This is a genomic window from Ligilactobacillus pobuzihii E100301 = KCTC 13174 (genome assembly GCF_000349725.1).
Taxonomy (GTDB): Bacteria; Bacillota; Bacilli; order Lactobacillales; family Lactobacillaceae; genus Ligilactobacillus; species Ligilactobacillus pobuzihii.
In genome coordinates this window covers 1-45,573 of sequence record NZ_APCP01000075.1, presented here as the reverse complement: position 1 = coordinate 45,573, position 45,573 = coordinate 1, and the positions used below count along the sequence as shown (strand labels likewise).

The window sequence follows — 45,573 nt, the reverse complement described above, 5'->3', positions numbered from 1 at the left end:
CCCCGCCACAAAGGCTAAGACAGACGAGTTTTTGATCAAGTTGATAAACTGGTTCCCCAATGGCGGGATCACCAGCTTAAAAGCTTGTGGCAACACGATATAGCGCATGGCTTGCCAGTAAGTCATCCCGTTAGAGCGCGCACCTTCCATCTGCCCGACATCGACTGACTGGATCCCCGCCCGTACGGTTTCAGCAATGAAAGAAGATGTATACAAAGTTAACCCGATCGTCCCGGCTGTAAAACCTGACATGGGGGCTACGTATTGCGGGATCACCACGTAAAAGAACATCGTGATCACCAGTAGCGGGATATTCCGAAAAATTTCAATATAGACATGAGCGATCCCCCGTGCAAGTTTACTGGGAACAGTTTCCATGATGGCAAAACCTGACCCAATAACAAGTGAGAAGAACAGCGCGATCACACTCGCTAAGATCATGTTGCCAAAACCAGTCAGCAAAGTCGACCAGTTATTAGTTAAGACGCTGATCATGGTTCTTCCACCTCCTTGATTTGAAAGCCTGGAATACCACTGAACCATTTTTTAACGAGGCTGGAATAAGTTCCGTTATCCTTCAATTTATCTAGTGCTTTATTTAAATGGTTGCGCATTTGGTCTTGTCCTTTATCAACTGCCATTCCATAAGGCTCATTGGTGAATGTTCCGCCAACTACCTGATATTTGGGGTTTTCCTTGGCGATCCCATACAAAATACCGTTATCGGTCGTCATGGCGAAGCCCTGTCCAGATTTTAAAGCGGTAAAAGCCTGAGCATAGTCGTCTAGTTCTAGAACACTGGCTTTCGGGGCATACTTAGCTACATTATCAACAGCGGTTGTTCCTTTGACTGCCATGACTTTAGTTCCTTTTTTATTCAGGTCTTTCATGGATTTGATCGAACTGCCTTTTTTGGCTAAAAGAGATTGACCAGCTCCAAAATAGGGCTTGGTAAAATCTAATAACTTTTCACGTTCAGGAGTGATCGTCATTGAAGCAGCAACTGCATCGATATTCCCATTTTTTAGTAAAGGTACACGAGTCTTAGTCGTTGTTTGGATAAATTCAGCTTTGGCGTTTTTGCCGTACATTTGCTTAGTCAAGGCTTTAGCCAAGTCAATATCAAAACCGTCGATATTTCCTGTTTTAACATTCATCAAACCAAATAAACGAGTATCGGCTTTAACGCCCCAAACGATTTTTTTAGATTCTTTGGTACTTTCATACACATTGTCAGATTCCTGTTTTGCACAGCCTGCTAGTACCGTAATCAAAAAAACTGGCACTAATATTGTTAGCACCCTTTTTAACCATTTCAACATGGTCGATCCCCTCCCTATTTGTGCACAATAATTTTACTTAAAAATTGTTGCGCACGTTTTTCGGTCGGATGATTATAAAATTGTTCGGCTGGATCATCTTCCACGATCATTCCATCATCCACAAAAACCACCCGGTCAGCTACTTCACGGGCAAAGCCCATTTCATGTGTGACAACGACCATGGTCATGTCAGTGGTTTGCACGATTTTTTTCATGACTCCAAGAACGTCATCGATCATTTCCGGGTCGAGCGCACTAGTTGGCTCGTCAAATAACATCACTTTGGGTTTCATTGCTAAAGAACGGGCGATAGCGACCCGTTGTTTTTGTCCACCGGATAATTCACGTGGCTTAGAGTTTATTTTAGAAGTTAAACCAACTAACTCTAAGTAATTCATTGCGATCTCTTTGTTTTCTTTTTCATCACGTTTTAAGACCAAACGTGGTGCTAACATAACGTTTTCCAAAACTGTTTTGTTGTCATACAGGTTAAAATGCTGAAAGACCATACCAACGTCACGGCGTAAAGAATTGAGGTCCGTTTTTTTATCAGAAAGATCTTTCCCGTTGACCACCAACTGTCCTGAAGAGAAACCTTCCAGTCCGTTGATTGTTCTAATCAAGGTACTTTTACCAGAACCAGATGGGCCGATCACAACAACGACCTCTCCTTGGTTGACATTCAAATCAATATCTTTTAGAGCATGAAAATTTCCATAATATTTATTTACTTTATTAAAATTAATAATTGACATAATATACATTTACCTCCAATTTTAGACCTGTACTGCTATGCGCTACTCCTTGGAAGTGCATAATACATTGATTGTCATTTTTACAACGAAGACTATGAGAAAATAATGTTTAAAATATTAGAATTAAAAATTAGTCATCTAGTATAATATATCACTTTTCTAGTCCTTCTACTATATTAAGATGAGGGACACTATTTTATAATTATAAAAAGATAAGAGTGTATTTGCCTATAGTTTTAATTTATGCAATGATTATAAATTGTATGAAAATAGAAGTTAAATTTAGTCAAAGTTGTCATATAATATAACTTTAGCTAAGAGACGATGTTTCAGTTAGCATTGCACAACTTTTTTATTTTGAAACAAGCTTAGCTGGATGTAAAGTATCTTTTAATTTGCACATATAATATTGCTAGCAACAAGATAGGGAGATTTTTATGAATCGAAATTTAAAATCGCGACAGGTCCAAATGATTGCGTTAGGTGGGACGATCGGTGTAGGCCTATTTATGGGGACTAATTCCTCTATTAAATGGACAGGTCCATCAGTTTTATTGGCCTATGCTTTGGCGGGTGCCTTTTTGTATTTGATCATGCGTGCCTTAGGAGAAATGTTATACATTGATCCATCGACCGGTTCGTTCGCCAAATACGCGTCAGAATATATCCATCCTTTTTTTGGATACTTAACGGCTTGGTCAAATGTTTTTCAGTGGGTCTTAGTTGGGATGAGTGAGATGATCGCGTTAGGCGGCTATTTTGCTTTTTGGTGGCCGAACTTACCCCAGTGGATCCCTGGCTTGGTAGCTTTGATAATCATTTGTTTGGCTAACTTGACCTCTGTTAAAGCTTTTGGAGAGATGGAATTTTGGTTTGCCTTAGTCAAGGTAGTAACGATCATCTTTATGATCATTGCCGGGTGTTTGCTGATATTTTTCGGGATCGGTAATGATCTTCATCCAGTTGGTTTGAGTAATTTGTGGACCCATGGATTCTTTACTGGCGGATGGAAGGGATTTTTGTTTTCACTAGCGATCGTGGTCGGTTCTTATCAAGGAATGGAATTGATCGGAGTTAGTGCAGGGGAAACAGAAGATCCACAAAAAACGTTGGTCGATGCGATCAAGTCCATGATATGGCGGATCTTGATCTTTTATGTTGGGGCAATTTTTGTGATCTTGTGTATCTATCCCTGGGATGAATTAGGTCAAGTCGGTTCTCCTTTCGTGCAAACTTTTGCCAAATTTGGGATCCCGATCGCCGCGGGCTTGATCAACTTTGTAGTGATCACTGCTGCTTTATCTGGTGCTAATTCAGGAATATATAGTTCCAGCCGGATGTTGTATACGCTTGGTTTTAAAAAACAGTTACCACGTAAATTTACTTTATTGAATAACAGTGGTGTCCCCGTTTATAGTGTCCTGGCTGTTTCGTGTGGGATCTTGCTTGGAGTAATATTGAATGTTGTTTTACCGCTGTTTTATGCGGATGCAAGTTCGATTTTTGTCAAAGTCTTTAGTGCCAGCATTTTACCCGGAATGGTCCCATGGTTCGTGATCTTGATCAGCCAACTGAAGTTTCGTAAAATTCATCAGTCCAAGTATGGAGGGCATCCGTTTAAAATGCCTTTATCACCGTATTCAAATTACTTTACGTTACTATTTTTGTTAGTAGTGTTAGTCTTTATGTTTTTAAATAAAGAAACACGGATCTCGATCATTATCGGAGTGTTCTTTATGATATTTATGGCAGTGACCTACTTTGTTAAATATCACGGCAAAACTAGTGAAGATAAGTAAAAATAAATTTATTTGCAGCTAATTTAGTTGTTATAGTGAGGCTTTAATCTTGTGGAAGGGCCGTCGATTCCCCCCGTTTAATGGGATAGATCGACGGCCCTTTTGAATCACACTGCTAGTTATAACTCGGTTTCTTTTTTGTTTACGGTGGTTCGACCAGTGTGGCTAGATAAATTATTGTTCACGTATGATATTAAAAAGTTTTGCTTATGTACAGCTAACAAACCTGTGTCAAGTTGTCCAAAATAAAGATGAAGCGTTTTCAAGTATACCTCTTGGATTCTCACTCTGAAAAAACAACCTAAATGTCAGTCAATTGGCGTTTTTTTAAGATTTGGAATATGTCCATACCAATGTTATAAAAATGTTGACATCTTTTGCGTGATGGTGTATTTTTAGGATTGCGTAATAAATTAATCTTAAAAATTAATCTATACCAATTTTAAAAAACTATAGAGGTATACTTAACATTTTTTTTAAAGGAGCTTGAATTATGTGTGGAATTGTTGGAGTAACAGGTAGGAAAAATGCCACAGAAATTTTATTGAACGGACTCAAAAAACTAGAGTACCGTGGTTACGATTCAGCAGGTATTTATGTCAATGATCAAAAGGGGAACGGCTACTTGGTTAAAGAAAAGGGCCGGATCGAAGACTTACGTGCTGCTGTGGGGCCTACTGTGAAGGGGACGGCAGGGATCGGACATACACGTTGGGCAACACATGGTGTGCCAAGTCAAGCAAATGCCCATCCACAAGTTTCAGCTGATGGACGTTTTTACTTAGTACATAATGGTGTGATCGGTAATTTTCGTGAATTAAAAGCTGAATACTTGGCGGATACAGAATTCGTGAGTGACACAGATACTGAAGTTATCGTGCAATTGATCTCACGTTTTGTAAATGAAGGTATGGAAACTAAAGAGGCCTTCACCCACGTATTGAGCTTGATCGACAATTCTTCGTCATACGCGTTTTTATTGATGGATAAAACACAGACGGATACTTTGTTTGTGGCTAAAAAGAAGAGCCCATTATTGATCGGTGTGGGTGACGGATTTAACGTGGTCTGCAGTGATTCGATGGTCATGTTGTCAGAAACACATGATTTTATCGAATTAACTGATGGTGATGTAGTGACAGTAACACCTAATGAGGTTGAGATCGAAGACGAAGATGGCAATCATGTTACACGTAATCAGTTCCACGTTGATGATGATGCAAGTGCGTCAGAAAAAGGTGCTTACGAATTCTTTATGCTCAAAGAAATCGATGAACAGCCTGCTGTGATCCGTACCCTACAACAAAAATATATTAATGAAGACGGCTCACTTCAAATTGAAGATGATTTAAAAAATGCGATCGATGGCGCTGACCGTTTATACATTGTTGCAGCCGGAACTAGTTATCATGCGGGTTTGGTTGGTAAAAGTTTATTTGAAAAACTAGCTGGGATCCCAACGGAAGTGCATATTGCCTCTGAATTTGGTTATAACCCACCCTTGTTATCAGAAAAACCATTCTTTATTTTCTTAACCCAAAGTGGCGAAACAGCTGATAGCCGTGAAGTGTTAGATAAAGTTAATCAGTGGGGCTATAAAAGCTTGACGATCACGAACGTGCCAAACTCAACTTTGTCACGTGAGGCAAACTACACCATGCTGCTGCATGCTGGGCCAGAAATTGCCGTTGCTTCAACGAAGGCTTATACTGCACAAATGACGGCTGAAGCTATTTTGGCTAAGAGTTTGGGCATGCATAAAAGAACGCAAGCCGCAGCTGATTTTGAATTGGGGTCAGAGTTAACTAAGGTAGCTAATGCCATTCAAAGTTTAGTTGACCAAAAAGATGTCGCTGAGAAAATGGCACAGAAGTATTTGTCAACTAGTCGTAATGCCTTTTATATCGGACGTGGACTTGATTATCAGACAGCGATCGAAGCAGCTTTGAAGTTAAAAGAGGTTTCTTATGTACAAACAGAAGGCTTTGCTGCTGGTGAATTGAAACATGGGACGATCTCGTTGATCGAAAAAGGTACACCAGTTATTGCGATCATCACAGATGAAAAGACAGCTGGTTTAACTAGAAGTAATGAACAAGAAGTTATTTCACGTGGTGCTAATGTGATCAATGTTGTTTCCGAAAATTTGGCAACCAAAGAAGATCAGATCATCTTACCGAAAGTGCACGAGCTATTAACGCCATTGGCTGCAATTATTCCAGCACAATTACTTGCTTATTATACAAGTAAAGAACGCGGCTATGATGTTGATAAACCAAGGAATTTAGCAAAGAGCGTGACCGTTGAATAAGCAGCAATTAAGATGGTTTTGTCTTAAGGATCTGGAGAATAACTACTAGCGAAAAACTAGTAGTTATTTTTGTATAATTAGATAGACTTTCCTTGCAATAAGCGACAATAACGACTATAATTGGACTATACCAATGAAACGGATACGGGGGAAAATGTTTATGAAAATTATTGTCGCTAAAGATCCAAAACAAGCAGGTATGAAGGGGCATGAGATCTTCGCAGATGCTTTAAACAACGGTGCTCAGGTTTTTGGCTTAGCTACCGGATCGACCCCATTAACAACTTATGAACAAATTGCTAATAGTCAACTTGATTTTTCTGACCGTCTTTCGATCAACCTAGATGAATACAAGGGTATCAGCCCTGATAATGACCAAAGCTATCAGTATTTTATGGATAAAAACTTATTTTCCAAAAAGGCATTTAAACATTCGTACTTGCCTAATGGTTTAGCCACAGATGACGCAGCGGAAATTAAACGTTATGACCAAGTTATTGCTGAGAATCCGATCGATTTGCAGTTATTAGGTTTAGGTTTGAACGGACATATTGGTTTTAACGAACCAGGTACTTCATTTGATGGCGGGACGCATGTGGTTGACCTAACAGAATCAACGATCAATGCTAATTCACGTTTCTTTGATAATATTGATGATGTACCAAAACAGGCATATTCAATGGGGATCGGCTCGATCATGAAATCAAAGAAGATCTTACTAGAAGCCTATGGTGAAAAGAAGGCCGACATTGTGGCTAAGATGATCGAAGGACCAGTGACCGAAGACGTACCAGCCAGTGTCTTGCAAAATCACCCTGATGTGGTTGTGATTTTAGATGAAGCTTCTGCATCAAAATTAAGCAAATAAGTGCTAGTGAGTCCCTTAGTGAAGTAGTGTCTTCATCAGGGGATTTTTTGGGTTTCAAGTAAAATAAGATAACAAGTATGCAAAAGCTTACCGGTGTGATATGCTAACTTTGGTATGCGTTTACAGTAATGTAATAAATATGTCCACAAATATTTTGTTTTGAGGTGTAAATTAATGAAAAAAGCGTTTATTTTTGACATGGATGGTGTGATTGTTGATAGTGAACAATATTATCACGTTCAACGGACTGATTTTTTGAAAAAGATGGGACTGACTCCTGGGGTAAGTGACCCTCAGGAATATGTGGGTGCTTCTTTTATCGATGGTTGGAAGATGATGATCCCCGACGAAAATTTATGGGATGACCTCTTACCCAAGTATAAAAGATTCTTTGCGACTCATCGGATCAACTATGGGGAATATGTTCATCCATATGTTGGGCAGTTTTTGTCAGATTTAAAGACAAAGCAAAAGATTGCCACAGTGGCATCAGCCGGTCCGTTGGATTCTATTGAACAAATGATGGATCAGTGTGATTTTCGTTCTTATTTTGACTCGATTTTAAGCGGTGAGTCTGTTAAAAATAATAAACCAGCACCAGATATTTATCTGAAAAGTGTGGAAAAGATCGGTTTACAACCTGAGGATTGTGTCGCACTTGAAGACAGTACGATCGGCATCAAAGCGGCTAAGAGTGCTGGCTTAGAGACGTGGGCTTTGAAATACCCAGGTTATGATAGTGACCAAAGTCAAGCTGACCATGTGTTTAATGGTTTCGGCGAGGTTTGTGATCATTTTGCGAAGATGGGCTAGGTTAGCGAGCTAATTTGTTGTTTCAAAAAGTTGTCACTGTCGTTTTGGTTGATTTAGAAAAAACAGGGATAATTTGTGTAGTCTTTGAGGGGAATGCACAGATTATTCTAGAAGTATAAGTAAAAAAATAGTCAAAAAATAAGTTCTAGGGTTATAAAATAATATTCTGAACTTATTTTTTGGCTATTGTTTTGTAGTACAGTATTTATTTTACTGTAGATTCAAATCTTACTTTAAAAGCAGGATACCTAGACTCTTCATATTCAAAAGGGACTTCTTTATCTGTAAATCCTACGCTGGTAAACTTTAAAATGGGATCTTTTTTAGAAAGATTAAGGTAAAGGTAGTCTGGGGATTCTAGCTGTATTACTTCAATAGATCTTTTAGCTTTATGGAGATGAAGACCATTTTCCTTTAGAACTGAAAATAATGATTTCTTTGAAAAGTCAATATTTACTAAACCTTGATTAAACTTTAGAGGAATACAAGATTTCGCAATGCATATTGGAATATCATCAATAAATCTTATTCTTGAAAGGACAAAAATTGAGTCATTTTTACTTATGTCTAATTGTTTGGCAATATAACTATTAGCTTTTTCGACGGATTGTTGTAAAACTTTAGAAGAAGTTGTTTTCTGTTGTAAATTAGCATCTTCAAAAAAACCAATAAAACTTCCTAATTCATGATCTATATACTTATCAGAATTGACTAACGTTTTGTTTATTGTATATCCACGACCTTGATTTTTTGTGATAAGTTTTTCGTTTTCCAATGATTCTAGAGCTTTTCTTATTGTTGGTCGACTCACAGACATTTCTTCTGATAAATTTCTTTCAGAAGGTAATAATTCGGATTTGTTTGAATTGGAAATATATTTATCGTATATTTTATCTTTGATTTGTTTATATATCATAATAATTCACCTGATTTAAATAATTATATTTTATAAAAGTTTACAATTAGTCACAAAAAAGTTTACCAGCTAAGTTTAGCTTATATTTAAAAATGTTGCAACATTTTCACTCTGAATAAATATTAATAAAAAATGCACAGTTTTAAAATTTTTAATTTTAAAACTGTGCATTAATTGTCCTGAATAGGTTTTCAATTTACTATGTTTTGGTTCAAATTTAAAAGTGGCTCAATATAATCATTTCTTCTTTTAGAGTAGTAATTTTAGAGTATAGGTGTATTGTTTTTTGTAAATCATTGTATTAAATATCTAATTGTTATATAAGCATATTTCAAATTAGCTACTTAAGAATCCCCAGGTAGACTCCTGCAATTGCCAGTACAAAAATGCCTAAAATTAAGTAGATAACTTTTACTTTCCTATTTAGAAGATAATATATCAAAAAGGTCAATCCGAGTGGAAGTAAGCCTGGGAAAATATCGTTTAAAATGTTTTGGACATTTATTGTTCCTCCAGCTGTTTTAAAAACTGCAGAAATTTTAAAAGTAACAAGTGATGATGTCATGGCGCCTATGGACATTAAACCAACAATTGAGGCCGCTTCAGTAAACTTCTCCAAATAGTTTCCTTCAAAAGCTTTTTCCATAGCTTTTGTTCCGGCACTATAACCGAGATGTACCCCTCCATAACGACCTAAGACATGTAGAGTAGTATAGAACAAAAAATAAAGAACCGGGCCTAAGATATTTCCTTGAACAGCCAGGGACAATCCAATTCCTGCTGCGATGACCCTGAAAGTGCCCCAATATAAAGTATCACCTATACCAGCAACAGGACCCATTAAAGCAGCCTTTAAAGATGAAATTGCTTCAGTGTCAAACGCAGGGTCTTCAGAGTTTTCTTCTTCTAACGCCAGAGACATTCCCATAATGAATGTTGCTATGTGGGGAGTAGTATTAAAAAGCGCAGTGTTTCTTAACGCAGATTCATACAGCTGATCCTCATCATCGGAGTATATTTTTTTTAAGGCAGGAAGAATCGAAAAAGTATATCCCATACCTTGCATGTCGGTGTATGATTCCGAACCTTGGAGAGCAAATGAGCGCCAAAAAACTTTATTTAAATCTTTTTTTGTTAATTTTCCTTTTGCCATAATTTTTCCTCCAATATTAATTTGTGTTTTGTGTATCAGGTTTTGGTCTTTGGATTATTAATAAGGCTACTAATAACGCCAGAACTGATACTCCGATAACGGGCATTTTGAGATATGCGGTTAAAATAAATCCTATAAAGAAATAGGGAGCTAGTTTTTTATTGATCATCATTTGGATTAGCATAGCAAAACCTACTGCGGGTAAAAGGCCAGCTGCTACGGAAAATGACGTCATAATTTTTTCTGGTAATAAATCGATTAATGATTGTGCAGCATTTGTACCAAGTTGTAAAACTAAAAATGTTAATATCCCTGAAGGTAATCTTAAAATTAATGGGAAAAAATGCCACCGTTCCATACTAGATAATCTATGATTTTTTATAGCATCTCTCCCTTTTTTAATAGTGTATGAATTAAGAGTGAAAGCAAGCATGTTTAATCCCTGAGCAGCAACAGCGAAGGGCATTGCTAAAGTGACAGCTACATCAGTACTTGCTCCGCTAGATATCGCTAAAGCTGTTGCAATTGTACTTGCAACACCAACATCAGGTGGAAGAGCCGCTCCAATTGTGACAATACCTATGAACATTCCTTCCAAAGCGGCCCCAATAATTATCCCTTTCTGAAGGTCTCCCAAAACTAACCCTACAATAGGACCAATAATGATTGGACGGTTCATCATTGAAGCACCTAAATAACGTTCGTCGAGTTGTGAAATATAGGCAATAAGAGCAATTAGAAGATTTTTGAATATAATCATTTTGTTCACCCTTTCAGTGAATAAACCTTGTTAATAATAAACTTTTTTAGAGGTTGGAGTGCCTTGTATAAAAATTTTAATTCCCATATCTTTTATTTGATTAAGTGAGTCTTTTTCCTCAGGAGTAACGTAAATAGATTCTGAAATTCTTTCTTTTTTTTCTCCACTTTTCAGATTTCCTAAATTTACAGCAAAATTAGTATCTTTGTCTAAACCGTCAATGATAGTTTTAGCTTCAATTGGATTACCAACGACTAGCATAACGTTTTTATGTTTGTATTTATAAAAAATATCGGGAAAGTTTTTTGTATCAACGATTTCAACACCAACCCCGGAAGGTTTAGCCATCATCAATGCCATTTTTTGTACCTTGTTGTTGGCTGCCGTATTGTCAACTGCAATGATAACGTCAGCCTTAGCAGCTCTTGACCAAGCCATGGCGACTTGTCCATGAATAAGACGATCATCAATTCTGAATAAAGTAATCATAGTTAATCTCTCCTTACAAGTTTATTTGCAAACGCTTTCTACATTTTTCACATTACCATTGGTAAATCAAAAAGTCAAATAGTTATTGACATACATTAATTAAGATGGTAATGTTTATTTGTAAAAACATACCAATGGTAATTTTATAGGAGGATGATTTTATGTTTAATTTCGATGAAAAAAGATTTTTGAGTACGCAGGCCGGTGCTGTAAATCAAAAAGACAATATTAATAAAGTTATTGATAAGGTATTGCCTGAAATTGAAAACATATTCTTTATTGGTTCTGGTGGGGTTGGTATTTTATTTGATTCAACCGTTGAATTTGCAAGAACAAGAAGTTCTTTTCCTTTTTATCGTGTTATAGCAGCAGAATTTATGGATTCACCGAATAAAACTTTTTCTGATAAATCCTTGGTTGTTATTCCTTCTTTATCTGGGACAACGCAAGAAAGTTTGGATCTTGTTGATTTTTGTAACCAGAGAAACATAAAAACATTGGCTTTAGTTGGAAGCCCCGATACACTACTTGAGAATAAAGCAACATTTACTGTTTACAACGATGTGCTTGACGATACAAGTTCCGAAAGCTACTATCTTCAAGGTTTGATGGTTGTTCTCCGTATTATGTTAAAGAAGGGCGAAATAACGCAAGAAAATTATGATTCATATTTTGATGATTTTGTAAAATTACCAAAAGAATTATTAAAAGTAAAAAAACAAGCTGAAAATATGGCAGGAGATTTTGCTGAGAAATTCCAAGATACTCCATATCATATTATTACTGGAGCCGGGGATTCTTATACAGAAGCATATTATTATGGTATGTGTATTTTAGAGGAGATGCAGTGGATTAAAACCCGACCAGTACATGCAGCAGATTTCTTCCATGGAACGCTTGAATTAGTGGAGAAAGGGGTAAGTGTTTTAGTATTTGAAGGTGAGGATTTTTCTCGTCCTATTGTAGATAGAGTACGCAAATTTTTGCCACAAGTGACAGATACTATTACAGTTATCGATACTAAAGAATATGAAATGGATATTTCCGACGCTACAAGAAAGATTATTTCTCCTATTATTTTAGCAACAATTTTAGAGCGTGTGAGTGCATATCTATCAGATGCTAGAAAGCATCCATTGACAGTGCGTAGATACTACAAAAGAATTCCGTATTAAAACAAAAATACAAACTGGTTTTTAAAGAATTGAAAGAATTATTGGTAATCTTCTTTGTGGATATTAATTTGATATAGATTAATAAAGGTTAACTTCATATTGGGGTTGGCCTTTTTAGTAATAACTTTATAGAATTTATACAGGATTGTCTTAGTGAGAAGAAAAATATTACTACTCAAATAGTTCCTACTTTATTCAAAACAAATAGTTTTTGTATTTTGGAGCTTATCTTGTTTTAATATTCCAAGTTTTGTGCTTTTCGTAAGGTAAGTTTTTGAAGATCTTCATTAGGTTAGAAGCAGAGCATTAGCGATAGATTTTAAAAAATTCGTTATCTAAATAGGTGACGATAAAACAATGGTTAAAGAGAACTTTATTAATTAGATGAGTTGGTTTAATACCAATTAATAAAGTGCATAAGAGTCTAGATGTTGATTTTAATTTATGTGAAATTTTTATCTAGTGTACTTATTCGAGTGTGATTAACTGCTTTATCAGTCATTAGGGAATAACATTTGCTTTGAGCCTGATTGTAAATACACTTGATATTATTCATAAGTTGTATAGTTTTTTGAACCGATAAAATTGAAATTAGCTCAGATCGAAGAGTCTCGACTAGCGAAACCTTTTTGTAGTCGTAACATGATTAATAAAATGCGATGTCGTATCTAGGAAACTTTCAGGTTATACTAGGTCTGCTTAAAAACAATATCTTAAAATGTGGCAATAATCTCACTAGAAAGTAATCATTTAAAATAGGGGTTGTTTTAACAACTAATTTTTATCTCCTTATTTTTATTAAACTTGGTCAAAGATAAGTTATCTCGTATGAATTAGGTAGAATTAATTTGATGCATAAATTTAGCTATAAGAACTAGTATGATGGAATTAGATAAATTACCATCGTTATTAGAAAATATCAGACCTTTTATTGAAATTAACCGTTTGTTGTAAGGCCATCATATGTAACACTTCTGTTCAGAGCTGTTTTTTATTTACTTAATTAAAACATTCAAAGGATGTCAGTTTAAGTCACATAAAAAATGTGTGATAACAAGCAAAGAAAGAGAAATTATTAAAGGTATGAATTATGCAGGTTGTTCTATATCTCATAAGGTTTCGTTTAAAAGTGAAATGATATAAGGGCCTCGTTTCCTTTTTTATTTTTATTCGAAAAATTGTATAAAGTAATCTAATTTTAGTGGGTGGACACTCTCGTTCATTAAGTTATCAGTGTCAAAAGTCGAGGTAAGATTAGTATGAAATCAATATTTTTGTTAATTGGCACACGAATTGCTTATATAAAAGTGTATACAAGCAACAAATATTCTTACACAATAAAGGTTGATGATTAATAATATGAAGATACTGTGTATGAGCCATGGAGAAATGGCTGAAGGAGTTGTCCAATCGGCTAAGATGATAGTTGGTGATGTAGACTACCTTGACTATGTCAATGCTTATGTTGATGAGGACATTGATGTAGACAGGCAAATTAAACGTTATCTAGCTGAAAACGCTGGCCAAACGATTATTGTCTGTACAGATATTTTTGGCGGTAGTGTTAATAATAATTGGCTAAGGTATATGCAACAAGAAAAAAATATATACTTAATCGCTGGTTTGTCTTTGCCATTACTTATTGAACTTGTATTGGGTTTGGATAAACAATCGAATGAGAATATTAACACTATTATTGAGCGTGCTACTGAAAATGCTAAAAATAGTGTGAAGTTCTGTAATGAAATAGATTTTGAAGTGGCTAAAGACGATTTTTGATGAGGGGGTAATATCATGATTGTAGCGACCAGAGTAGACCATCGCCTCGTGCACGGACAGGTTGCATTTTCTTGGACTTCTGCCATTAATGCAAATTGTATTTTAGTTGCAAATGATTCAGCGGCGGGGGACGAAATGCAGATGACAACTTTAAAATTGGCCGCTCCACAGGGCGTAAAAGTTGTAGTGAAAAGCGTTTCAGATTCGATAGATCAAATAAACTCAGGAGTAACTGATAAATATAAACTTTTTATAGTTGTTAAGAGTGTTCATGATGCATATCAGTTAATCAAGGGTTGTCCTCGAATAGAAGCTCTTAATGTCGGTGGAACTAAGAAAACTGATAGTACGGATCAAGTGACTTCTTCAGTTTTTCTAAATTCTCAAGATAAAGAAAAACTACAAGAATTGTCTTCTAAAGGTGTAGATATTTTTTCTCAGATGGTACCTAATGATAAGAAGAATGATTTTATGAAGAAGTTTTAAAAATACGAGGAGGTTTTGGATATGAGTATACTTGCTCAATCTGTGTTACTTGCGATAGTGACTGCGATCGTCCCGGCTGATTGGTTAACGGGTACGAGTAATATATCTCGGCCTCTTGTTACGGGTACTTTAACAGGACTTGTAATGGGTGATCTAAAAACTGGGATAATAATGGGTGCAACTATAGAGTTGGCATTTATGGGGGCAATAACTATAGGAGCATCTCGTCCACCTGATGTGATTGCTGGAGGGATACTGGGGACTGCTTTTGCCATTGCGACAGGCAAAGGCGCTGGTTTTGCAATAACTTTGGCTTTTCCAGTTGCTGCCTTATATCTGATCATCGACAACTTATTAACGATTTTGATTTTGCCTATTTTCTTAAGAAGGGGCGACAAATATGCAGATGAGGGCGACTCTAAACATTTGAATAGAATGAACTGGTATGGATTTATTACAGTCAAGAGTTTACCAAGGGCTCTTTTTGTTGGCTTAGCATTTTACTTAGGTGGGCCAGTGATGACTAGGTTGTTGAACATGATCCCAGATTTTGTACAGAACGGTATTAATGTTGCCGCAGGTATAATGCCTGCACTTGGTTTTGCATTATTATTGCAGATGATTTTGAAGAAGAACGTTGCAATATATTTTGTCCTTGGTTTTGCACTTTATAGTTATCTGAAAATTCCGATTTTAGGGATCTCGATTTTTGCAGCCTGCTTGATGTATATAATTTTGCATCTTGAATCAAGAATAGATGCAAATGGAAAGGGCGACTTACCCGGGGGTGACGATAATGAGTTCTGAGGTTATTAAGAAAAAAGTATCAAAGAAAGATCTACGAGGAATGTTTTGGCGTTCTCTTACAATAGAAGCTTCTTGGAACTTTGAACGGCAGCAGAATATGGCATATAGCTACTCTATGAATAAAGTTTTAGATAAGCTCTATCCGGAAAAGGAAAAGAGAAGAGAAGCATTGACAAGACATATGGCATTTTTCAATTGTTCACCGCCTCTTTCAACAATAGTAATGGGCATTACAACTGCGATGGAAGAGGAAAATGCCAATAATCCTGATAACTTTGATCCGGAATCGGTTAATAATGTGAAAGCTGCTTTGATGGGCCCTCTTTCTGGGATTGGTGATTCTTTTTTCTGGGGAACACTAAGAATTTTAGCAACTGGATTGGGAACATCGTTTGCGATGAAAGGCAACATTTTGGGTCCAATATTGTTTTTGTTAGTATATAATATCCCCGCTTTGCTAGTACGTTGGTTTGGTTTAATAAAGGGTTACGATTTAGGCGCTTCAATGCTACAGGGTGCTGAGGCATCGGGATTTTTAGAGAAGTTTTCTTATGGCGCCTCAATAATTGGACTGATGGTCATCGGCGGAATGTCGGCAAGTATGGTGTCAATAACTGTTGCGGGATCCTTTGGGCAAGGGAATGAAGCTCAGACTTGGAATTCGATGATCAACGGGATATTACCTAATATGTTACCGTTAGCATGTGTAATGATTATATATTGGCTTTTGAAGAAAAAAGTATCTACGATTACGATTTTAATCGGAATTTTTGTTATTGGTATTGTTATGGCATATTTTGGGATTTTGAAAGCCTAAAAAATAGAAAGGGAGTCCATGATGTTAAAATTTGATGCAGAAAAGTTTATAGATGAAGGAAAAAAAGGTTACCAACTGAGAGAGAAAATAGAAGAAACCGCCACTAAATTGTACGATGAAGGGGTCCGTAATATTTTCTTCACAGCTTCTGGTGGTTCTAATGCAGTCATGCAGCCTTTTAATTATTGGATGGAAATTAAGTCAGACATTCCAAGTTACTTGATCACTGCTGCAGATTTCTTGGCCACGGGGAGTAAAAAGTTAAAGAAAGACAGTCTTGTTATTTTACTTTCCAAATCAGGAGATACCAAAGAAACAGTTGCAATAGCTAAAAAAATGGAAGAGTTGGGGGTTAGAACAGTTTCCTTTGTGAATAAGGAAGATACTCCGCTTCAAGAGCATTCTACGTACACGATCGATACATTTGGGTATCATCCACAAGAAATGGCATTTTACTTTTTAATCGGGAAGATTTTGCAAAAGAATCAGGAATTTTCAGATTATGAAAGGTTCGCTGACGAATTAAAATATTTACCTGAAGATATGAATTTGGTAGCAGAAGAAATTGACGAACAAGCAAGGAACTTTGCTGAGAAGTATCAAAATGCTGATTACCAAATTTGGGTCGGCTCCGGAGATCTATGGGGAACGACATATTGTTATTCAATGTGTGTCCTAGAAGAGTCTCAGTGGCTTAGAACGAAGTCAGTTAGTTCACCAGAATTCTTCCACGGAACATTCGAGTTGGTTGAAAAAGGTGTTCCTGTTGTTCTATTGAAATCTGAAGGTCCAACTCGCGCAATGGATGACCGAGTAGCAAAATTTGCTTCAACATATACAGACGAATTTGAAGAATTTGATATGAGTAATTTCTCACTTCCACATATTTCGAAGGAATATAGAGCTGTAGTAGAAGCTCCTGTAATGTGGGCAGCCTTACGTCGAATAAGTCTCCATCTTGAAGACGTTAGGAACCATTCACTTGATAAGAGACGGTATTACAGGGTCGTTGAATATTAATATTGACTAAAGGTGATGTCTTTAATGGTAAAAGAGTATGTTGTTGGACTAGGAGATAACGTAGTAGATTATTATAAGAATCAAAATATAAAATTTCCTGGGGGAAATGCGGTTAATTTTTCGGTTTTTGCTCCGAAAAAGATTGTTAACTCATTTTATGTTGGTAGTCTTGCAAGAGATGATGATGGAGATCTTATACTAGATAGCTTAAAACAAGAAGATGTTAACACACAGTTCTGTAATAGGATCGATGGTCAAACTGAGAAGACATTTGTTAACATTGTTAATGGTGATAGACAATTTTTAGATAGTGTAAGGGGGCAGAGAACCTTGCCATCTCTGGAGAATCCTAAGTTATTAAAGTTGACCCGGGAAGCATTGGTGGTTTATAGTTCATGCCATTCAAATTCAGAAAAAGCAATTGGCAAGTTACACACAAATGGCTCAACGATTGCTTATGATTTTTCTGAAATGGGTAAGTACCATTCGGATGAATATCTAGAAAATGTTGCTAAAAATGTTGATATTGCTCAGTTTTCACTTTCAGATTCACCTGTGGGAGATAAAGAAAGGATATTGGAGACGTGTACGAAAGTAGGAACAAAGTTTGTTTTGTTCACTAATGGAGGTAAGTCTCCAGTACTTTTCGACTGTAGGAATGACCGAAAATTTGTTGGCCAAATAAATTATGATCCTCATCCTATCGATACAATGGGAGCAGGCGATACGTTCTTTTCCAATCTTGTTGTTTTTATGCTTAGCAAAGAGAAAGATTTGTTAGAAATTTCTGATAAAAAAATTAATGATGGTCTGTCCTTTGCTGCTAAAGCTGCATTACGGACTATTCAGCGCAGTGGGTCATATGGATATGGGAAAAAAATAAAATAACTTTAAAAATTTCCGACATGTGTATGCCGGGAATTTTTCGCGTATAAAATAATGGTTACAAATTATTTGTTACTGGTGGTTAAATATGCGATTGTAAATCTACTCTTTGAATTAGGAGGTATTTCTATTGGAAGTGCAGGAATCTATTGAGGAATTTGTACGTAGTGAAACAAAGAGAGAAAATTTAGATAATGTGAAAACTACTGCTGAGATCATAGCGAAGAAACTTGCAGTGAAAAGAAATACTGCTAGTCATTATCTCAATAACTTTGTTAAAGATGGTTTTATGATCAAAGTCAATGCACGGCCTGTTTTATTTCTAGATAAGCAGTTATTAGAAGATAGGTACCAAGTACCTTTGAAGGATGAATACTCTACTTTGAAAGAGCTGGAGGAGCAAAGAAGTGGAAGCGCTGTTTTTGACGAAATTATTGGAGCCCGGACCTCGCTTTCCTCTGCAGTAAGACAGTTAAAATCGGCTGCAAACTATCCTGGTGTAGGTCTACCTGTTATTTTGACAGGACATACTGGGACTGGAAAGAGCTTTTTAGCACAAAAATACTTTGATTATTGTGTTGATATTGGAGCGGTGGAAAAGAGCGGACAGTTTGTAAAATTGAATTGTGCAGAATATGCAGATAATCCAGAAATTCTGTCTAGCATACTTTTTGGCTATAAAAAGGGTTCTTTTACAGGGGCGGCTACTGATGAAAAAGGGTTATTCGATGAAGCTGATGGAGGGGTACTTTTTCTAGACGAAGTGCACAGACTGGATTCTAAGGGCCAAGAAAAACTTTTTAGTTATTTAGATGAACAAGAAATTAGCCCTTTGGGTGAAAATCACCGTAGCCATAAAGTAAATGTTCGTTTTATTTGCGCTACAACTGAGAATCTTGAAAATTCATTTTTGAAGACGTTTCTGCGTAGAATACCGATACAAATCAGAGTTCCTTCTTTATTTGAGCGTACAAGAGACGAAAGGAAGAAATTAGCTGTAACTTTTTATTTACAAGAAGCTAACAAGGTCAGCTCTAAAATTTCTGTAGGTTCTAATGTGTTTGATTTCCTATTAAGTAAAAGTTATTCAAGTAATGTTGGTCAATTAAAAAATGTAATTACGATCTCTGTTGCTAATTCTTTAGCTCGTGGAAAAGCGGCGGGATATGTGAAAATCAATTTGTCTGATTTGCCAAATAGGATTTTAGAAATTTCAAATAGAGAAGAAGTGCGTGTTGTTAAAACAGATTCTGATGCTCTGATAATTGATCCTGAATTAAAATTAGGTGATTTTTTTAAAGACGACGATTTAATTTATGATAGTAATGTTGTTAAGTTCTTTAGGGATCTGGTGGAACATCAAAATTCAGTGAGCTCCCAAGGAGAGTTTATCGAATACAGTATTTCGAGAGTCCAGGATCTAAGTAACCAATTAATGTATGACAAGCAACAAGAAAATGAAGGATTGCCATTCTCTTTTTTGAAAGAGATCTTTTCGTTAGAGATCAGTAATTTGCAAGATCTTTATGGAATAAAGATTGAGGGAAATGCTGCTGCTGTTTTGGCCCACTATTTCTTTGCAGTTCAGTCTGTAAAAATTGACGATCTTTTATCTGATTATAATGATAGTTTATACAAGATTTTGGACATGGTGCAAGATACCAACAAGAGTCTGGTAACTATATTTAATTCTGTTGTATCGATTGCTTCACAAAAATTGAATCTAAACGTAGGATTACAAGATAAAATTTTTATTTGGCTGTATTTAAGAAATATTAATTTTATAGGTAGTTTATATCCTATCAAATGTATTGTTATGGCACATGGATTTTCTACGGCAAGCAGTATCGCCGACGCTGTGAATCAAATGTTGGGAGAAAAAGTTATCGAGGCTTTTGATATGCCTGTCGATATAGAACTTTCTCAAATAGCCAAACAGCTTACAGATTATATTGATACACATCAGGTTGAGACAGGGTTACTACTTTTGGTTGATATGGGGTCGTTGGAAGATATTTTTAAATATGTTTACAATAACGTGGAATTCCCAATCGGTATAATAAATAATGTATCTACACCGATGGCATTAAATGTGGGTGATATGATACGCAAGCACAAAACTTTCCAAGAAATTGTCAAGAAAGGCAAAAAACAGTCCAACATTCAGAGTAAAGTCGTTTATCCTAAAGAAGCAAAAAAGAAATTGTTGATCACGTGTTGCTTAACGGGAATCGGTACAGCAAACAGGATTAAACATCTGTTAGAAGAAAGTATTCCCCAGAGTGATGATTTGATTATTAGTTCATATGAATATGGCCAAATAAAGGATGAACAGCAATTATGGTTTCTCAAGAGAACATATGAAATCGTTGGTATTGTGGGTACTAAAGATCCTTCTTTAAAAGAAGTGCCATTTGTTCCTTTGGAAGGTTTAATAGCAGGTAAAAATATAGGGAAATTGGGTAAAATGTTAAGGGCTGTTGTAAGTGATCCTGATGTTCAAAAAACTAATGAAAATATTTTGCGGAATTTTTCTATTGAAAGAGTTTTGAACTCATTGACTATTCTGGATGTCCAAACCGTGATGTATATGGTCGATAACTTCTTTCATGAGTATGAAAGAAGTACTGGAACGTTTTTGACTAATCAAGAAAAAATGGCCTTATATGTGCATATTGGGTGCTTAATTGAAAGATTAATAAGAAATGACCCTATTAAAGTTTCGAATTTGAATCAAAAAAAGAATGTGGAGAATTCTAAGAAATTTAAAGCCATACAAATATCCCTAGAAGAAATCGAGGATAAGTATAGTGTTAAGATACCTAGGACTGAAATCAGTTATATATATGACATTATCGAATCAAAGTTTAAGTAGAATATTCGATTTTTAAACCTTTGGATGACGATACTTTTTAAGAGAAAGGGGTAGAAAAGCTGAAAGCCCTTTACTAAGTAAAATGAATAAATGTTCAGTGATCTTATAGTGTGGTAGGTTTAATAAGATCATAGTCTAATAGTTTTGTATAAATGCATTAAAAAATGTGTTTGGATGTGTAACTTTGAATAAGACTTTTATTTTTAATATGGACGGTGTTAATAGTTGATAGCGAAAAAATTTTATCATAAATAGCGCATGTATTTTTTGAGCTGATGTCTCTTTTTTTATGGAGAATTGGAAAATGATGGTGCTAGATGAAAGGCTGTTGGGAGAATTTGCTTCCTAAGTACAAACAGTATTTTAAAACTCATAGAATTAATTACGTTGGTTATGTTCATCCATATATGGGACATTTTCTAAATGATTTAAAGAGTGAAGGAATGATTGCTATAGCGGCTTCAGCGGAACCAAGAGATTCGATTGTCCAGGTGATGGATCAATGCAATTTTCATAACTACTTTGATTTAATATTAAGTGGTGAGCCTGTCCAAAGTAACAAACCTGCTCTATATATTTATCTTAAAAGTGTGAATAGAATTGTATTGGATCCTATTGAGTATGTAGCTTTAAAAGATAATTCAATCGGTATTAACGCAGCTAAAAATGCCGGTTTGGAAACTTGGATTCTTAATTATCCTGGCTATTCAAGCAATCAAAGTAAAACAGGCTATGTCTTTAATGGTTTCGGCTAGGTTTGTAATTACCTTGAAAAAAATGAAGAAAAATTAAAATTTTAAGTATAGTTATTTAGTCCTGAATAATTTATACTTTGTTCCAGAAGGGTGATATTACCTTTTCAGCGTTTAATTGTCTAAAAGTTAACGTGCGTGATTTCTTTTGTGTTTTTACCGAGCCTTTTAGGTCAAATTCATGCTTTGTCGGCTCTAAAAAGGTCAACTACCTTCTTGGTCGGACTAAGATTTTTTAAATTGTCTTTTTTAATTACCAATGAGCTGAAGTGTTTGAATTTTAAACAAAGTTTACCAGTATAAACTATTAAGAACGCTTGGTACTGGCAAGATGCAGTCATAATTTATGTGTGTTGGGTGGCTCTGCCAACCAGATGAAAGAGTTTGAAGCGTAAAGTGGCGGTTGTTACGTTCTCTAACTTAGCGATTAAGTCTAGTTGTTTCATGCCCTAGACTAAGTTATAAGCCACACTGGATAGTAACATTCTAAACTGGTTGGCCGTAAAACTGGAACTATCCGTTTTTTCAAAAGAAAAGCCTTTTTTAATCAGATTATTCATGGCTTCACGTTGTGGTAGAGTTCAAAGATGTCACTGGTGAAAGGCAGCTCAAAATTAATCACAATAAACTCGTAGTTAAAAAGTAGCTCACCAAGCGGGTGAGATGATTTGATAATCGCGGAGCAAGCGCGTCTCTAAGTGTCTAGCTGAACGATGCCATTGGCTATCCTTTTCGCCGAAGTCTGCCCCAGGTTGCCCAGAGCGTGGATCAAGTAATTGGCGATCTATTGTAACTTAGGATGAGCTTTGAGATAGATTGTAAACTTTACCCTGACTTCTTCACAAGCTATGTAAATTTCTGGTTTGACAAAACCCGAGTAGGCCCGGACTAATAAGACTAGTGCAGCATATCGCTGTAAGATTAGTTTTAAAAAATCTTTGGCTTTTTTGGAAGTATACTCGTTACCTGGTCGTAATTTATCTCCTAAAAGACAGCCGGAAAAACTGTCAAAGGTTAGCAGGGGATGATGGTCGTTTGTTTGATAATCACTAACTTCTTGTTAACCGAAAGTATTTGTGTGAGTCAAATCAAGATAAATGATCAGCTAATGTTGCCTCTTTTGAGTGATCATTAACTGCGCTAGTTTGAGGTCCCCCCTGACAAATTCTCTGCGGAATTTTGCTTAATAAAGCGTGGAAGGGTTGGTTGTAGAGCAGCCAAATTATAAAAAACTAGCTTAAAACTTGAATATCTAGCCAGTGTATTAGCAACGGTATCGTTAGATGAATTGCCACTATTATTAGAAAGTACAGATTTTTGTTGAAGTTAATGGTTTGTTATTGTAAAGCCGATATACGGAGTACTCCAGTTCTTTGTGGTTTTAGTCGACTTAACAATAGCACAGTATGTGTTCTTTATTATATGCTTAATTTAAACATCCAAAATGTGACAGCGTAAGTCACATACGAACAGTGTGATAATCAGTAAAGAAAGAGAATTTGTTAAAAGTTTGAATTATCCAGGTTAGTGTATTTTTCAATGTTCTATAGAGATAAATAAAATTTTTCGAAGAGTGTTTCTATGCCCTTTTTATTTTCTGATTTTTTAGTTAGGCTTGGTGATGATCCTATATAGTGTGCACTTTATACAAAGTAGTGTGCTATAATGCAAGTGAATTGTTTACTTTGAAAGGATGAATGGTATGCTTCAAAAAGAAATGCAGGATTATATTTTGAAACAATCAGAATTATTTTTAAATTCTTTTAAAAGTACTGATGGCTTAACTACTGTAAAGTTAGCGAAACATGAACAAATCGATCGAACTGTAGCAAGTAGATATCTAAATCAACAAGTTAAACAAGGAAAAATGTGTAAGATAAATATTCGCCCAGTAATTTTCATAAAAACTAATTTTTCAGAGATTAGACAAGAGTATAAGTCAATTACTGAATTTCAGAAACATTATTTAAGACTCATGAAAAATTCCGCCTTTGATGAGGTTATTGGCTCGAATGGTGGTTTAAAAAAACAGGTGGATCAAATAAAAGCAGCATTATTGTATCCTGATAACGGGTTACCAGCAATTATTTTTGGTGAATCTGGAACAGGAAAGGGACATTTGGTTAAGAAAAGTTACCAATATGCAATTAATGCTGGAATACTGTTAAAAGCAGCGCCATTTATCATGATCAACTGTGCACAATATGCGGATAATCCGGAACTTTTATCTAGTATTTTATTTGGCTATGTAAAAGGAGCCTTTACAGGTGCTGACAAAAGAAAAAATGGCGTTTTACAGGGCGCTGATGGCGGTATTTTGTTTTTAGATGAAGTCCATCGGCTAAATGCTGAAGGTCAAGAAAAACTTTTTAATTACATGGACAATGGTTTTTTTTCTCCTCTGGGGGATAATAATGAAAAAATTTATAGCTCCGCACGGTTAATATTTGCTACTACTGAAAGAAGGGAAAACTTTTTAGAAACCTTTCTTCGTCGAGTGCCAATTGTTATTAATATGCCAACGTTGGAAAAAAGAGGCCCTACCGAAAAGCGACGTCTAATTGAAATGTTCTTTCTAAAAGAAAGTAAGAAAATTCAAAAGAATATTGTCGTTAGTGAACACGTACTGACCAAGTTAAGTCAACATCGTTATGCTGCTAACGTCGGTGAAGCTGAAAATATTATCAAAAATATGGTGGCCTTAAGCTATTCGAAAAAAGCAAACTCAAATAGCGAAGTTTTAATAACAATAAAAGATTTACCAACAGCATTTCTTTCAAATGAAAAAGCTACACATAATATACCTTCGAACAAAAAGGTAGTTTTTGATTTTAGAGATAAAATAAGTGTTAAGAATAATCAAAACAGAGCAGCAAGTAGGCAAATCATGGATGCATGGAAATATATGCATCAAATGGATATTCATCATGTTTTAGAGCGTGATAAATATGAATATATTGTTAATAATTTGATGAATTATCTATATTTTTCTGTTCTTGAGTCTGAAGATATTCTATTCAAATATATTATTTCTGAGGTAAGAGATATATTGCAGTTAATGCAATATGGAGAAAAATTCTATAATAATAATAATTTACTGTACAAAATTTCTGCTTATATTTACTATCTCCTTGAATTTTCTAAAGAAATACCAGAAACACTTAAATTAAGTAGTAAGGTTAGAAGTCTGTTTTCGAAAGAGTATAAGTTTATACAGAAAATAAAGCCCTTAATGGAGAAACAATTTGAAATTAAGATCACAGATTTAGATATAATTTGGCTTTCAATAATGATTGCTCGTGAAGACTTACCTGTTGATATAATACCAGCTGTTATAATGGCACATGGGTATGCGACAGCTTCAAGTATTGCAGATACTTGTAATGGTATACTTAAATATCCTGTCTATCAGTCAATTGATATGCTCCCATCAGCAAGTTCAGAAGAGATGGTTAATTCTTTGCGTAATATAATTGGCGAATTAAGCCCTACCAATGGTTTAGTTATTTTGATCGACATGGGATCACTAACGCAAACTATCGACAAAATAAAAAGATTTTTTTCCTATCCAGTGTTGGTAGTTAATAAGGTTAGCACCCCGGTTGCGTTGGAAGTTGGTAATTATTTACAACAACATATAGAGTTAAGGAGGATAAATCAATTAATAGGTAATACAAGAGTCGAGTCTACTTTTCATAAACCCTTGAAAAACACTAGAAATGTTATTGTGACTACGTGTATGACAGGTATGGGAACAGCAGAGCAGATAGGAAATTTATTAAGAGAAAGCTTTTCCGGTATTATTGATGTTGAGGTCTTACCTTTTGAGTTTTATAGGGTAAATGAAGACATCAATAAAATTGTAACAGACGGTGCTAATGTAATTTGCATTGTTGGTATTGATGATCCGCAAGTTGAAGGAATTCCGTATTTGGGTTTGGAGGATATTATATCAGGTGAAAAAATTGATGATTTGAAGAAAATATTGTTAAACGTTGCAACGGCTGAAAATGTAAATGTTGCTGAGCACAAAATGGTGAAAAATTTTTCCTTAAGCCGGGTGATGGGGTCGTTAACGATACTTTCCCCTGAAAAGGTTCTTTCCGTTATAGAAGGTTTTTTAAATAATACTGCACAGGAATTAGGAGAATCTATATCTAATAAAAATCAGATAGCTTTGTATGTTCACATTGCCAGTATGATTGAAAGACTAGTTAGGAATCAAGGAATCAAACAGTATCAAGGAGATAATAGTTTGATTGTTAAGGATGATGTATATAGTGTGCTGAAAAAGAAGCTTAGTGTGATAGAGGACGAATTCTTGATTTCAGTAACAGATGCAGAAATTGCGTATATTCGCGATTTGATAACAAAATAAGGTCAGAAAAAGCATGTCATTTTTTTAATGGCATGCTTTTTGCTTTAAGTATCAGTGAAAGAACTTTTGAGGAGGTTGTAAATTGAAAGATATTATTATAGCTACTCATGGACATTTAAGCTATGAGTTTAAGGACACTGTAGAACTGTTTGTTGGAAAGAAAGATAATATTAGATGTTTTGGAATGACCAAGGAGAAAGCAAATAACGCTGCTCAAAAAGAACTGACGGAAATGATAGGTGATTCTGATGAAGAGCAGCTAATTGTTTTAACTGATCTAATGGGAGGAAGCCCAGCTAATATTTGTGCTGAATTATTGATGGAAGGGCATCGCTTTGAATTACTTTCAGGCTTAAATTTGCCAATGTTATTGACTTTGCTGACACAGGATAGTAATGGAATATCCGCAAAAGAATTAGTAGGAAATATTTTGACTGAGGGGGCTGATGGAATAATTGATATAGGTGACGTAATTAGAAAGGAGTTAATAGACAATGATTAAACTTGTAAGAATTGATGAAAGACTTATCCATGGACAAGTAGCTATTGGTTGGACGTCCGCAGTTGGAGCAAATACTATTTTAGTTGCAAATGATGAAGCGAAGAACGATAAGATCAAAGCCATGGCGTTAGATCTTGCTAAGCCTAGTGGTTCAAAGTTATATATTCGTAGTGTTGAGGAATCAGGACCGATAGTTGAAAAGTTTGCAGGTGCGAAAAAAGCACAAGTGATGGTATTAGTGAGAACTATCGGAGATGCTCTTGTGTTAGTTGAAAATGCTAATGGAGCAATAAAAGAGTTAAATGTTGGTGGACTTAAGTTTGAAGAGGGAAAGCACAAATTAAATGATTTTATTTCTGTTTCTGACGAGGAAATCGAGCAATTAAAGAAAATTTCTTCAAAGGGAGTTGAGTTAGATTTTAGAATGTTACCACACGATAAGAAAGAAACTCTGGATGAATTGTTGAAGTAAGGGGGTAACAAAATATGGTTCAAGCTTTATTAGTTGGTATAATTGCCGGTTTAGGTATTTTAGACGAACGTTCATTTGGGGCAATTCTTTTTGGAAGACCAATTGTTTTGAGTGTTTTTGTTGGTTTGGTTTTAGGTGACGTTAAGCAAGGAATTATAATTGGTGCGCAGCTTGAACTTGTATGGATGGGCATTGCAGGGATTGGAGCTTCCACGCCACCTGATTATGTAACAGGTGGGGTTATTGGGACGGCTCTTGCAATTATATCGGGTAAAGGTATCGGTATTGCGCTTGCTATTGCTGTACCGGTTGCCGTATTAGCTCAGTCGTTGGGAATATTGGTTAGAGTTATTAATTTATATTTTTCTCATAAGGCTGATGAGTATGCTAAACAGGCAAACTTTAAAGGAATCGCACTCATGTTGTGGATACCAGCTGTATTATTTTTCCTCAGTACTTTCCTTCCTGCTTTTTTGGCTATGTTACTCGGTGCAGGACGAATCGAAGCTTTGGTTAATGCAATACCAAAAGTTTGGCTTGATGGCCTAACAGTAGCGGGTAATTTATTGCCAGCAGTTGGTTTTGCGCTGTTATTGGATATGTTGTACTCGAAAAAAATGGTTGTTTTCTTCTTTTTCGGTTTTTTGTTAACGGCATATATGCACTTAGATGTTACCGCGATTGCTTTACTGGCTGCTTGTATTGGTATTATCATTAATTTCTTTATTAAAGATGATAATGGCAATGGTGGCTCCGATAACCAATTAAAGCAAGATGATGGTAATACAGATAATCTAACGGAAGGAGAGATCGATTTTGAATAAACGTTTATCAGGTAAAGAAATAAGATCGGTTTTTTGGCGGTCCTTTGCTCTTCAAACTGCGTTTAACTTTGAAAAAATGCAAAATGTTGGTTATGCATATGCAATGATTCCTGTTGTTAAGAAACTTTATAATAAAGAAGAAGAGCAGTCTAAAGCTTTAAAACGGCATTTGGCTTTGTTTAATTCAACTCCGGCTGTGACACCAATTATTATGGGAATCAGCGCTGCGATGGAGGAGGAAAACGCTAATAATCCTGAAAGCTTCGACTCTTCTTCAATAAATGCTGTAAAAGCAGCGTTAATGGCTCCCCTCGCTGGTATTGGTGATTCTATATTTTTTGGAACGCTAAGAGTCATTGCCGCAGGTATTGGACTATCTCTTTCAAAGCAGGGAAATATTTTAGGACCGATTCTTTTCTTACTGATTTATAATATTCCGCACTTTCTATTGAGAATTTATGGTTTAAAATATGGTTACAAATTTGGAGTAAATTCATTAAGTGAAATTCAAAAAAATGGGGTGATGGACAAGATAATGTCAGTTGTGGGAATAATTGGAATGATGGTTGTTGGAGCAATGGTTTCAACAATGTTAAAAGTATCTACACCTCTCAAGTTTAATATGGAGGGTGCTAGTGTAAAATTACAAAGTATTTTTAACCAAATTATGCCTGATTTACTTCCACTACTGTTTACTTTATTGGTTTTTTATATGATCAGGAAAAAGGTCAGTGTTACTAAGTTAACCGTCTTTATTTTGATCTTCGGAGTATTAGCACATGTAATTGGTATATTATAATATTTACTAGGAGGAATATATTATGAATTTGATTCAAAATTATTTGAAGGAAACACCGATGCAACTGGGTAAAATTGTCGAAGGAAGTCAAAGGTTGTTTGATTCAGTTGTAAAAAAGGATATTAAAAAGATTATTATCACTGGGTCAGGTACAAGTTATCATTCAGGACTACAAATGCAACAAATTATGCGTGTGAAGAGTGGTATTTCCGTAAGTGCAACTTATCCATTTCAAGTAACTCCTGAGATTTTTGATGAAGATAGTTCTAGAACATTATTTATTGGAATTTCGCAAGGCGGAAGTAGCTTATCCACCTATGATGCAATGGAAATTGCTAAGAATAAAGGCTGTATTATCGCTACTATGGCTGGGGAAAAAGATGCTTATATCGATCAATTAGCTGATGACGTCTTAACTGTTAATATCGGTGAAGAAAAAGCAGGAGCTAAAACAAAGGGATACTACGCTACCAAGGTAAATTTGTTGTTATTAGCTGAATATATTGGTGTTGAAAATGGCCATCTTTCACAATCTGACTTTGATGCGGATCAAGAAAGCCTGAAAAAGACTTTTGAAGAATATCCTATAGCATTGAACAGGGCATTGAAATGGGTAGAACAAAATAAAGAGGATTTAGCTAAGGCGGATAATATTAGAGTTGTTGGCCCCGGACAACTGTATGGAGACGTTTTAGAAAGTGCCTTAAAACTTCTCGAAACATGCCGTATACCAGTAACTGGCTACGATTTTGATGAGTTTATTCATGGTATTTATAATGCTATTGACGAAAAATCGACAGTGCTATTCATGGATGATGGATCAGAACCAAGAGTAGGTAAAATAGTTGAAGTGTTAGGTCAATGGACGGATCGCCTGTATGTTATAGGTGTTTCAGATGCAGAAGATAGCCACAAGTTTGGTTATGATGTTCAGGTACCTAAAGATTTTCAAACCTTTGTTTTTCCTTTGGTATTTCAAGTAATGGCTTCTGTTTTACCTGAATTAAAAGGAGTGGATCCAAGTCAACCGAAGGATCCTAATTTCCATCAAGAGTTAGGAAGTAAAAAATATAATTACTAGAACAAGTATTTTTATGAACCTTTTTTGACGAGATACAACACAAAATAATATATAAGCAGAAAGCGCCTAGTCTTCACTTTTGAAAATTAAAAGTGGAGACTTTTTTGCGTGATTCCAAGTTTTTGAGCTAGAAGAATTATTTTATCGAAAAAATATTGTTGCAATGTTTTGAACTTTTTATAGTGTAATTAAAGAAGTTCTTATGGTTACATTAAATTAAATTTAAATTAAAAAAAGGTTGCAAAATGCTTTTACGTGTCTATAATATGTTTTAAAACGTATTATATTTTATTGAGGAGGTAGATTTTTATGATAGTTGCAATGCATATGGATGATCGTCTTGTCCATGGTCAAGTGGTAATGACATGGTTACCTGAAATACAAGGAGAAATTGTATTGGTAGCCAATGATGATGTTTTTGAAGACAAAGTACGAAGAAGTACTATGAAACTGGCTATTCCAAGCGGTATAAAAATAGCTTTTCGCACAATTGAAGGGGCAGTTGCCTTTTTAAATGATCCTAAGTATTCTTCTAATAGAATCATGGTCCTAACTAATAATCCTCAGGATGCAGAAAAAATATGTCAGTCAGTTTCAGGAGTTGAGAAAATTACGATTGGTGGGATTCGGAAAAATGCACCAATGATCCATGATAATTTGAATTTAACTGAAAAAGATGTGGATTGTTTTAAGCGTATTATCAATTCAGGTGTTGAAGTTGGCATGCAACCGACACCGAACCATCGATTTGAAAGCTTAACAAGGATTTTTAATAAAAATTCTGGCAATTCTAAATAAATATTAATTTGACTAATTAAACTGTTTGAGTATTAAAATTTTTGACGTTTTGATTTTCATTTGAACGGAAAAGAGGTTGAAACTTATGGTTCAGTCATTTTTAGTGGCATTAATTGGTGGGATTGGTCATATTGACGAACGTATTTTTGGTATGACAATGATCGAAAGACCGCTGGTCATCTGTACGTTAGTAGGATTGGTTTACGGCGATCTGAAGACGGGATTGATTTTAGGGGCACAAATCGAATTGCTATCTATGGGCATTGTTGGGATCGGTGCTAATGCAGCTCCACCTGACGTAATTTTAGGGGGCGCGTTAAGTACTGCGCTAGTTTTGCAAACTGGGACTGACTCCAAGTTGGCTTTAGCTTTGGTTATGCCTATCGCTGCTTTTTCTATGGCGACAAAATATATTACGTATGTCCCACTAAATCAGATTTTAAGCCAAAAATCATTGGAAGCAGCTAGCCGGGGAGACACTAAGACAATGGAAAGAAATCAATGGATTGGATTGTTTGACTATTTTATTTTTCCATTTTTGATTGGCCTTGTTGGGATGCTTTTAGGTGCCCCGCTGTTTAAATCCTTAGTAGCTTACATACCAGATTGGTTAACTGGTGGTTTCGAGTTAGCATCAGGCGTTTTGCCAGCACTTGGTTTTGCTTTACTGATGCAACTTACTTTTACTAAAAAATTTGCACCATATTTATTTTTGGGCTTTATCTTAGTAGCATTTTTTAAACTAACAAATATTGGAGTAGCTATGGTTGGTGGCGTAATTGCTGCCCTGATTTTACTGAATGGCAATGATTCGAGTGATAACAATGAAGGGGAGGTAGAAGATAATGAAATCTAAGGACGAAATGTTTAAAGGAAAGAAATTATCTCGAAAAGAGTTAATGGCTACTTTTTGGAGAGCATTCTTATTACCAGCTTGCTATAGTATGGATAGAATGCAAGCACCTGGATTTGCGTATTCAATGATTCCTGTATTAAAAAAACTGTATCCCAATAAAGAAGATTTAGGAAAAGCGCTAACCCGGCAATCTGAAGTTTATAATACTACTTACGCAATGTCACCATTTATTTTAGGAATAACTGCTTCAATGGAAGAAGAAGCGTCTTCAAACCCGAACTTCCTTGTTTCGACAATTAATAATATTAAAGTTGCTTTAATGGGCCCATTGGCTGGGATCGGAGACACTTTCTTTTGGGGAACATTCAGGGTTATCGCTGCTGGTGTGGGAACAACCTTGGCCTTAAAAGGAAATATTCTGGGCCCGATTTTGTTTCTCATTTTATATAACATTCCACATTTATTAACACGGTATTACGGTCTATTTTTAGGTTATGATCTTGGAAGCAAGGCAATTGATTCACTGTCCAGTGGGGGCGGTTTTCAGAGAGCAACAAAAGCTGCTTCAGTTATGGGTTTGACCGTGGTTGGAGGCATGATTGCCTCAATGGTAAATATTAAATTTGATTTTGTTTTTAAATCAGGAAGGACGACCTTAGATCTGCAAAAGATAGTTGATCAAATTTGTCCTGATATTTTACCTTTAGCTGTAACTTTTTTTATGTATTGGTTATTGCAGAAGAAAAAAGTGAAAACGTCTTGGATCATGATTGGTTGTTTTGTTTTCGGAATTTTATTTAAGTATTTGGGAATTTTTAAATAGTATTATTTTTTAATTGGAGGAAATTTATAATGACAAAACCCACAATGTTAGATTATATTAACGAAACTAAGGCTATTTTATTGGATATGTTGAATAAGCGTAATGAGACATATAATGAATTTGCGGATGTCTATACTGCTAATGTAGGAAAATATAAAAATATTTATTTGATTGGCTCTGGCACTTCTTTTAATTCGTGCATCACTGCTCAACCTTTCTTAGAAAAAATTTTGAATAAACACGTAGTTATTATTAATTCGTATAATTTCGCTCATTATGAAGAGTTGGTCACATCTAATGATTTAGTAATAGCTATTACTCAAGAAGGGGAAAGTACAAATACTATTGCAGCACTTAATAGAGCGAATAATTTGAATTGTGACAATTTTGTAATTACTGAAGATAGAGACAATTCATGCTCAAAAGTTGCGCAACATAAAATTGTTCTGGCTTGCGGTTTAGAACATATCGGTCCTAAAACAAAGGGATATAGCGCTTCTATTCTAACTTTTTATTTAATAGCGTTGGAAGCAGCTAAAACTGCAAAAGTTATCACTGCCGAAGCTTATTCTAATTATATTTCACGAATTGAAAGGGTTGTTGATAATCTGGACAACATCATTGAAGAAACTAAAAGTTGGTTTGATCTAAATAAAGAAGACCTTGAAAAATGTGACCACGGTTATATTTTAGGATATGGAATAAATAAAGGAACTATCATAGAAGGAGCTTTAAAGAGTTTAGAAACTGTTAGAGAATATTTCCAACCTTTTGAATTGGAAGAATTTTTACACGGTCCAATTGCCTCCATGCACGATAACACTTATACTATAATCATAGCTCCTAGAACCTATGGGTATGAAAGAGCAAGAAAACTATACGAATCTTTAGATTCTCAGAATGCTCATTCGTATTTGGTCAGTGGCCGACAAGAAACAAATGCTGACCATGTACTAAATGGTTCTTTTATAAGTGATGAGGACTTTAATCCGCTTGAATATTGTATTCCGTTGCAATTATTCGCATATTTGTTATATACATCTCAGGGCAAGGATTTGGAAGTTAGAAACTATCCAGATACAAAAGAGGCTTTAACTACTAAAGCTAAAGATGTACAGTAAATTAAGGTAAAGTAGGTTTCTTAGATGAAAGTAAAAAATACGTTGTATTATCAAGTGATGCTTGAGTTGAGAAAGAAGATCGATGATGGTGAGTATCCTGCCAACTCTAAACTTCCTACAGAAAAAGAGTTGCAAAAACTTTTTGGAGTTAGCAGAGTGACATTACGTCAAGCGATAAATTATTTGTCCGATGAGGGAGTTATTGAAAAAATACAAGGTAATGGAAGTTATGTTAGAAATCCTCCCAAGGTTAAAAAAATGTTGAAGTTTAATACATTAGAAGGCTTTTCTACTACTGCTAAGAAGAATGGCTTTTTTCCATCGTATAAAATAATAGAATTTCAAGATATAATTCCCTCTAGGAGACTTCAAAGGATTTTCGAAATCAAAAGCGCTGCTCACTTAAATATTAAACGGATTTTATTTTTAGATGGGCAACCTGCGATCGTCGATGATAGTTATATTCCAACCCCCTTTAGCCAGGGATTAACAGAAGAAAATGTTCGCGATTCCCTTTACGGAGCCTTAAAAGAAAAGTCTGAAGCTAAACAGTTATTTCCTAAAGAAACTTTCGTAGGTGCAATTGAAGCAGACAAGGAATTGTCTGATTTACTTGAAAAACCCTTTGGGTGCGCTCTTTTGGACGTTACTAATACTCTGGTAAATGAGAAGGGGGAAACGATTCAGTATAGTGAGGAGTATGTTGATCCAGAAATTTACCAAATCAAAATTAGATAATTAAAATGTCCTTATCTGTTTTATTGGGCCTTTGTCAAATATCCTAAATTAAGAGGTATCAAGATTGTTGTTACAATCTTGATACCTCTTTTACGTGTACCCGGCATAGAAAGTAACCAGGTTATGAAAGTCCGCTGTGAGCCGTAGTGGTTAGTATCACGAGGCGAAGGCAAGGGTGTCTATCGTGAGGCAGAGCCCTAGACAAAGCACCGAATTGATGTACAAAAAGTGGCTAAAGAGCTGAAAACGGAGGGATGAGATTGCGTAACAATTTGAAATTCTCAACCACTCGAAACCGTAACAGTAAAGCCAAGGGTTGGATGCGAAAGCTACTGTTTGTTGCTCACCAGTCATTTATTCAGCTTCCAACAGTTTATATTCTGGTATTTTTTGGTCAGACGGATGTATTTTGGGAAGAAGAATCTATGTAAGAGTTTTTTTGTACTCATTTTTGTACCTTAGTTACTTATTCCATCTTAATGAAAAAGTGTGAGTGAATTAAGGAGTTCATTTAAGAGGCCTTAAAGCAAACTTTGAAACTAGTAGAATTAAACTTAATTCTGAAATGAAAATTAAATTAGTGTGTAATGTAAAGAATGAAATAATGATTCTAATATATTGCCAATTATTATTAATGTAATAACGTACATCTGAAATTATAATTTAAATGAACTATTGCAAAAGTGTGGTGTCGATTTACATGAAATCGTCATTTCTGCTAATATATCTGGTGGGTATTATTGCAAGAAAAAGTGATAGATACACTACTTTGTAATAATAAGATTTATACCATTACTTTGAATGTTTTCTGTAATTTTTTTGCTTGGTAATTGATCGGTTATTATAGTATGTATATCCTTGTCATTATAATCACACAATAAAATATAATCGTTTTTTGTAAATTTAGAATGGTCCACTAAAAGTATTGTTTGGTTTGAAACTCTAATGGCAGTTCTTTTTAAAAGGGTCTGATTTTCATCAGACATATATATACCATTTTCATCGAGTGAACTACATGATAAAAATGAAACGTTTGGGCGATAATTAGTTTTTAAGTCTTCAAGTGCTCTAGGCCCAACAATTGAGTTTGAACGATAAGAAACTTCACCCCCGATTACAGATAAATCAATACCTTTTAACTGATTTACTTCAGAAGCTATATGAATATTATTTGTGATGACATGTATGTTGCTTTTTCCGGAAAAGTACCTAGGTAAGAAAGCTAAAGTGGAAGATCCATCTAGAAATATTGCAGCACCATCTGTAATTATTTGTGCAGCTTGTTTGCAGAGTTTCTTTTTTATTGCTTCATTTTTGTCTCTTCTAATTGCGTAAGTGAACTCGACATTTGAATTTTCAAGTAAACTAACATATCCATGCGTGTGTTGAATTGAATTCGTATTTTCTAATGTAATTAAATCTCTACGTAATGTTGAAATACTAATTTGCATGAGTTGTTGTAATTTTTTGGTACTCAGTCTCTTGTTTTTCGATAATAAATCAATTATCTTTTTGAGTCGTTCTTCTTTAGTCAAATTCATAACGTAGTTCCTCCATTAAAAGACCTTCTATATGTTATTTTATCTCAATTGTTGGATGTTAGCTATTCTTTTTTAAAAGGTAAAGGTATTATTACATTTCTTTATAAGATGAGCTGGTGTTATCACGTTTTTCAGCTGGTGAAACTCCGTAGAAGTTATGGAATTTTTCATAAAAAAAGTTTTTATTTTTTATACCTACATGTTCGATTATTTTATTTATAGGGAGAGTGCTAGATTGTAGTAAATTGTTTGCATTGATTAATCTTTGTTTTGTTTTCAAGTCTGAGAAATTGCTTTTCGTATATTTTCTTATCAAGTTACCGATATATTCTTTATTATATCCAAATTTGTTTGCTAATTCTTCTAATGTAATGTTTTTATAATTTTCATCTATTTCTTTTAGACATTTAAAGATGAGTTGTTCCTGTTCATTAGGAAGCTTAACAGTTGGTATTGGGTGATGTCGTAGTATTTTTGAAATTAATATTTCTAAATAAGCTTCAATAATGGAATTAGAGAAGGGTTCTTGTTGATAATATTCTTCTATGATAGAATTCATTGTTTTTTGGATATCAGAATTTTGCGGGAAAAAAATAAAATTACTTTTGGTTTTTTTCCCTAATGATATATTTGATAAGAAATCATATGTTAGGCTGTTTTTGCTATGGATCTTATTAAGAAGATCGAATGATATATTTTTATCTCTAAACAAAAGGTTTATGAGTATATCATCTTCTCCAAGTGATTCGATAGAATGACTGCATCCTATATTCATCAATAAGATGTCACCTTCACGTAAAGTAAGTTCTTTGTTGTCTACAGTTTGTTTACAAGTACCTGAAAGCATATAGTTTAATTCTAAAAACTTATGAGAATGTTTGGGATAAGGAGCGAATCTATTGTGTTTACTAATGTAAACACTATGGTATTTAAAAAAGTAATTATTCGTTAAAGAAGGTACTCCAGTTTGTTTTTCAGTTTTCTTATCTTGCGCGGCTAAAGGCATGTCATTAATAAATTTATTGTTTTTAAATTGTTTTTTCTCGATATCATTCAAACATTTCAGTTTTTTGAATACTGTAGGATTCATATGCAGTTTCCTTTCAATTTCTAGCGTTTTTTACTTTTTCAAGAATATTATTAAATTAACAACAAAAAAGCAACTCTTCTATGAGTATAATTTCACATAGAAGAGTTTGCTTTGTCATAGTTATTAATTGCCTGGAGTGTAATCGGAATCTATGATTAATACTGGCTTAATAGTTTTCCCGCAAACTGAATCATGGTTTGCTTTATTGATGTCTGAAAACTCATAAAATTTTTCTGTTTTGTCAAAATCGAATTGTCCTTGCTTATAAAATTCGATTAAGCGAGGGATATCAATTTGTGGAATGGAGTCCCCCATATTAACTCCCACAATTTTTTTATCATCTACACAAAGCTCATTCCAAGTTGATAATTCTATCAAATGTGGTGTTACAGCAATAGCGGCACATGTTCCACCTTGTGCTAAAGATGAAATGCTGCTTTTTATGACAGTAGGAATACCTGTAGTATCAATGGTCCAATTTACTCCATAACCATTAGTTAAATCTTTGATTTTGGCTACGGGATCCACTTCATTGCTATTAACTACATGAGTAGCTCCAAGTTCTTTCGCTAAATCTAAACGTTCGGGAACTATATCTACTGCAATAACTTTGGTACAACCTGATATTTTTCCTGCCATCATTGACGCTAAACCAACAGCACCGGTTCCGAAGACAGCAAGGGTATCTCCTGGTTTCGGTTGTAAAGTGTTAAATACAGTCCCGGACCCAGTAACATATCCACATCCTAAAGGGCCCAACTTCCGTAAGTCTAAATTTTTATCAACCTTTACAGCATTACGTTGGTCAACAACAGTTGTGGTAGTAAAAGACGATTGATTGAACATATTTGAAATATTAGATTTTCCCTCTTGAAATTGATATTCACCATCAGCTCTTACTCCAGATAAATTGTAGTCTGCATAATTACGGCATTGTGTTGGAATTCCCTTCAGACAATTGTCACATATGCCATCAGCATAAAAAGATAAAACCACGTGATCTCCTATGTTAAATCCTCTAACTTCATCACCAATATTTTCCACAATTCCAGCTCCTTCATGACCTAAGATAGCTGGATATCCTACGGAAGCATCACCTTTTCTTATTGCTTCATCTGAATGGCAAATACCACTTGCAACCATATGGATTTGTAAGTCAGTGGGACCAATATCATGGAGTTCTATATCGTTTTTTATTGTAAATGGATCTCCTTTTTTGTTTACAACAGCAGCACTAATTTTCAATTTAAACTCACTCCTTTTAAATATTAGAAAAACTCTTTCAGCAAAGATTATGTCACTAATAATAAAAAAAATCAACAAAAACAATGTGAAATAAATAACTTTAATTGTGGTTTCACCTGTCAGAAGTTGACCATTGTTCATGAATTTATGGATATTTTTAAAGCCCTATACTCTATAAAGCTTTTGTTAAGCGGGAAATAAACGTAGGATTTATTTTGAACATTTATTCGTATATTGTGAAATAAAAACAAAAAAAATTAAATAATAAATGTAAACGCTGTTATGAATGTTGTTAAATGATACCGATGTTGTTGGAATATGTTATTGACCCTTTCTGGCTAACTTGGATAGAATAAATGTGAATTAAAGTAATCGATTACAAAAATAAATTAAGAGGTGTTTATAAATATGGCAAAAAATTCGCATGCATCCACTTGGGCAGTTTCCCTTACAAACTTTTTGGATTCTGGATCAATCGTTGCAGGTGCTGCTGGGTTAACTTTGTGGCAAAGAGAATTTACATTGAGTAGCTTTGCAGTTGGCTTATTAGGGGCTTTAAGTGCTAATGCTTTTGGGTCAGCTCTAGGAGCGATTATCGGTGGTACTTTATCCGACAGGTATGGAAGAAAAATGATCTATACCTATGACATGCTAGTATATATGGTTGGGTGTCTTACTATTGTTTTTTCTATTAATTTCCCTATGCTTTTAGTTGGATTTTTAGTTACAGGAATGGCAGTTGGTGCTGGGGTCCCAGCCTCTTGGACATACATTGGTGAGACTTCGGATGATAAAAATCGTGCTCATGATATTGGAATATCGCAATTTTCTTGGTCGATGGGTCCAGTTTTTATCTTTATTTTAGCTAGTTTATTGGCCCCTCTAGGATTAATGGGTAATAGGATTCTGTTTGCCGTTTTAGCAATTATTGCTTTCATTGCATGGACGCTTCAAAGAAAATTACCTGAATCAGAGAGTTGGGTTAAACAAAAGAAAATTGAAAAAGCATCTGGTATTAAACCTCACCCATATAAAGAGCTCTTTTCAAGTAGCATTTCGGTAAAAAGTATCTTATTTCTTTGTGGTGTTTATGTATTTTGGAATTTAGTCTCTGGAGCAATGGGTTTCTTTATGCCATATGTTTATGAAACAGTTGGTGGTTTGAATAATTTACAAGCCAATTTGTTGCAAGCCTTACTCTGGGGATGTACAGCTCTTTCTGGGTATTTTGGCTTTGCTCTATACGGCGATAAAATCAATCATCGTGGATTCTTTTTTACTGGCGCACTTATGGCAGTGATTTCATGGGTTATTTTAACGTTTATGGGGTTTGGTTGGACCGCATTGCTTTCCTTCGTGATTATTTGGGGATTATCTGCTGGTATTGGTGCTCAAGCCTGGTACTCATTATGGGCGGTAGAGCTATTCCCAACTAAATATCGTGCTGGCTCTCAAGGCTTTATGTTTTTCATTGTACGAGGAACTGCCGGAGTTTGGTCAATTATTTTCCCAATGATCCTTACCAGTTTAGGCTTTAAGGTAGCAGGTTTGTGTATGATTGCATTGCTCGTTGTATCATTGTTAATAGGTACAATTTGGACACCTAAAACTCGTGGGAAATCGTTGGATCAAATTACTGAGGAACGTTATGGTACAAAAAAAGTTAACAAAGTTGATTCTTTAGGACAAAGAATTAATTCTAATAAGAATGTTTAGGAAGTGAAGATATGGCAAAAACTTATGTTGCAGTTGATATTGGTGCTTCTAGTGGGAGATTGATGTTAAGCCATTTAGAAAATGGAAAGTTGAAATTGGAAGAAATGCATCGCTTTAAGAATGGCTTTTCAAAAAAGCAGGGTTTTGATTGTTGGGATATTGATCACATTCTAAAAGAAATATTTATTGGTTTAGAAAAAATAAAGAGCGCTGGCTATGACAAAGTTAATTTGGGTATCGATACATGGGCAGTTGATTATGTTCTAGTCGGTAAAGACGGAGAACGTATAAAGGATCCTATCTCATATCGTGATGAGCGGACTAAGGATTCGATAAAAAAACTAACTACTGATGTATCAAAAGAATATATATATCAAAAAACTGGTATTCAGTTTTTGGACTTTAACACACTTTATCAACTTTTTGAAGAAGATGAAAACCTATTAGCCAAAACTGATATGATTTTAATGATTCCTGACTATATTGCTTATGTTCTTACTGGCGTGGCAGTTACTGAAGTTACAAATGCATCGACCACACAAATGCTGAGTTTAAGAGAAGGGTTATTTGATGATAACTTACTTGAAAAAATTAACGTAAAGCGAGAACAGTTTCCTAAACTTGTTGATCCTGGAACAGATTTAGGTTCGTTAGATAATAAGTGGTATTTAAAATATGATCTGCCAGAAGTAAATGTCACCACAGTTGCGACTCATGATACTGCTTCTGCAGTAGTCGGCACGCCAGGCTTAGGGCAGAGATGGGCATATTTAAGTTCTGGTACATGGTCTTTAATTGGGGCAGAATTAAATGTCCCTGAAAACGGGAAACTTGCCTTTAAGTATAATTATACTAATGAATGGGGTGCTTACGGAACTTACCGTTTCTTAAAAAATATTATGGGCTTATGGATTATTCAAAATGTTAAGGAAGAGCTAGGTAATAAGTATAGTTTTTCTCAGTTAGCAGAATTAGCAGAAAAGGAGAGTCCATTTCAACAATTTATTGATGTTAATGATGAACGTTTCCAAAATCCGCCTAACATGATAACAGAGATTCAAGATTATTGTCGAGATACTTCCCAAAAGATACCAGAAACTCCTGGAGAATTAGCCATGGCAATTTATTCGAATTTGTCACTATACTATGCTAACGAGTTAGAGATTTTAGGGAATATTTTAGGTTATAAGATTGAAACTTTGAATATTGTTGGTGGCGGTTCTAATGTTCGGATTATGAACCAATTAACAGCAGATATAGCTGGAGTTGATATTTATGCAGGCCCATCTGAAGCTACGGCCATTGGTAATATTATAGTTCAGATGATTTCGCAAGGTGAAATTTTAAATGTTTATTTGGCTAGAAGAATCGTTGCAGATTCATTTTCTGTGAATAAATGTTCACCTCAGGGTATTTCTCTGAACGATAAACTAAATGAGTATCAAAAGTTTTTAAAGAAAAATACTATGTCAACAATATAAAGGGGGGATAAAGATGACAGTTAGATTAGGACAATTAATGCACGTTTATCCAGATCAATATGAAGAATATGAGCGACGTCATAATAATTTGTTTCCAGAAATGCGCCAAGCATTAAAGGAGGCGGGTGCTCACAACTACTCAATTTTCTTAGATAAAAATACTGGAAATTTGTTTGCTTACCTAGAAGTAGATAATATTGAAAAATATAATCAAATTTCAAATTCAGAAGCTTGTAAAAAGTGGTGGGCTCATATGGATTCAATTATGGATACTAATCAGGATCAAAGTCCAGTCACTTTCGATTTAAAAGAAGTATTTCATTTGGATTAAATTAAAAAAGGAGAGTTTTCGTTATGGTTAAATCTGAAAATGTTGAAAAGGCGTATCAAACAGCAAAAGAGCGTTATGCTGAATTAGGTGTGGACACTGAAAAAGCTATAAAACAATTAGAGAAGGTGAAACTGTCTGTTCATTGTTGGCAAGGGGACGACCTTAATGGTTTTGTCAACCCTGAGCAAGAATTAACAGGTGGTATTGGTGTTAGTGGTAATTATCCCGGTATTGCTAGAACTCCTGATGAGTTGACTGATGATCTTCACGAAGCTTTGTCTCTTGTTCCAGGTAGTCATAAAGTGGCTGTGCATACACTTTATGCTGTAACTGACAAGAAAAAAGACTTTGATGAAATAGGACCTGAAGATTTCAAGTATTGGGTTGATTGGGCAAAAAAAGAAGGGATTGGATTAGATATGAATCCTAGTTTCTTCTCGCACCCAAATTTAAAACAGAATTTTACCTTGGCAAGTCCTGAAAAGGATATCAGAGATTTCTGGGTACGTGTCGGAAAACAATCTAGAGCCATTTCAAATTATTTTGGTAAGGAATTAGGCCAACAATCTGTTAATAATTTTTGGATGCCAGATGGGTTTAAAGATAATCCAATTGATAAGTTAAGTCCCCGACTACGTATGATTGATGCACTTGACGAAATTATTAAAGATGGAAGTTATGATGAAAAGAATACAATTGAAGCGTTCGAAGGTAAGCTCTTCGGTACAGGTGTTGAATCATATACGGTTGGGTCACACGAATTCTATGACAATTATGCTTTAACGCGTGACAAATTATGGACAATTGATGCTGGCCACTTCCATCCGACAGAAGATGTTTCTGATAAATTTACGGCATTTTTACCATTTGGTGGTAAAGGGTTAATGTTACATGTTTCTCGTCCGGTACGTTGGGATAGTGATCATGTTGTTATTTTCGATGAAGCACTGCAAAGAATTACACGTTCATTAGTTCGTGATAATCTACTTGACAAGACCAATATTGGTTTAGATTTCTTTGATGCAACTATTAATCGTATATCAGCCTGGGTAGTGGGTGCTCGTGCTACGCAAAAAGCATTATTACAAGCAATGCTTGCTCCAATTGAAGATTTAAAAGAAGCAGAATTGCATTTTGATTTCACAAAACGATTGGCAGTTACGGAGGAACTCAAGTCTTATCCATTTGGTGCAGTTTGGGATGAATTTTGTCTTCGAAACAATGTTCCTGTTGGTACTGACTGGTTAAATGAAGTTCGCCAATATGAAAAAAATGTTCAATTCAAACGTAATTAGTGAGGATTTATAATATTTATTTGTAATCCTAGGAGGAGTTAAAATGGTTAGTTTTGGTGATTCAAAGTTTGTCAAAAAGGTTTGTGGAATAACTCAAGCTTCGTATCAACATGGTTGGGACGAACGTAATGGTGGAAATGTTTCTTTGCGCTTAACAGCAGAGGATTTAGTTGGCTTTGATGACGTTTCTGAAGTAAAACGTACGTTAGATTTGGGGTTTGATGCAAAAGTTTTGTCCGGAAGTTATTTTCTAGTGACTGCAACCGGAAGATATTTTAGAAATGTAATTTCACAACCTGGTTTAGACTTGGGATTAGTGAAAATTACGGATGATGGGCAACATGCAGATTTATTATGGGGCTATGAAGATGGCGCCAAACCAACATCGGAATTTCCTAGTCATTTAATGTCTCACATTAAACGTTTAAAAGTCGATCCTGAACAAAGAGTTGTGATGCATTGTCATCCAACAAATGTTATTGCATTGTCGTTTACGCATGAGCTTGATGAACGAAGTATTACACGTTTATTATGGAAAATGCAAGCTGAATCTTTGGTAGTCTTTCCGGAAGGGGTAGGTATTATTCCTTATATGACTCCTGGAACAAATGAAATTGGTAAAGCTACTTCTGATAAAATGTCTGAGTTTAGGACTGTTATTTGGCCACATCACGGTATTTTTGGTACTGGGGACGATTTAGATGAAGCTTTTGGGCTAATTGAAACTGTTGAAAAAGCAGCTGCGATTTATTCTCAAATTTGTGCTCAAGGTGGAGAAATAAGACAGGAAATTACCGATGAACAATTAGGAGATTTAGCTCATGCTTTTGGTGTTGTAGCAAGTCCGAAATTCTTAAGTTAGAATAGGTTTTGTAAATTTAGGATATTGGGGCGGTTTATGGTTTTTAAACGTAAACCGTCTTTTTATAACAATAAATTTTTAGGAGAGGGAATAAATGACAACAGAAAAGGAAAAATTCTTAAACGGTAATCCTTATTATATTATGGATCCAGAATTAGCAAAGGATGAAACCCATGCTAGAAGGCTATGTAAACAGTTAAATGAACTTGACGATGAAAAAAGTCTTGAGAAGGATACTATTATACGAAAACTTTTTGGTTCTGTTGGTAAGATGCCGTATGTACAACCTAATTTTAGATGTGATTTTGGTTATAACATTCATGTTGGTGATAATTTTTTATGTAACTACGATTGCGTTATTTTAGATATTGCTCCAGTTAATATTGGGAATCATTGTTTCATGGCACCAAAAGCTCAAATTTATTCGGCTGATCATCCTCTTGATGCAAAGTTAAGAGGTCAGTATATTGGGACTAGCAATCCTGTAAGCATCGGTGACAATGTTTGGCTTGGTGCAAATTCAGTGATTTTACCAGGAGTTACAATTGGAAATAATGTTGTTGTTGGAGCCAATTCTACCGTTACAAGTTCAATTGGAAATGATGTTATTGTAGCAGGATCACCAGCGAAGGTTATTGGTAAGAATAGACCTGTTGAATGTGAGAAAAATCAGATTTTGTCAAAACACACAGGGGATAATGGGAGACCCTTAAATTGATTAAGTCTAGAAAGTGGTAAATTTTTTATTGCAATAATTTTAAATAATTGGTTGGATACGTAAAGTAATCAGACAGTAATTTTTTGAATCCAATCTAAAGGAAGACTTATTATGACGGTGTTTATACAAGTTATGTTGCCAGTTCTTTTAATATTTTTTACAGGCTTTATTTTTCAGAAATTTTTTTATTTAGATATTAAACCATTATCGACAATTGCTATATATTTATTATTACCATTCCTTGTTTTTCAAACTTTCTATAGTGCAAACTTAAATAATAGTTTTTCGATAGTTGTTCTAGTTTCTACTGGAATAATGATAATTTTAATTTTGTTAGGAGTACTGGTCGGTAAAATAATAGGATTTAATAAAAAGAAGATGAATGCTTTTCTTCTTTCGACTGTTTTTCCAAATAGTGGAAACTATGGTGTTCCCATTGTTCTTTTTGCTTTTGGAAATAAGAGTGTTGAATATGCTATGACAATAATGGTGATTCATAATATCCTGATGGGTGTTGTTGGTGTGTATATTGCTTCATATGGAGATGTTAAAGGACTTGAGGGAGTGAAGAAAGCTTTATTGGCGATTTTTAAACAGCCAATGAACTATGTTATACTTCCGGCGATTTTATTAAATTATCTTAATTGTAAAATCCCTAACAATATTATGGGAAGCATAAAAATTATTGGAAATATAACTATTCCCTTGATTATGATTATTTTGGGGATGCAATTAGCAGATACGAAAATCAAAAAAATTTCTTGGTTAGATGTTTCTTTAGCGTCTTTTTTTAGACTAATTATTTCCCCTATTGTTGCTTACATGATCTGTATATTGTTTTCATTAGGGCATATGCTTACAACGGTTATTGTTTTAATGGCGGCTATGCCTAGTGCGGCTAATACGACGATGTATGCTATACAGTTTGATACTGAGCCTGATTTAGTGTCAACTTGTACTTTAGTAAGCACCGTGTTTAGTGTCTTTACTTTAACTTTTTTGTTAATAGTATTATAGCTTTTAAAGGGGAGATTTTAAAATGAAGTTAGCCAATTAAAAAAATTAACACAAAAAACGCCATAGTGGCGAAATATCGTTTATCATATTAGTTACCACACAA

At 35.0% G+C, this 45,573-nt stretch carries 42 protein-coding genes; 31 read left to right on the top strand and 11 right to left on the bottom strand.

From position 1 onward, the window contains the following. The 3 genes from LACPOB_RS0101205 to LACPOB_RS0101195 all read right to left on the bottom strand — a co-directional run. On the bottom strand, window positions 1-495 hold a 495-nt coding region (locus LACPOB_RS0101205; protein WP_017867018.1), incomplete at its 3' end, for an amino acid ABC transporter permease. Then, window positions 492-1,322, bottom strand: a complete 831-nt coding sequence (locus LACPOB_RS0101200; protein ID WP_017867017.1) for a transporter substrate-binding domain-containing protein — start codon at window positions 1,320-1,322, stop codon at window positions 492-494. The genes LACPOB_RS0101205 and LACPOB_RS0101200, both read right to left, overlap by 4 nt. 14 nt (window positions 1,323-1,336) lie before the next feature. Further along, window positions 1,337-2,077 (bottom strand): amino acid ABC transporter ATP-binding protein, encoded by a 741-nt coding sequence (locus LACPOB_RS0101195; protein ID WP_017867016.1) that lies wholly within the window; start codon window positions 2,075-2,077, stop codon window positions 1,337-1,339. Between the two features lie 437 nt (window positions 2,078-2,514). Here LACPOB_RS0101195 and LACPOB_RS0101190 point away from each other — a divergent pair, with 437 nt between their 5' ends. The 4 genes from LACPOB_RS0101190 (at window position 2,515) to LACPOB_RS0101175 (ending at window position 7,868) form a co-directional block, all read left to right on the top strand. Further along, window positions 2,515-3,876, top strand: a complete 1,362-nt coding sequence (locus LACPOB_RS0101190; RefSeq protein ID WP_017867015.1) for an amino acid permease — start codon at window positions 2,515-2,517, stop codon at window positions 3,874-3,876. Window positions 3,877-4,369: 493 nt separating this feature from the next. Continuing rightward, window positions 4,370-6,187 (top strand): glutamine--fructose-6-phosphate transaminase (isomerizing), encoded by a 1,818-nt coding sequence (gene glmS, locus LACPOB_RS0101185; RefSeq protein WP_017867014.1) that lies wholly within the window; start codon window positions 4,370-4,372, stop codon window positions 6,185-6,187. Between the two features lie 160 nt (window positions 6,188-6,347). Next, window positions 6,348-7,055, top strand: a complete 708-nt coding sequence (locus tag LACPOB_RS0101180) for a glucosamine-6-phosphate deaminase (protein WP_017867013.1) — start codon at window positions 6,348-6,350, stop codon at window positions 7,053-7,055. A gap of 174 nt (window positions 7,056-7,229) precedes the next feature. Further along, a complete protein-coding gene (locus LACPOB_RS0101175) occupies window positions 7,230-7,868 on the top strand; it encodes an HAD family hydrolase (protein ID WP_017867012.1) in 639 nt (212 codons plus the stop codon). A 205-nt stretch (window positions 7,869-8,073) separates the two neighbouring features. Here the strand turns inward: LACPOB_RS0101175 and LACPOB_RS0101170 are convergent, their stop codons facing one another. The 4 genes from LACPOB_RS0101170 to LACPOB_RS0101155 form a co-directional block, all read right to left on the bottom strand. Then, window positions 8,074-8,784, bottom strand: coding sequence for a GntR family transcriptional regulator (locus LACPOB_RS0101170; protein WP_017867011.1), 711 nt, complete (start codon window positions 8,782-8,784; stop codon window positions 8,074-8,076). Window positions 8,785-9,124: 340 nt separating this feature from the next. After that, window positions 9,125-9,937 (bottom strand): PTS system mannose/fructose/sorbose family transporter subunit IID, encoded by an 813-nt coding sequence (locus tag LACPOB_RS0101165; protein ID WP_017867010.1) that lies wholly within the window; start codon window positions 9,935-9,937, stop codon window positions 9,125-9,127. Between the two features lie 16 nt (window positions 9,938-9,953). Beyond that, complete coding sequence (locus LACPOB_RS0101160) at window positions 9,954-10,697, bottom strand: PTS mannose/fructose/sorbose/N-acetylgalactosamine transporter subunit IIC (RefSeq protein WP_017867009.1); 744 nt, start codon at window positions 10,695-10,697, stop codon at window positions 9,954-9,956. Window positions 10,698-10,727: 30 nt separating this feature from the next. Next, complete coding sequence (locus LACPOB_RS0101155) at window positions 10,728-11,186, bottom strand: PTS sugar transporter subunit IIB (RefSeq protein WP_017867008.1); 459 nt, start codon at window positions 11,184-11,186, stop codon at window positions 10,728-10,730. Between the two features lie 161 nt (window positions 11,187-11,347). Here LACPOB_RS0101155 and LACPOB_RS0101150 point away from each other — a divergent pair, with 161 nt between their 5' ends. The 9 genes from LACPOB_RS0101150 (at window position 11,348) to LACPOB_RS0101110 (ending at window position 21,785) form a co-directional block, all read left to right on the top strand. Further along, window positions 11,348-12,361, top strand: coding sequence for an SIS domain-containing protein (locus LACPOB_RS0101150; protein ID WP_017867007.1), 1,014 nt, complete (start codon window positions 11,348-11,350; stop codon window positions 12,359-12,361). Between the two features lie 1,347 nt (window positions 12,362-13,708). Next, window positions 13,709-14,140: a PTS sugar transporter subunit IIA gene (locus tag LACPOB_RS0101145; protein ID WP_081607025.1), complete on the top strand. Its 432-nt coding sequence runs from the start codon at window positions 13,709-13,711 to the stop codon at window positions 14,138-14,140. Between the two features lie 15 nt (window positions 14,141-14,155). Further along, window positions 14,156-14,626, top strand: coding sequence for a PTS sugar transporter subunit IIB (locus LACPOB_RS0101140; protein ID WP_017867005.1), 471 nt, complete (start codon window positions 14,156-14,158; stop codon window positions 14,624-14,626). Between the two features lie 21 nt (window positions 14,627-14,647). Further along, entirely contained in the window at window positions 14,648-15,433 is a 786-nt protein-coding gene (locus LACPOB_RS0101135; RefSeq protein ID WP_017867004.1) for a PTS mannose/fructose/sorbose/N-acetylgalactosamine transporter subunit IIC, read from the top strand. Further along, window positions 15,420-16,250 (top strand): PTS system mannose/fructose/sorbose family transporter subunit IID, encoded by an 831-nt coding sequence (locus LACPOB_RS0101130; RefSeq protein WP_220095345.1) that lies wholly within the window; start codon window positions 15,420-15,422, stop codon window positions 16,248-16,250. The genes LACPOB_RS0101135 and LACPOB_RS0101130 overlap by 14 nt, the downstream gene beginning before the upstream one ends. A gap of 21 nt (window positions 16,251-16,271) precedes the next feature. Continuing rightward, on the top strand, window positions 16,272-17,270 hold the full coding sequence (locus LACPOB_RS0101125) for an SIS domain-containing protein (protein ID WP_017867002.1): 999 nt from the start codon (window positions 16,272-16,274) through the stop codon (window positions 17,268-17,270). 24 nt (window positions 17,271-17,294) lie between these two features. Further along, window positions 17,295-18,158, top strand: coding sequence for a PfkB family carbohydrate kinase (locus tag LACPOB_RS0101120; RefSeq protein ID WP_017867001.1), 864 nt, complete (start codon window positions 17,295-17,297; stop codon window positions 18,156-18,158). A 133-nt stretch (window positions 18,159-18,291) separates the two neighbouring features. Further along, entirely contained in the window at window positions 18,292-21,030 is a 2,739-nt protein-coding gene (locus LACPOB_RS0101115) for a sigma 54-interacting transcriptional regulator (protein ID WP_225429672.1), read from the top strand. 317 nt (window positions 21,031-21,347) lie between these two features. Further along, on the top strand, window positions 21,348-21,785 hold the full coding sequence (locus tag LACPOB_RS0101110) for an HAD hydrolase-like protein (protein WP_017866999.1): 438 nt from the start codon (window positions 21,348-21,350) through the stop codon (window positions 21,783-21,785). A gap of 781 nt (window positions 21,786-22,566) precedes the next feature. Here LACPOB_RS0101110 and LACPOB_RS13265 read toward each other — a convergent pair. After that, window positions 22,567-22,803, bottom strand: a complete 237-nt coding sequence (locus LACPOB_RS13265; RefSeq protein WP_081607026.1) for a transposase — start codon at window positions 22,801-22,803, stop codon at window positions 22,567-22,569. 681 nt (window positions 22,804-23,484) lie between these two features. Between LACPOB_RS13265 and LACPOB_RS0101105 the strand changes: the two genes are divergently transcribed. The 11 genes from LACPOB_RS0101105 (at window position 23,485) to LACPOB_RS0101055 (ending at window position 34,174) form a co-directional block, all read left to right on the top strand. Then, the gene (locus LACPOB_RS0101105) at window positions 23,485-26,160 is read left to right on the top strand and encodes a sigma 54-interacting transcriptional regulator (protein WP_017866998.1); all 2,676 of its coding nucleotides are present in this window, start codon (window positions 23,485-23,487) and stop codon (window positions 26,158-26,160) included. Between the two features lie 82 nt (window positions 26,161-26,242). Further along, window positions 26,243-26,662: a PTS sugar transporter subunit IIA gene (locus tag LACPOB_RS0101100; protein WP_017866997.1), complete on the top strand. Its 420-nt coding sequence runs from the start codon at window positions 26,243-26,245 to the stop codon at window positions 26,660-26,662. Beyond that, a complete protein-coding gene (locus tag LACPOB_RS0101095; protein WP_017866996.1) occupies window positions 26,655-27,134 on the top strand; it encodes a PTS sugar transporter subunit IIB in 480 nt (159 codons plus the stop codon). Before LACPOB_RS0101100 ends, LACPOB_RS0101095 begins: the two co-directional genes overlap by 8 nt. 14 nt (window positions 27,135-27,148) lie before the next feature. Continuing rightward, the gene (locus LACPOB_RS0101090) at window positions 27,149-27,958 is read left to right on the top strand and encodes a PTS mannose/fructose/sorbose/N-acetylgalactosamine transporter subunit IIC (protein WP_017866995.1); all 810 of its coding nucleotides are present in this window, start codon (window positions 27,149-27,151) and stop codon (window positions 27,956-27,958) included. After that, window positions 27,951-28,757 (top strand): PTS system mannose/fructose/sorbose family transporter subunit IID, encoded by an 807-nt coding sequence (locus LACPOB_RS0101085; RefSeq protein WP_017866994.1) that lies wholly within the window; start codon window positions 27,951-27,953, stop codon window positions 28,755-28,757. The genes LACPOB_RS0101090 and LACPOB_RS0101085 overlap by 8 nt, the downstream gene beginning before the upstream one ends. A gap of 22 nt (window positions 28,758-28,779) precedes the next feature. After that, entirely contained in the window at window positions 28,780-29,838 is a 1,059-nt protein-coding gene (locus LACPOB_RS0101080; RefSeq protein WP_017866993.1) for an SIS domain-containing protein, read from the top strand. 309 nt (window positions 29,839-30,147) lie between these two features. After that, on the top strand, window positions 30,148-30,636 hold the full coding sequence (locus tag LACPOB_RS0101075) for a PTS sugar transporter subunit IIB (RefSeq protein WP_017866992.1): 489 nt from the start codon (window positions 30,148-30,150) through the stop codon (window positions 30,634-30,636). Window positions 30,637-30,721: 85 nt separating this feature from the next. Next, a complete protein-coding gene (locus tag LACPOB_RS0101070; protein ID WP_017866991.1) occupies window positions 30,722-31,492 on the top strand; it encodes a PTS mannose/fructose/sorbose/N-acetylgalactosamine transporter subunit IIC in 771 nt (256 codons plus the stop codon). A gap of 7 nt (window positions 31,493-31,499) precedes the next feature. Then, window positions 31,500-32,315, top strand: a complete 816-nt coding sequence (locus tag LACPOB_RS0101065) for a PTS system mannose/fructose/sorbose family transporter subunit IID (protein ID WP_026142689.1) — start codon at window positions 31,500-31,502, stop codon at window positions 32,313-32,315. 29 nt (window positions 32,316-32,344) lie between these two features. After that, window positions 32,345-33,436 carry an SIS domain-containing protein gene (locus LACPOB_RS0101060; protein ID WP_017866989.1) on the top strand — a complete coding sequence of 364 codons (1,092 nt, stop codon included), beginning with the start codon at window positions 32,345-32,347 and terminating at the stop codon, window positions 33,434-33,436. A 24-nt stretch (window positions 33,437-33,460) separates the two neighbouring features. After that, window positions 33,461-34,174, top strand: a complete 714-nt coding sequence (locus tag LACPOB_RS0101055; RefSeq protein WP_017866988.1) for a GntR family transcriptional regulator — start codon at window positions 33,461-33,463, stop codon at window positions 34,172-34,174. Between the two features lie 764 nt (window positions 34,175-34,938). On the opposite strand, the gene LACPOB_RS11490 is transcribed toward LACPOB_RS0101055, so the two are convergent. The 3 genes from LACPOB_RS11490 to LACPOB_RS0101035 all read right to left on the bottom strand — a co-directional run bounded on the left by LACPOB_RS11490 (window position 34,939) and on the right by LACPOB_RS0101035 (window position 38,050). Further along, a complete protein-coding gene (locus tag LACPOB_RS11490) occupies window positions 34,939-35,715 on the bottom strand; it encodes a DeoR/GlpR family DNA-binding transcription regulator (protein WP_017866986.1) in 777 nt (258 codons plus the stop codon). Between the two features lie 91 nt (window positions 35,716-35,806). Further along, window positions 35,807-36,805, bottom strand: a complete 999-nt coding sequence (locus LACPOB_RS0101040; protein ID WP_017866985.1) for an AraC family ligand binding domain-containing protein — start codon at window positions 36,803-36,805, stop codon at window positions 35,807-35,809. Window positions 36,806-36,928: 123 nt separating this feature from the next. Then, complete coding sequence (locus tag LACPOB_RS0101035) at window positions 36,929-38,050, bottom strand: NAD(P)-dependent alcohol dehydrogenase (protein ID WP_017866984.1); 1,122 nt, start codon at window positions 38,048-38,050, stop codon at window positions 36,929-36,931. A gap of 408 nt (window positions 38,051-38,458) precedes the next feature. On the opposite strand from LACPOB_RS0101035, the gene LACPOB_RS0101030 reads away from it, so the two are divergent. The 7 genes from LACPOB_RS0101030 (at window position 38,459) to LACPOB_RS0101000 (ending at window position 45,470) form a co-directional block, all read left to right on the top strand. Next, window positions 38,459-39,766: an MFS transporter gene (locus tag LACPOB_RS0101030; protein WP_017866983.1), complete on the top strand. Its 1,308-nt coding sequence runs from the start codon at window positions 38,459-38,461 to the stop codon at window positions 39,764-39,766. An 11-nt stretch (window positions 39,767-39,777) separates the two neighbouring features. Beyond that, window positions 39,778-41,247 carry a rhamnulokinase gene (gene rhaB / locus LACPOB_RS0101025; RefSeq protein ID WP_017866982.1) on the top strand — a complete coding sequence of 490 codons (1,470 nt, stop codon included), beginning with the start codon at window positions 39,778-39,780 and terminating at the stop codon, window positions 41,245-41,247. Between the two features lie 13 nt (window positions 41,248-41,260). Further along, a complete protein-coding gene (gene rhaM, locus LACPOB_RS0101020) occupies window positions 41,261-41,578 on the top strand; it encodes an L-rhamnose mutarotase (RefSeq protein ID WP_017866981.1) in 318 nt (105 codons plus the stop codon). 23 nt (window positions 41,579-41,601) lie between these two features. Beyond that, on the top strand, window positions 41,602-42,873 hold the full coding sequence (locus LACPOB_RS0101015; RefSeq protein ID WP_017866980.1) for an L-rhamnose isomerase: 1,272 nt from the start codon (window positions 41,602-41,604) through the stop codon (window positions 42,871-42,873). Between the two features lie 43 nt (window positions 42,874-42,916). Continuing rightward, window positions 42,917-43,735 carry a rhamnulose-1-phosphate aldolase gene (gene rhaD / locus LACPOB_RS0101010; protein WP_017866979.1) on the top strand — a complete coding sequence of 273 codons (819 nt, stop codon included), beginning with the start codon at window positions 42,917-42,919 and terminating at the stop codon, window positions 43,733-43,735. A gap of 94 nt (window positions 43,736-43,829) precedes the next feature. Then, entirely contained in the window at window positions 43,830-44,453 is a 624-nt protein-coding gene (locus tag LACPOB_RS0101005; protein ID WP_017866978.1) for a sugar O-acetyltransferase, read from the top strand. A gap of 111 nt (window positions 44,454-44,564) precedes the next feature. Continuing rightward, window positions 44,565-45,470, top strand: a complete 906-nt coding sequence (locus LACPOB_RS0101000) for an AEC family transporter (RefSeq protein ID WP_017866977.1) — start codon at window positions 44,565-44,567, stop codon at window positions 45,468-45,470. Window positions 45,471-45,573 lie beyond the last annotated feature (103 nt).

Coding starts and splice junctions, on each gene's coding strand:
- LACPOB_RS0101200 (WP_017867017.1), bottom strand. CDS start 1,322: ATGTTGAAATGGTTAAAAAGGGTGCTAACAATATTAGTGCCAGTTTTT.
- LACPOB_RS0101195 (WP_017867016.1), bottom strand. CDS start 2,077: ATGTCAATTATTAATTTTAATAAAGTAAATAAATATTATGGAAATTTT.
- LACPOB_RS0101190 (WP_017867015.1), top strand. CDS start 2,515: ATGAATCGAAATTTAAAATCGCGACAGGTCCAAATGATTGCGTTAGGT.
- glmS (WP_017867014.1), top strand. CDS start 4,370: ATGTGTGGAATTGTTGGAGTAACAGGTAGGAAAAATGCCACAGAAATT.
- LACPOB_RS0101180 (WP_017867013.1), top strand. CDS start 6,348: ATGAAAATTATTGTCGCTAAAGATCCAAAACAAGCAGGTATGAAGGGG.
- LACPOB_RS0101175 (WP_017867012.1), top strand. CDS start 7,230: ATGAAAAAAGCGTTTATTTTTGACATGGATGGTGTGATTGTTGATAGT.
- LACPOB_RS0101170 (WP_017867011.1), bottom strand. CDS start 8,784: ATGATATATAAACAAATCAAAGATAAAATATACGATAAATATATTTCC.
- LACPOB_RS0101165 (WP_017867010.1), bottom strand. CDS start 9,937: ATGGCAAAAGGAAAATTAACAAAAAAAGATTTAAATAAAGTTTTTTGG.
- LACPOB_RS0101160 (WP_017867009.1), bottom strand. CDS start 10,697: ATGATTATATTCAAAAATCTTCTAATTGCTCTTATTGCCTATATTTCA.
- LACPOB_RS0101155 (WP_017867008.1), bottom strand. CDS start 11,186: ATGATTACTTTATTCAGAATTGATGATCGTCTTATTCATGGACAAGTC.
- LACPOB_RS0101150 (WP_017867007.1), top strand. CDS start 11,348: ATGTTTAATTTCGATGAAAAAAGATTTTTGAGTACGCAGGCCGGTGCT.
- LACPOB_RS0101145 (WP_081607025.1), top strand. CDS start 13,709: ATGATTAATAATATGAAGATACTGTGTATGAGCCATGGAGAAATGGCT.
- LACPOB_RS0101140 (WP_017867005.1), top strand. CDS start 14,156: ATGATTGTAGCGACCAGAGTAGACCATCGCCTCGTGCACGGACAGGTT.
- LACPOB_RS0101135 (WP_017867004.1), top strand. CDS start 14,648: ATGAGTATACTTGCTCAATCTGTGTTACTTGCGATAGTGACTGCGATC.
- LACPOB_RS0101125 (WP_017867002.1), top strand. CDS start 16,272: ATGTTAAAATTTGATGCAGAAAAGTTTATAGATGAAGGAAAAAAAGGT.
- LACPOB_RS0101120 (WP_017867001.1), top strand. CDS start 17,295: ATGGTAAAAGAGTATGTTGTTGGACTAGGAGATAACGTAGTAGATTAT.
- LACPOB_RS0101110 (WP_017866999.1), top strand. CDS start 21,348: ATGAAAGGCTGTTGGGAGAATTTGCTTCCTAAGTACAAACAGTATTTT.
- LACPOB_RS0101105 (WP_017866998.1), top strand. CDS start 23,485: ATGCTTCAAAAAGAAATGCAGGATTATATTTTGAAACAATCAGAATTA.
- LACPOB_RS0101095 (WP_017866996.1), top strand. CDS start 26,655: ATGATTAAACTTGTAAGAATTGATGAAAGACTTATCCATGGACAAGTA.
- LACPOB_RS0101090 (WP_017866995.1), top strand. CDS start 27,149: ATGGTTCAAGCTTTATTAGTTGGTATAATTGCCGGTTTAGGTATTTTA.
- LACPOB_RS0101080 (WP_017866993.1), top strand. CDS start 28,780: ATGAATTTGATTCAAAATTATTTGAAGGAAACACCGATGCAACTGGGT.
- LACPOB_RS0101075 (WP_017866992.1), top strand. CDS start 30,148: ATGATAGTTGCAATGCATATGGATGATCGTCTTGTCCATGGTCAAGTG.
- LACPOB_RS0101070 (WP_017866991.1), top strand. CDS start 30,722: ATGGTTCAGTCATTTTTAGTGGCATTAATTGGTGGGATTGGTCATATT.
- LACPOB_RS0101065 (WP_026142689.1), top strand. CDS start 31,500: ATGTTTAAAGGAAAGAAATTATCTCGAAAAGAGTTAATGGCTACTTTT.
- LACPOB_RS0101060 (WP_017866989.1), top strand. CDS start 32,345: ATGACAAAACCCACAATGTTAGATTATATTAACGAAACTAAGGCTATT.
- LACPOB_RS0101055 (WP_017866988.1), top strand. CDS start 33,461: ATGAAAGTAAAAAATACGTTGTATTATCAAGTGATGCTTGAGTTGAGA.
- LACPOB_RS11490 (WP_017866986.1), bottom strand. CDS start 35,715: ATGAATTTGACTAAAGAAGAACGACTCAAAAAGATAATTGATTTATTA.
- LACPOB_RS0101040 (WP_017866985.1), bottom strand. CDS start 36,805: ATGAATCCTACAGTATTCAAAAAACTGAAATGTTTGAATGATATCGAG.
- LACPOB_RS0101030 (WP_017866983.1), top strand. CDS start 38,459: ATGGCAAAAAATTCGCATGCATCCACTTGGGCAGTTTCCCTTACAAAC.
- rhaB (WP_017866982.1), top strand. CDS start 39,778: ATGGCAAAAACTTATGTTGCAGTTGATATTGGTGCTTCTAGTGGGAGA.
- rhaM (WP_017866981.1), top strand. CDS start 41,261: ATGACAGTTAGATTAGGACAATTAATGCACGTTTATCCAGATCAATAT.
- LACPOB_RS0101015 (WP_017866980.1), top strand. CDS start 41,602: ATGGTTAAATCTGAAAATGTTGAAAAGGCGTATCAAACAGCAAAAGAG.
- rhaD (WP_017866979.1), top strand. CDS start 42,917: ATGGTTAGTTTTGGTGATTCAAAGTTTGTCAAAAAGGTTTGTGGAATA.
- LACPOB_RS0101005 (WP_017866978.1), top strand. CDS start 43,830: ATGACAACAGAAAAGGAAAAATTCTTAAACGGTAATCCTTATTATATT.
- LACPOB_RS0101000 (WP_017866977.1), top strand. CDS start 44,565: ATGACGGTGTTTATACAAGTTATGTTGCCAGTTCTTTTAATATTTTTT.